The 51,654-nt window shown below is 30.9% G+C and carries 53 protein-coding genes, 1 rRNA gene and 1 riboswitch (1 of these 55 cut by a window edge); of the genes, 49 read left to right on the top strand and 5 right to left on the bottom strand.

Annotated features, from left to right (window positions below; translation table 11 throughout):
• The 22 genes from BMY79_RS12300 to BMY79_RS06615 all read left to right on the top strand — a co-directional run.
• Window positions 1–105 (top strand): 23S ribosomal RNA (locus BMY79_RS12300); the annotation flags it as partial.
• A gap of 166 nt (window positions 106–271) precedes the next feature.
• On the top strand, window positions 272–577 hold the full coding sequence (locus tag BMY79_RS06715) for a Dabb family protein (protein ID WP_022750328.1): 306 nt from the start codon (window positions 272–274) through the stop codon (window positions 575–577).
• A gap of 430 nt (window positions 578–1,007) precedes the next feature.
• The gene (hpf, locus tag BMY79_RS06710; protein WP_027421719.1) at window positions 1,008–1,541 is read left to right on the top strand and encodes a ribosome hibernation-promoting factor, HPF/YfiA family; all 534 of its coding nucleotides are present in this window, start codon (window positions 1,008–1,010) and stop codon (window positions 1,539–1,541) included.
• A 593-nt stretch (window positions 1,542–2,134) separates the two neighbouring features.
• Window positions 2,135–3,187 carry a D-alanine--D-alanine ligase family protein gene (locus tag BMY79_RS06705; protein WP_022750325.1) on the top strand — a complete coding sequence of 351 codons (1,053 nt, stop codon included), beginning with the start codon at window positions 2,135–2,137 and terminating at the stop codon, window positions 3,185–3,187.
• A 149-nt stretch (window positions 3,188–3,336) separates the two neighbouring features.
• The gene (locus tag BMY79_RS06700; protein WP_074730649.1) at window positions 3,337–4,737 is read left to right on the top strand and encodes a UDP-N-acetylmuramoyl-tripeptide--D-alanyl-D-alanine ligase; all 1,401 of its coding nucleotides are present in this window, start codon (window positions 3,337–3,339) and stop codon (window positions 4,735–4,737) included.
• A gap of 212 nt (window positions 4,738–4,949) precedes the next feature.
• Entirely contained in the window at window positions 4,950–5,378 is a 429-nt protein-coding gene (gene rplM / locus BMY79_RS06695) for a 50S ribosomal protein L13 (protein WP_022750322.1), read from the top strand.
• Between the two features lie 22 nt (window positions 5,379–5,400).
• Window positions 5,401–5,793: a 30S ribosomal protein S9 gene (gene rpsI, locus BMY79_RS06690; protein ID WP_022750321.1), complete on the top strand. Its 393-nt coding sequence runs from the start codon at window positions 5,401–5,403 to the stop codon at window positions 5,791–5,793.
• A 175-nt stretch (window positions 5,794–5,968) separates the two neighbouring features.
• Window positions 5,969–6,328: a helix-turn-helix domain-containing protein gene (locus BMY79_RS06685; protein ID WP_026504515.1), complete on the top strand. Its 360-nt coding sequence runs from the start codon at window positions 5,969–5,971 to the stop codon at window positions 6,326–6,328.
• A gap of 2 nt (window positions 6,329–6,330) precedes the next feature.
• Window positions 6,331–6,561: a hypothetical protein gene (locus BMY79_RS06680; protein ID WP_074730646.1), complete on the top strand. Its 231-nt coding sequence runs from the start codon at window positions 6,331–6,333 to the stop codon at window positions 6,559–6,561.
• 84 nt (window positions 6,562–6,645) lie between these two features.
• Window positions 6,646–6,846, top strand: coding sequence for a hypothetical protein (locus BMY79_RS06675; RefSeq protein ID WP_074730645.1), 201 nt, complete (start codon window positions 6,646–6,648; stop codon window positions 6,844–6,846).
• 457 nt (window positions 6,847–7,303) lie between these two features.
• A complete protein-coding gene (locus tag BMY79_RS11880) occupies window positions 7,304–7,705 on the top strand; it encodes a hypothetical protein (RefSeq protein WP_083383491.1) in 402 nt (133 codons plus the stop codon).
• On the top strand, window positions 7,698–8,075 hold the full coding sequence (locus tag BMY79_RS06665) for a hypothetical protein (RefSeq protein ID WP_074730644.1): 378 nt from the start codon (window positions 7,698–7,700) through the stop codon (window positions 8,073–8,075). Before BMY79_RS11880 ends, BMY79_RS06665 begins: the two co-directional genes overlap by 8 nt.
• A complete protein-coding gene (locus BMY79_RS06660; protein WP_074730643.1) occupies window positions 8,072–8,419 on the top strand; it encodes a hypothetical protein in 348 nt (115 codons plus the stop codon). Before BMY79_RS06665 ends, BMY79_RS06660 begins: the two co-directional genes overlap by 4 nt.
• Before the next feature lie 11 nt (window positions 8,420–8,430).
• A complete protein-coding gene (locus tag BMY79_RS06655; protein WP_026504520.1) occupies window positions 8,431–8,820 on the top strand; it encodes a hypothetical protein in 390 nt (129 codons plus the stop codon).
• Between the two features lie 613 nt (window positions 8,821–9,433).
• Window positions 9,434–10,174 carry a class I SAM-dependent methyltransferase gene (locus BMY79_RS06645; RefSeq protein WP_074730642.1) on the top strand — a complete coding sequence of 247 codons (741 nt, stop codon included), beginning with the start codon at window positions 9,434–9,436 and terminating at the stop codon, window positions 10,172–10,174.
• A 284-nt stretch (window positions 10,175–10,458) separates the two neighbouring features.
• Window positions 10,459–11,115: a methylated-DNA--[protein]-cysteine S-methyltransferase gene (locus BMY79_RS06640; protein ID WP_022750254.1), complete on the top strand. Its 657-nt coding sequence runs from the start codon at window positions 10,459–10,461 to the stop codon at window positions 11,113–11,115.
• 139 nt (window positions 11,116–11,254) lie between these two features.
• Window positions 11,255–11,563 (top strand): GNAT family N-acetyltransferase, encoded by a 309-nt coding sequence (locus tag BMY79_RS06635; RefSeq protein ID WP_022750252.1) that lies wholly within the window; start codon window positions 11,255–11,257, stop codon window positions 11,561–11,563.
• On the top strand, window positions 11,560–12,084 hold the full coding sequence (locus BMY79_RS06630) for a DUF4256 domain-containing protein (protein WP_022750251.1): 525 nt from the start codon (window positions 11,560–11,562) through the stop codon (window positions 12,082–12,084). Before BMY79_RS06635 ends, BMY79_RS06630 begins: the two co-directional genes overlap by 4 nt.
• A gap of 160 nt (window positions 12,085–12,244) precedes the next feature.
• The gene (locus BMY79_RS12170) at window positions 12,245–12,385 is read left to right on the top strand and encodes a DUF6630 family protein (protein WP_022750250.1); all 141 of its coding nucleotides are present in this window, start codon (window positions 12,245–12,247) and stop codon (window positions 12,383–12,385) included.
• A gap of 21 nt (window positions 12,386–12,406) precedes the next feature.
• A complete protein-coding gene (locus BMY79_RS06625) occupies window positions 12,407–13,000 on the top strand; it encodes a hydrolase (RefSeq protein ID WP_022750248.1) in 594 nt (197 codons plus the stop codon).
• A gap of 77 nt (window positions 13,001–13,077) precedes the next feature.
• Window positions 13,078–13,605 (top strand): 2'-5' RNA ligase family protein, encoded by a 528-nt coding sequence (locus BMY79_RS06620; RefSeq protein ID WP_022750247.1) that lies wholly within the window; start codon window positions 13,078–13,080, stop codon window positions 13,603–13,605.
• A gap of 31 nt (window positions 13,606–13,636) precedes the next feature.
• Window positions 13,637–14,116, top strand: coding sequence for a GNAT family N-acetyltransferase (locus BMY79_RS06615; RefSeq protein ID WP_029066807.1), 480 nt, complete (start codon window positions 13,637–13,639; stop codon window positions 14,114–14,116).
• Between the two features lie 90 nt (window positions 14,117–14,206).
• Here the strand turns inward: BMY79_RS06615 and BMY79_RS06610 are convergent, their stop codons facing one another.
• Complete coding sequence (locus BMY79_RS06610; RefSeq protein ID WP_022750244.1) at window positions 14,207–14,572, bottom strand: ArsR/SmtB family transcription factor; 366 nt, start codon at window positions 14,570–14,572, stop codon at window positions 14,207–14,209.
• Window positions 14,573–14,749: 177 nt separating this feature from the next.
• Between BMY79_RS06610 and mnmA the strand changes: the two genes are divergently transcribed.
• Both mnmA and BMY79_RS06600 read left to right on the top strand, forming a co-directional pair.
• Entirely contained in the window at window positions 14,750–15,814 is a 1,065-nt protein-coding gene (gene mnmA, locus BMY79_RS06605; RefSeq protein WP_029066808.1) for a tRNA 2-thiouridine(34) synthase MnmA, read from the top strand.
• 67 nt (window positions 15,815–15,881) lie between these two features.
• Complete coding sequence (locus BMY79_RS06600; protein ID WP_074730641.1) at window positions 15,882–18,551, top strand: DUF2339 domain-containing protein; 2,670 nt, start codon at window positions 15,882–15,884, stop codon at window positions 18,549–18,551.
• A gap of 184 nt (window positions 18,552–18,735) precedes the next feature.
• On the opposite strand, the gene BMY79_RS06595 is transcribed toward BMY79_RS06600, so the two are convergent.
• The 4 genes from BMY79_RS06595 to murC all read right to left on the bottom strand — a co-directional run bounded on the left by BMY79_RS06595 (window position 18,736) and on the right by murC (window position 24,222).
• Window positions 18,736–19,932: a ribose-phosphate pyrophosphokinase gene (locus tag BMY79_RS06595; RefSeq protein WP_022749484.1), complete on the bottom strand. Its 1,197-nt coding sequence runs from the start codon at window positions 19,930–19,932 to the stop codon at window positions 18,736–18,738.
• A 274-nt stretch (window positions 19,933–20,206) separates the two neighbouring features.
• The gene (locus BMY79_RS06590) at window positions 20,207–21,190 is read right to left on the bottom strand and encodes an ATP-binding protein (RefSeq protein ID WP_022749483.1); all 984 of its coding nucleotides are present in this window, start codon (window positions 21,188–21,190) and stop codon (window positions 20,207–20,209) included.
• Window positions 21,191–21,246: 56 nt separating this feature from the next.
• Entirely contained in the window at window positions 21,247–22,566 is a 1,320-nt protein-coding gene (locus BMY79_RS06585) for a DnaD domain protein (protein WP_074730640.1), read from the bottom strand.
• A gap of 276 nt (window positions 22,567–22,842) precedes the next feature.
• Window positions 22,843–24,222 carry a UDP-N-acetylmuramate--L-alanine ligase gene (gene murC, locus BMY79_RS06580; RefSeq protein ID WP_022749480.1) on the bottom strand — a complete coding sequence of 460 codons (1,380 nt, stop codon included), beginning with the start codon at window positions 24,220–24,222 and terminating at the stop codon, window positions 22,843–22,845.
• A gap of 280 nt (window positions 24,223–24,502) precedes the next feature.
• Here murC and BMY79_RS06575 point away from each other — a divergent pair, with 280 nt between their 5' ends.
• The 25 genes from BMY79_RS06575 to proS all read left to right on the top strand — a co-directional run.
• Window positions 24,503–25,777, top strand: a complete 1,275-nt coding sequence (locus BMY79_RS06575) for a glucose-1-phosphate adenylyltransferase (protein ID WP_027430024.1) — start codon at window positions 24,503–24,505, stop codon at window positions 25,775–25,777.
• A complete protein-coding gene (gene glgD / locus BMY79_RS06570; RefSeq protein ID WP_022749478.1) occupies window positions 25,774–26,892 on the top strand; it encodes a glucose-1-phosphate adenylyltransferase subunit GlgD in 1,119 nt (372 codons plus the stop codon). Before BMY79_RS06575 ends, glgD begins: the two co-directional genes overlap by 4 nt.
• A 52-nt stretch (window positions 26,893–26,944) precedes the next feature.
• Complete coding sequence (gene spoVG / locus BMY79_RS06565) at window positions 26,945–27,211, top strand: septation regulator SpoVG (protein WP_022749476.1); 267 nt, start codon at window positions 26,945–26,947, stop codon at window positions 27,209–27,211.
• A 149-nt stretch (window positions 27,212–27,360) separates the two neighbouring features.
• Entirely contained in the window at window positions 27,361–27,936 is a 576-nt protein-coding gene (pth, locus tag BMY79_RS06560; RefSeq protein ID WP_022749475.1) for an aminoacyl-tRNA hydrolase, read from the top strand.
• Window positions 27,937–27,939: 3 nt separating this feature from the next.
• Window positions 27,940–31,521 (top strand): transcription-repair coupling factor, encoded by a 3,582-nt coding sequence (gene mfd / locus BMY79_RS06555; protein WP_074730639.1) that lies wholly within the window; start codon window positions 27,940–27,942, stop codon window positions 31,519–31,521.
• A gap of 71 nt (window positions 31,522–31,592) precedes the next feature.
• A complete protein-coding gene (locus BMY79_RS06550; RefSeq protein WP_074730638.1) occupies window positions 31,593–32,612 on the top strand; it encodes a peptidyl-prolyl cis-trans isomerase in 1,020 nt (339 codons plus the stop codon).
• 100 nt (window positions 32,613–32,712) lie between these two features.
• Window positions 32,713–33,222, top strand: a complete 510-nt coding sequence (locus tag BMY79_RS06545; RefSeq protein WP_022749471.1) for a shikimate kinase — start codon at window positions 32,713–32,715, stop codon at window positions 33,220–33,222.
• A 141-nt stretch (window positions 33,223–33,363) separates the two neighbouring features.
• On the top strand, window positions 33,364–34,656 hold the full coding sequence (locus tag BMY79_RS06540; RefSeq protein WP_022749470.1) for a UDP-N-acetylglucosamine 1-carboxyvinyltransferase: 1,293 nt from the start codon (window positions 33,364–33,366) through the stop codon (window positions 34,654–34,656).
• 91 nt (window positions 34,657–34,747) lie between these two features.
• A riboswitch (SAM riboswitch) is annotated at window positions 34,748–34,873 on the top strand.
• 75 nt (window positions 34,874–34,948) lie between these two features.
• A complete protein-coding gene (gene metK, locus BMY79_RS06535; RefSeq protein ID WP_074730637.1) occupies window positions 34,949–36,130 on the top strand; it encodes a methionine adenosyltransferase in 1,182 nt (393 codons plus the stop codon).
• A gap of 185 nt (window positions 36,131–36,315) precedes the next feature.
• Complete coding sequence (locus BMY79_RS06530) at window positions 36,316–36,513, top strand: hypothetical protein (protein WP_027421706.1); 198 nt, start codon at window positions 36,316–36,318, stop codon at window positions 36,511–36,513.
• 76 nt (window positions 36,514–36,589) lie between these two features.
• A complete protein-coding gene (locus tag BMY79_RS06525; RefSeq protein ID WP_074730636.1) occupies window positions 36,590–38,713 on the top strand; it encodes an extracellular solute-binding protein in 2,124 nt (707 codons plus the stop codon).
• A gap of 3 nt (window positions 38,714–38,716) precedes the next feature.
• Window positions 38,717–39,487 (top strand): cysteine peptidase family C39 domain-containing protein, encoded by a 771-nt coding sequence (locus BMY79_RS06520; protein WP_074730635.1) that lies wholly within the window; start codon window positions 38,717–38,719, stop codon window positions 39,485–39,487.
• Window positions 39,451–40,383: an ATP-binding cassette domain-containing protein gene (locus BMY79_RS06515; protein WP_074730634.1), complete on the top strand. Its 933-nt coding sequence runs from the start codon at window positions 39,451–39,453 to the stop codon at window positions 40,381–40,383. Before BMY79_RS06520 ends, BMY79_RS06515 begins: the two co-directional genes overlap by 37 nt.
• Entirely contained in the window at window positions 40,373–41,227 is an 855-nt protein-coding gene (locus tag BMY79_RS06510) for a carbohydrate ABC transporter permease (RefSeq protein ID WP_022749463.1), read from the top strand. Before BMY79_RS06515 ends, BMY79_RS06510 begins: the two co-directional genes overlap by 11 nt.
• Window positions 41,217–42,068, top strand: a complete 852-nt coding sequence (locus BMY79_RS06505; RefSeq protein WP_027421704.1) for a carbohydrate ABC transporter permease — start codon at window positions 41,217–41,219, stop codon at window positions 42,066–42,068. Before BMY79_RS06510 ends, BMY79_RS06505 begins: the two co-directional genes overlap by 11 nt.
• Window positions 42,069–42,115: 47 nt before the next feature.
• Window positions 42,116–43,516, top strand: coding sequence for an efflux RND transporter periplasmic adaptor subunit (locus tag BMY79_RS06500; protein WP_022749461.1), 1,401 nt, complete (start codon window positions 42,116–42,118; stop codon window positions 43,514–43,516).
• Complete coding sequence (locus BMY79_RS06495; protein ID WP_074730633.1) at window positions 43,503–44,624, top strand: hypothetical protein; 1,122 nt, start codon at window positions 43,503–43,505, stop codon at window positions 44,622–44,624. Before BMY79_RS06500 ends, BMY79_RS06495 begins: the two co-directional genes overlap by 14 nt.
• Before the next feature lie 194 nt (window positions 44,625–44,818).
• Window positions 44,819–46,306 (top strand): sensor histidine kinase, encoded by a 1,488-nt coding sequence (locus BMY79_RS06490; protein ID WP_022749458.1) that lies wholly within the window; start codon window positions 44,819–44,821, stop codon window positions 46,304–46,306.
• Entirely contained in the window at window positions 46,299–46,991 is a 693-nt protein-coding gene (locus BMY79_RS06485; RefSeq protein ID WP_022749456.1) for a response regulator transcription factor, read from the top strand. The genes BMY79_RS06490 and BMY79_RS06485 overlap by 8 nt, the downstream gene beginning before the upstream one ends.
• Window positions 46,992–47,094: 103 nt before the next feature.
• On the top strand, window positions 47,095–47,763 hold the full coding sequence (locus BMY79_RS06480) for an RluA family pseudouridine synthase (protein ID WP_027421701.1): 669 nt from the start codon (window positions 47,095–47,097) through the stop codon (window positions 47,761–47,763).
• A gap of 118 nt (window positions 47,764–47,881) precedes the next feature.
• A complete protein-coding gene (locus BMY79_RS06475) occupies window positions 47,882–48,592 on the top strand; it encodes an ABC transporter ATP-binding protein (RefSeq protein ID WP_074730632.1) in 711 nt (236 codons plus the stop codon).
• A gap of 13 nt (window positions 48,593–48,605) precedes the next feature.
• On the top strand, window positions 48,606–49,778 hold the full coding sequence (locus tag BMY79_RS06470) for a hypothetical protein (protein ID WP_074730631.1): 1,173 nt from the start codon (window positions 48,606–48,608) through the stop codon (window positions 49,776–49,778).
• Between the two features lie 110 nt (window positions 49,779–49,888).
• Complete coding sequence (locus BMY79_RS06465; RefSeq protein ID WP_022749450.1) at window positions 49,889–50,737, top strand: ATP-binding cassette domain-containing protein; 849 nt, start codon at window positions 49,889–49,891, stop codon at window positions 50,735–50,737.
• 10 nt (window positions 50,738–50,747) lie between these two features.
• Window positions 50,748–51,386, top strand: a complete 639-nt coding sequence (locus tag BMY79_RS06460; RefSeq protein ID WP_022749448.1) for a hypothetical protein — start codon at window positions 50,748–50,750, stop codon at window positions 51,384–51,386.
• Window positions 51,387–51,574: 188 nt separating this feature from the next.
• Window positions 51,575–51,654, top strand: partial view of a proline--tRNA ligase gene (gene proS / locus BMY79_RS06455; protein ID WP_074730630.1) — the 5' end (the start) only. It continues 1,360 nt past the right edge of the window; the window shows 80 of its 1,440 coding nt (coding positions 1–80); the start codon lies at window positions 51,575–51,577; the stop codon falls past the right edge of the window.

Raw genomic sequence — 51,654 nt, 5'->3', positions numbered from 1 at the left:
AAAAGGAGATAAGACCCCTGAGAGACTAACAGGTAAATAGGGCAGAGGTGGAAGTGCAGTAATGTATGTAGCTGACTGTTACTAATAGGTCGAAGGCTTGACCAAAAAGGTTTTTAATAACTTGTATGAAGTTTTGAAGATATATGGTGAGAAAGAGTCATGTTCTAGTGAAGAATGTGGCTTTTTTTTTATAAAAATAACATGGTTGCAAAATAGTTATTTTATTGTTAATATTTATGTAGAAAAAATATTTTTAGAGAGGTAGAAGATTATGGTAAAACATGTTATTTTATGGCAATTAAAAGATGAATTATCTGATGAAGAAAAAAAGGTAATAAAAAAAGAAATTAAAGAAGGCTTAGAAGGGTTAGTAGGAGTTGTACCAGGCTTATTAGAAGTAGTTGTTAGAACAGAAGGCTTGGAAACATCGAATGCTGATGTAATGTTAGATTCATTACTTGAAAATGAACAAGCTTTAGCTGGATATGCAGTACATAAGAAACATGTTGAAGTTGCAAATTCAAAAGTTCGTCCTTACACTAAGGCTAGAGTTTGTATGGATTACGAAGTTAAATAAATCTATCAAATAAATCTATCAAATAAAACTATGAAAAATTATTAAAAATCAATTAAAAGAAAAAAGTTTAAAAAGTAAAAACTATAAAGTATTATAATTAAAAAGTATATGAAATATTATAAAAACGTTTACTACGGATTAAATTAAATGAGAATGTTTTTTGTCTCAGATATTTAAATTTGAGGTAAGCGTTTTTATTGTTCGAACCAGAAAAACAGAGAAAATAGCAGCAAACAAAAAGCGAATACAGATAATAAATGAAAAGGGTTGAAATAGTCAGATAATATGATATAATGTATTTAGAATTAAATATAGAAATAAAACGATGACAACAAAAGAAATTTTAGCAACAAAGTGAAAATAAAAATATATTGTGAGTGTGTTTTCTTCTAGATTTAGTTCTAAATTTATTTGCAAAGGAGTGACCATCATGAATATTATAATTACAGGAAAGAATATTGAGCTTACTGATGGATTAAAACAAGCTGTTGAGGATAAGTTAAACAAATTAGAAAAATATTTTACTCCAGATACAGAAGTTGAAGTTACATTAAGCGTTGAAAAAGAAAGACAGATTATAGAGGTCACGATCCCGGTGAAGGGTTCAGTTATAAGATCTGAACAAGTTAGTGATGATTTATATGTTTCAATTGATTTAGCTGAAGAAGTTATTGAAAAACAGTTAAAGAAATACAGAAAGAAATTATTGGCGCGTAAACAATCTGCTATTGAATCTTTTAATAGATCTTTCATAGATTCAGATGATTATGATGATTCAGATGAAATAAAAATTGTTAGGGCCAAGAAATTTGGAATAAAGCCAATGTATCCTGAAGATGCATGTGTTCAAATGGAATTAACAGGTCATGATTTCTTTGTTTTTAGAAATGCTGAAACTGACGAAGTTAATGTTGTGTATAGAAGAAAAGGTAATACATTTGGATTAATTGAGCCAGAGTTTTAGTACGTTTACGTTTTGTATAAGTATTTACTGTACTATAAAGAGTTTAGTCGTTAGATTAATGAGTAATAAAATAGTAGAGTGAAAAAATAAAATAATAAAAATATCATATTATTATAAAAATCAATAGATATTTAGAGATTAAAGATTAAAAGATATGATAATTAAAGATTAAAAGATATGATAATTAAAGATTAAAAGATATGATAATTAAAGATTAAAAGATATAAAAATTAAAGATTAAAAGATAAGAAAAATTGTTAAAAGGATAGTTTCAAAAGGCGTGAGAGAGTGGAATTTAATCTGCTCTCTCATTTTTTGTTTACTATTAACTATATTTATTGCAAAAAGTGCTTATTTAATTACTAAAAGTGTTTTAATTTAAAGAAATATTGTTTAAATTTAATAAATGGTCTAGTATAATAACTTAGTGATAAAGTTACCAGAGATAGAAATATTATAGTGTGTAAAATAAGTTAGATTATGATTTTTTGAATTTAAATTTTGGTAACAAGACATAAAGAGAGAATGTATTTTATACATTTTAATCTAACATCTAAAAATAAATTATATAATTATAAAGAGAGGCAATTATTATGAACATTGTTGTTTTAGCAGGTGGATTAAGTACAGAAAGAGATGTATCTTTTATTACGGGAAGTAATGTAGCAGAAGCGTTAAAAGAGAACGGACATAAAGTTATTTTACTTGATGTTTTTATGGGATACGATGAAAAAGAAGTTAATGTAGACGATATTTTTGACAGAGCAGATGATGTAAGTGTCAAAGTTAGTGCAATTCCTGAAACTGCTCCTGATTTAGAGGCTGTTAAAGCATCAAGAAAAGATCAATCAGATTGTTTCTTTGGACCAAACGTAATTAGAATATGTCAGAAATCAGATATTGTTTTTATGGCGTTACATGGTGAAAATGGTGAAAACGGTAAGATTCAAGCTGCTTTTGATTTATTTGGAATTAAATATACAGGTAGCGATTATTTAAGCAGTGCAATTGCAATGGATAAAAATATGTCAAAGAAATTTTTTATTAATGCAAATGTACCAACTCCAAATGGTGTTTCAATGACAAGAGATAGTAGATGTAATGATCACAAAAAATTAAATTTAAATTTACCATGTGTTGTTAAACCATGCTGTGGCGGATCTAGTATTGGAGTTACTATTGTAAAAAATGATGATGAATTTGCAAGAGCACTTGATGATGCATTTAAATGGGAAAATGAATTAGTTATAGAAGAATTTGTAGAAGGAAGAGAATTTTCAGTAGGTGTTATGTCTGGTAAAGCATTGCCAATTATCGAAATTGCACCTGTAGAAGGCTTCTACGATTATAAAAATAAATATAAAGCAGGAAGTACAATTGAAACATGTCCTGCAGAGTTATCTGAAGAAAAAACTAAGGAAATGCAAAAATATGCAGAAATGGTAGCGGAAGCTATTGGTTTAGATACATATTCTAGATCAGATTTCTTACTAGATAAAAATGGTAATATTTTCTGTCTTGAAGTTAATACTTTACCAGGAATGACACCAACAAGTTTATTACCTCAGGAAGCAAATGCTATTGGTATCAACTTTAATCAGTTATGTGAGAAGCTAATTGAAATTTCATTAAAAAAATATCAGTAAAGAGACTGCTAGAAGTTTCATTAAAAAATATCAGTAAAGAGACTGCTAGAAATTTCATTAAAAAATATCAGTAAAGAAGATATAATAAGGAAAAAATAATGAGTGATATGGAATTATTAATAGATGGACACAAAATAGAAGAATGTAGAATGAAACATATGACTTTAAAAAATATTGCGGTGGCATGTAATGGAACATTATTTGGCTATAATGATGTTGAAACAAGAGAAATTACAGGTGTAGCGATAGATAGTCGTCTTGTTAAAAAAGATTTCCTTTTTGTTCCAATAAAAGGTGCGAGAGTGAATGGTCATGATTTTATTCCACAGGTTATTGAAAAAGGTGCAATGGCTACTTTGTCTGAAAAAAAATTACATGATGCAAAATATCCATATATTTTGGTTAAGGACACACAACAGGCATTGAAAGATATTGCAAAATTTTACAGAGAGCAATTAAATATTAAGATTATTGGAATAACAGGTAGTGTTGGAAAAACAAGTACAAAAGAAATGGTAAGTTCTGTATTGAGTGAAAAATTTAATGTTTTAAAAACTGCAGGAAATTTCAATAATGAAATTGGACTTCCACTTACTATATTTAACATCCATAGTTGGCATGAGATTGCAGTATTAGAGATGGGAATTTCAGATTTTGGAGAAATGACAAGATTATCGAAGATGTCGCAACCAGACATTCAGTTAATTACTAACATTGGAGTATGTCATTTAGAAAATTTAAAAACAAGAGATGGAATTTTACAGGCTAAAACAGAATGTTTTGAAAACATGCAAGATAATGGTGTTATTATTTTAAATGGAGATGACGATAAATTATCGACTAAATCTGAAGTAGCTGGAAAAAAAGTTGTTTTTTATGGTAAAGGAAAATTACCTAAAACTGATGAGAGTGGCAACAAATATGCTGTGTATGCAACAAATTCAGTTAATAAAGGATTTGAAGGAATGTATACAACAATAAATACTGAAAAAGGTTCATTTGATGTACAAATTAATATTCCGGGTGAACACAACATTTATAACGCTTTAGCGGCAACAGCTGTAGGTTTAGAAGTAGGTTTGTCTTTAGATGAAATTAAATCAGGTATTTCAAAAGCAGAAACAATAGCTGGAAGAACTAATTTTATCAAGACTAATACAGGAATGATAGTTATAGATGATTGTTACAATGCAAATCCGGCATCAATGAAAACCTCATTGGAGGTTTTATCACACGCAACTAACAGAAGTGTTGCTGTAATAGGCGATATGGGAGAACTTGGATCAGATGAGGTTAATTTACATAAAATAGTGGGAAAAAGTGCAGCTGATAATAATATTGATGTTGTTTTTGCGGTTGGTGAATTGGCCAAAAATTATATTTCTGAAATTGAAAAATCGGGAAAAAATATTAAAACATATTATTATAAAACAACTGATGAGTTAGCAGTTGATATCAAAAAATATGTCAAAGAAACGGATACTATTCTTGTTAAAGCTTCACATTTTATGAAATTTGAGAAGATTGTAGAAGTCTTAAAAAATATGTAGAAATGCGCAAATTTTATATTTTTTAAGAAGTATTTCTCTTGACACATTTTGACACTTGTAATATACTTATTAAGTCTGTGATAGTATGTAGATGCGAGTCAAAGCCCCGACGAGCATTTAGACTATATATATAGAATCAGAGAGATGGCGTCCGGACATACGCGATTTTAAAGATTCATGAGTATTTTTTATTTTACTAAGGAGGAAAACCTATGAAGACATTTATGGCAAGTCCAGCTACAATCGAAAGAAAATGGTATGTAGTAGACGCTGAAGGTAAGACATTAGGACGTTTAGCATCAGAAATCGCTAAAGTATTAAGAGGAAAAAATAAACCAACATACACACCACACATTGATACAGGTGATTATGTTGTAGTTGTTAACGCTGAAAAAATTAGCGTTACAGGTAAAAAATTGAACCAGAAAATTTACTACCATCATTCAGGATATGTAGGTGGATTAAAAGAAACTACATTAAAAGAAATGTTAGCAAAACACCCTGAACGTGTTATTGAGTATGCTGTTAAAGGAATGCTTCCAAACGGACCATTAGGACGTCAGATGTATAAAAAATTATTTGTATATGCAGGACCTGATCACAAACATGCTGCTCAGAAACCTGAGACATTAACATTTTAATTCACTAAGGAGGTAAATTACATTGGCTAATACAAGATATTACGGAACAGGAAGAAGAAAATCATCTGTTGCCAGAGTATATTTAGTACCAGGTACAGGTAAAATTACAATTAATAAAAGAGATATTGATGAATATTTAGGATTAGAAACATTAAAGGTTATCGTTCGTCAGCCATTAGTTGCAACTGAAACAGTTGAAAAATTCGATGTTTTAGTTAACGTTCGTGGTGGTGGATACACTGGACAAGCTGGTGCTATTAGACACGGTATTGCTCGTGCTTTATTAGAAGTAGATTCTGAGTACAGACCAGTTCTTAAGAAAGCTGGATTCTTAACTCGTGATCCAAGAATGAAAGAACGTAAGAAATACGGTCTTAAAGCAGCTCGTAGAGCTCCACAGTTCTCAAAGAGATAATCGTTTCACAACGGATTACGTCTTTGGACAATCATATACGACTTATTACACCTCAGGACAATTGTCCTGAGGTGATTTTTTGATACTCGCTCTACCAAAAAAAGGTTAAAAAACTTATTGACATAAAGGTATAATATGAATACTATTAAGTTATGAGGATGAAAGGAGAAACAGCATGTATACGAAATTTGGTGAATTTGTCAGAATTCTTAGAATTAAGAATCATGAGGTAATGGGTGATATGGCTAAAATGCTTGGAACTACGACACCATTTTTATCAGCTGTTGAAAACGGACGAAAAAATGTACCAAAGGACTGGATGGGGAAAATATCAACCCATTACAATTTATCATCAGAGGATAAGACCTTATTAAAAAAGGCAATAGATGAGTCTAAATTACAGACAAAGATTGATATGAAGGATTCATCCATTATGCAAAGAAGGGTAGCGCTTCAGTTTGCAAGATCATTTGATGATATTGATGATGAGACAGCAGAAAAGATAATTGCATTGTTGAAACAGAAGGAGAAATAGCTTTGGATTATATTACAAAACCTGTTAGCAGAAAACAACTGAGACAGTATGCAGTATTATTTAGAGAATTGTTTGATGTTTCGCAAGAAGGCCCATTTCCGGTGTTAGATGCACTGGAAATGTTGCCTGATGTATTTGAGGGGAGCACATATGTAGTTGTCCAAGATGATGAACTGCCTAAGAATGTTGTAGCTCAATGCGTAAAGAATGAAGGAAAAGGATTCACTATCTAGATTAAGCAATATGTCTACGATGGTGCATTAGAAAGAATAGGTGCATATTGTGGATTTATATTGCATGAGATGGCACACATATTTATGTATGAGATAGGTTACACTCCAATATTACAGAGATCATTTGAAAAAATGCCACTTTATTGTAGTGTGGAGTGGCAAGTTAAGGCGCTGACTGGTGAAATTGCTATGCCTTATGAAGAAACAAAAGAAATGTCTGTTCCTGAAATAATGAAAAAATATAACGTATCAAAAGGCTTTGCTAAGAAAAGACAACGATATTAAGGAGGGATGATGCCTATGATTTAATTGATTTTGAAATGTACTGTATACTGTTGGCGCAGTTCCAATACATTTCAAATACTATTTAAAACTGAATATGGAACTGGAAGTGATGATGTGTTAAACATACCAAATCGTATATGTTATGCATATCACATCCCAAACAATGTTAAACGGAGGGTATGAAAATGCATATCAAAAGTTTAAAAGACATATTCGTAATAATTGATGAGCTATATTCGTATCTCGAAGGAAAAGAGATATCTCTTGACAAAGATGGCTTTCCAATATTCACTAATGAGATGTTTCTTAGAGACTGGCCAGACTTAGTAATCCCTTTTTCTCAGAGAAAAAACAAAAGAGTCGTTAATAGAAAAAGACTGTATTATGCTTTTTTGACAAGGATCATCATTTATATCCAAGGCTGAGCAAGCTACTGAAAGAGATTGACGAATACAAAATGTATATGGGTGTCATAGGGCTGGATGTTACTTTTACGGATGATATGGACGAAGAGTGGCAGAGCGCAATGGCTTTATTAAACCAACTCTTTCTAGCAGTTTTAGCTGTTAATGGAATTAGTATTGTTTTGAACACGAGGACTGCAGGATTAGATGCTGCTTGTGTGTGGCAAAATATTCCGCAAGGAGTGATGGCTGCGTCAGGTTTTCTGGGATGCGATCCATTAAATTCTGAGGATGATTTTTCATATCTGGAAAAAATCTTAATGCTTTTGCCGGAAAAGCTAATAATATATGGCAAACATGACGAAAAGGCTGAAAAACAGCTGGATACCATGGGCATTGATTACAGGGTCTACACTGACTTTCATAGATTGTGTAAGGAGGTGCACCATGGCTGATAGTAAAGCGAGATATTCACAGGCTGCAAAACATTATGCTCGAATACTGATTCATAGTTCAATGCTTGATGCTATAAGGTACTATAGGAGCAAAGTACGTGAATCAAAATTCAACGATAATTGGAAAAAGCATATGGTTAATCTCAATGATGTGGTTAATCAGTATACTCCAGGAGTAAAAGGAAAACCGAAGGGCGTTAAATACCAGTTTGAAAACAACAAGTACATTATAAAAGTGGACATGCCGTCTGGATATCTAAGGATATACGACAAAGGTGCTAAGATGTATACAAAAATTGACGGAACCCCAAGTACAGACTTTGGATTAACACATTTCAAAATAATGAAAAGAAAGGAGATGCCAAGATGAGATTATATCTAGCTAAATCATTAGAAGGGCTTAGTATGTACGGACCAATATATGATCTTGGTAGCGGTGTGCCAGATAAAGTGGAAGACTATGTAATGGAATTTGATGAGCATGACTGGCTGATGGATAATTTAGTTGGTAGAATCAATGCTACTTGTGACACATTACTTGATGATGGTGATGTTGACTATATACCTGCAGAAAAATGTGAGAAGCTTATTTCATTACTCGATGATCTTCCGGATCAATTTGTGCCTCAAAAGTATATTAAAGTGGTTTCAGTGTTGAAAGATTTCGCGACTCGTGCACTTGAGTATAACACAGGCATTGCTATTGAAATGTAGGAGGTACAGATATGAAAACATCATATAAATTGTTTGGTACCTTTTGGGATAACAAAGATGTTTCGAGTAAAAAACTCATGATAAACATCTCTGGAGAACACGCAAACTCAGAAAGCTGTTTGTCACTATCAGAGGTGTTAAGCAATGAGCAGCCAATAGAACAAAGTTGCGTCGTAGGGGAAAGTGTTGTTTTATTATTGGATTATATGCCAGTGAATGAGTCTGCGATAGTATGGGATTTTTTTCTGAAAAGACTGCTTCAAATCGTAGAATACTATAACGTTGAGGCTATTAATTGCATAGATCAACAGCAGGTATCGCGATTGGAATATGCTATTGATAATTATTTAAAAAAGAAAACACCGAATAGATTGTTGGCGCAATCAAACGGTGTTCTCTAGATGATATGTTAAACATACCAAATCGCTTCTTAATTATATCATCAGATTTGTAATTGTTCAATAGCGATTATAGAGTTGCCACCAGCAGCATACAGTAGCCCTGAACTTTCTACCGTACGCAGCAGGTAAACAGCAACTTGAAGGAGAAATGCCTAAAATACGGTATTTTCACTTCATTAATAGTTCTTAAAGAGATAATTATCTGCAATGGCAGATTTCAAAGGCTCGGTACAATGTACCGGGTCTTTTTTGTGTGCGGAAAGCCTTCAAAACATTCAAGGAGTGGTGGGACAAGACCAAGAAGCCTGAGATAGCTGAAAAGGCTAAAACAAGCATTTTGCAAAAGCTAAGAGAAAGCCAGGCGATAGTTGATCAGAGGAAGGAGCAGCAAAGTCCAAATCTTAATAGGAATAATATAAGACCTGAGAGATGAATAACTGATAGCAGTAGGCAGGGGCGTGAAAACGCCCTTGTTTTATGCACATAATATTGAACAGGATGGTAGATATAGGTATAATTATAAACAGTTGCTACAAAGTAAAAATTTAAGTATTTCTGAATAGATTAACTTCCAGGATAACTGTTTATTAGGCATAAATGGAGGATATGAAAAATGGCAAAACAAAATATTTTTGATAATGAGACCTTCTTTGAGGGGTATAAGGCTATAAGGGACAGGGAAGGCAACGCAAATGATCTCTTTGAGATACCAGCTCTTTTTTCATTACTTCCTAATCTCAAGGGGACGAGCGTATTAGACCTTGGATGTGGCTTTGGTAAGCATTGCGTGGAGTTTGTAAACAAAGGTGCCTCTAAGGTTGTTGGAATCGATATATCTGAGAAGATGCTAGAGGTTGCTAAGAAGGAGCACTCCAATCCAGCGATTACTTATATGCTTCTTCCAATAGAAGACATTGAAGAGGTGGAAGGTAAGTTTGATGTGGTAATAAGCTCGCTCGCATTTCATTATGTTGAGGATTTTGAAGGAGTGGTTAGAAAAATCTATGACAAGCTAAATACAGATGGGTGTTTTATCTTTTCACAGGAAAATCCCATTAATACAACCTATTGTGGTGGAATTCCTCGTTGGACCAAAGATGAAAATGGAAAGAAAATCTATGTTAATCTAGCCAACTATGCTAGGGAAGGAGAGCGTGAGTTTGAGTGGTTTGTTGAAGGAATAAAGAAATACCATCGCATGTTCTCAACCATCATTAATACCCTAACTGAAAATGGGTTCATTATAGAAAAGATGATAGAGCCTATCCCTACTGAAGAGATATTAGAGAGGTTTCCTGACCAGGAAGATCTTTTTCATAAGCCGGATTTTCTTTTGATTAAGGCGAAAAAGTGAATTTCAGGATAATAAAATAATTTCGGGTTTGTCAGTATATGTCGATAATGAGTTTTATCGGAAGATAATCTTACAAAAGACAGACAAAGATTTAATGAGTAGAAAGTAAAATCAGAGAATTATTTTTGATTGCGGTCATTAAAGTTGCTACCAGCCGCATACAGTAGCCCTGAGCTTTCTACCGTAAACAGCAGGACAGGGGTGTGAGAACGTCCTTATTCGCCGTATACAAGGCATTTATATTTTAAAATGTCGACATAAATAATTAGAGAGGGGGACGATTTATGAAAACAAGAGAAGAAGCACTTAGTTATGGATTATCATTTCCGGACACTTATCAGGATGCACCATTTCGTGATGCTAATTGGCAGCTTGTTCGGGTAAAAAGGTCGAAAAAAGCTTTTTTATGGACATATGAAAAAGATGGCTACATAAATATAAATTTGAAGGTTGATGCGGAGTGGAGAGATTTTTGGAGAAAAACATATAACGCGGTAGTTCCTGCGTATCATCAGAATAAAGAACATTGGAACACGATTATTCTAGATGGTTCGATTCCTGATGATGTTATAAAAAGGATGATCGCAGAGAGTTACGATATTATTACAGACTCTCCAACAAAAAGAATATATGAAGCGGTAAAGAAAATTCCTAAAGGGCAAGTTGCTACGTATGCAGATGTTGCAGAAATGGCAGGTGATAGGAAGATGGCAAGAGCTGTTGGAAACGCACTTCATAAGAATCCCAATCCAAGTACCATCCCGTGCCATCGTGTTGTTAATTCCAAGGGTGAACTTGCTAGTGAGTATGCTTTTGGTGGGGCGTTGAAGCAGGCACAGATACTAGAAAGTGAGGGCGTTGAGGTTACCGATGGTAAGGTGAAACTCGAAAAATACAGAATTGATTCTGTCAGAATCAATAACAACGACGGACGGCTGTGAATGATTTTTTAAGAGAAATTTTCAACTACTCAGAGATTTATAAAGAAAATTGTATATGGTCCGATAACTAGAATGGGTGTAAATTTATGTGTTAGAGAGAAAAAAAGAGCGAGAAAGTTATAGAGGATTTTAAATTAAGATGAATAAAGATATAATAATACGAATTACAGAAGATGGGAATGAGAGAGAGATTAACGAAATATATGAAATGCTAAAAGCATATAATTTAAGTAATCGTGAAGAGTCTAAGAATGTTCCACTCGGTATTTTTTATGAAGATATTAAAGGCAAAAAGCTGGCAGGGCTAACAGGTGAAACATTTGGAAATTGGCTATGTATCCGTTATCTTTTTGTTGAAGAACATTTGCGAAAAGAAGGAATTGGAAGTGAATTACTATTGGCAGCTGAAAATGAAGCTAAGATAAAGAAAGAGGTTTGTATAGTATGATGGTGGAATTATTGAAGGAGCGTTTTCAGGAACACATGGAGCTTCATAAGGATTTAAAATGGGATGAGGTAGAACGTAGGTTGCGTGAGGCTCCTGATGCCATCTTAGTTTTGCAGAAGATGGAGGAAAGCGGAGGTGAGCCGGACACCATTGGTTATGATATAAATACGGGGAAGCTTATTTTTTGTGACTGTGTAAAGGAATCCCCTGCTGGACGCAGAAGCCTGTGTTATGATGAAAAAGCATTGCATGGGCGTAAAAAAAATCCTCCATTAGGCAGCGCCGAGTGGAACGCGAAAGAAATTGGAATTTCAATTATGACGGAGGAAATTTATCGTAGATTGCAAAGTCTAGGATCATTTGATTTAAAAACGTCAAGCTGGATTATTACGCCAGATGATATACGAAACAAGGGCGGTGCGTTATTCTGTGAAAGGCGCTATGACACTGTGTTTGTTTTTCACAATGGAGCAGATTCATATTATTCTTCACGAGGATTCAGAGGATATATTCTTATCTAATTAATGGAGTACAATTGTTCTAAGAGGGATTATAATTTATGGTTAACCCAAAATAGTTTATTAATGTTAGACAAGGGCGTAAAAATGCCCTTGTTTTACGTTTGTGTATTGGATATAATTAAGAATAACAAAATAAAGGTTAAAAATGATACAGTTTTGAATGAGAAAGTATGTTCTTATTGGAATTGATATAGATAGTGACAGTTATGTTATGGCAGTCAGCAAAAAGTATGATTATGAAAAATTGTCGAAAATAGCAGAAAAGATCGGACATAGGATTGAGTTGGCCCATGATATGTAAAAAGAAAGGGGAGTTTTTGTTATGATTACAAGAGATGCTGCGTTTGAACTTTTTAGAAAATATAATAAGGATCCATTTCATATTCAACATGCTTTAACGATGGAATTGGTTATGAGATGGTATGCAAGGAAACTTGGATATCTAGATGATGATGAGTATTGGGGAATAGTAGGTTTGTTGCATGATATTGATTTTGAATTATATCCTGAAGAACACTGCCTTAAAGCGCCTGAATTACTACGAGAAGGTGGCGTAGGAGAAGATATTATTCATTCAGTTTGTTCACATGGTTATAAAATAACGGTTCCTTGTGGTGTGACTATAGATGTTGAACCTACTCACGAGATGGAAAAGGTTCTATTTGCTGCAGATGAATTAACTGGTCTTATATGGGCGACTGCATTAATGAGACCATCAAAAAGCACTAAGGATATGGAATTAAAATCACTTAAAAAGAAATATAAAAGTAAGAATTTTGCAGCAGGATGTTCAAGAGATGTTATTGAACGAGGGGCAAAACAACTTGATTGGGAATTAAATGATTTGTTAACAATGACTTTACAGGCTATGAAAGATTGTGAAGATAAAATAAATGAAGAAATGAATTCGTTATAGAAATTGGTAAAGAATTAGATTTATTGTAGAAATAAAGAAATGAATTCATTATTGAAAGTATTGAGGATTGAATAGAGATGTATTTAATAAGTGCATATTTTGATTCTGAAACAAATAAAAAAATACAATATTTGATAGATCAAATGTATGAAAGTACGGGAAATGATTTTATGATAAAAAATAAGGTTCCGCCACATATTACAATTGCTGCATTTGAGCAAAAAGATAAAAATAAAGCAATTGAAATTTTTAAATTGTTTTCAGAAAATATAGAAAGTAGCTCAATTTATATTGCGTCTATTGGTGCGTTTTTGCCATCGGTTGTTTATATTGAGGCTGTACAAAATAAGTATTTATATGAATTAAGTAAGAAAGCAAATGAATATATTTTGCAAAGCTCACAAGCTAAATGCAATAGATTTTATATGCCTTTACAATGGATTCCTCATATTACAATTGGAAAACAGTTAGATAAAGAGCAGATGAGAAAAGGATTTGAAATTTTACAGGATTTATTTAATCCAATCCATGCAAAAATAGTTCGATTTAGTTTGTCTAAACCAAAACCATATGAAGAGATAGAGGTTATAGAACTAGAAAAATAATTTAGATTTTTTATAGAAAGGGCAAAATAAGATGACGATACAGCTTGCACAACCATCAGATAAAGAAGAAATTTTAAAATTATATAAATCTCAATTAGGGAAAAAATATTGTCCATGGAATGAATATTATCCCGCAGTTAATGAAATTGAATTTGATTTATCAAGAAATTCTTTATTTGTTATGAAACATAAGAATAAAATTATTGCAGCAATCTCAATTGATGATGATGATAATGTTACAAATTTACCATATTGGACACCGAAGCTTCAGCCAGGAGCGGAACTTTCGCGATTGGCAGTTGATTTAGATTTTCAAAGTCAGGGAATTGCTAAAAAAATGATTATACATGGAATGAACGAAATCAAAAATCGAGGATTTAAAAGTCTTCATTTCCTTGTAAATAAAACTAATCTTAAAGCACTAAAATGTTATGAGGCTTTTGGCTTTAATAAAGTAGGTGAATGTGAATTGTACGATCAACCTATGCTTTGTTACGAAAAAGAGTTGTAAAACAAAAAATTTCTCCGACTATCAGAATATAAGATTTACAAAAGTAAGTTTAAAATGTAAATTTTATAAACCTAATAGATCGGAGAATTTTTATTTGATGCACTGTATTTCTGCTAAATCTTCAACAGTATGGTGAAGTTTTTGTGCCAATGGTGTATTGGCTACAGTATAGTACATTTCTTTTCCATTTCTATGTGTGATTAGTAAGCCAGCAGCCTTTAATATTCTTAAATGATGTGAAACAGCAGGGGATGTCATAGACATCATTGTTGCGATATTTAAAACACATTCTTCTGTGTGACATAGAATCCAAAAAATTTTCAATCTAGTTGGATCGCCTAAGTGCTTCAGTGCTTCAGAAACTGACTCAATAGTATCATTATTTGGAAGATTTGAAATTATTTTCTCTTCTTCTTCACTAGAATTATGGTGGTGCGGTAAATTAATTTTATCCATAGGATACCTCCCTTGCTAAAATATAATTCAATTCTATTATAACAAAAAAATTAAAGGCTACAAATACTGTTTGTAAGCATTTTAATTCCTATTGACACGCTAGGAATAAAAATGATATTATTACATTCGAACTATTTATGTTAAAAAAAATAATATTTTGATAGAAAGAGTGAGAGTATGGCAAAAGTTATAGTAGGAATGTCAGGTGGAGTTGATAGTGCTGTTACAGCATATTTATTGAAATTAGCGGGACACGAAGTTGTTGGTGTGACTTTAAGAACATGGTTATCTGCAGATGGCAAAGAAAGTAGATGCTGTGAAATTGACGATGCTAGAAGAATATCTTGGCAGTTAGATATACCATATTATGTTATTAATTGTATTAATGATTTTAAAGAAAAAGTAGTAGACCCATTTGCAATGGAAAATATAGAAGGTTTAACTCCTAATCCATGTGTATGGTGTAATAAAGAAATTAAGTGGAGCAAAATGATTGAATCACTTGATGTTTTCGGTGCGGATTATATTGCAACTGGACATTATGCTAATATAAAGGAATTAGAAAATGGTCGTGTTACATTACAGCAAGCTGATTGCATTGAAAAAGATCAAACATATATGTTATATAAATTAACTCAAGAACAATTGAAAAAAACTATGATGCCTCTTGGAAAAATTAATAAAAAAGAAGTAAGAAAAATTGCAGAAAGCATAAATTTAGAGGTGGCAAATAAGCCAGATTCGCAAGAAATTTGTTTTGTTACGGAAGGAAAATATGGAGAATATATAGAAAATAATTATGATTTTCCACTTCCAGAAGAAGGATATTTTGTTGACGAAAAGGGAAACAAATTAGGAAAGCATAGAGGAATTATTCATTATACGATAGGTCAGAGAAAAGGATTAGGAATTTCTTTGGGTGAAAGAACATATGTAAAAGAAATTAGAAAAGAGACAAACGAAGTAGTTTTGTCGGGAAATGATGCGCTTTTTTCAAAGCAGATTAAATGTAATCAAATTAATTTTATGAGTATTGAAGATCTTAAAGAAGGTGAAGAATTAGAAGCTAATGTTAAAGTTAGATATCACCATAATCCTCAAAAAGCGATAATTCGCAGAACGAATGAAGACGAACTAACAATTGATTTTTATGAGAATATCAGAGCAGCAGCACCAGGACAGTCAGCAGTAATATACGATGACGATAACTGCATTATAGGTGGAGGAATAATTGTTAAATAGATTTAAATGTGATACAATTTAGTTGTGGCAAAATTTTTTGTAAAAAAATCGTGGAGAGGAGTTAGCTATGAGCAATAATTTTGACAACTCAAATACAAATGGCAGTATTGAAAATTCTCAAAACCCAGGTGTTTCATATAAGAATGGACAATTAAATCAGCAGCAGTTAAATGGAATGCCAAATAACGGACAAATGAATAATGGTCCAATGTACAATGGAATGCCCAATAACGGTCAAATGAATAGTGGCCCAATGTACAATAGAATGCCCAATAATGGACAAATGAATAGTGGCCCAATGTACAATGGAATGCCAAATATGAATTTTCCAAATGAGCAGCAAAAAAAGAGTAAACCGTTTGAATCTTGGCTTGGAACGCATGGTATGATAATGGCGGCAACGGTATTGATTGTTATATCAGTTATTCTTTTTGGAAAAATAATGCTTCAAGGATATGAAAAAATAGCGTATTATAGTGCTTTATACGTGTGCTTTTCATTTATGTCATTAGGTGGATTTTATGAATGCAAAAAAAATCCAGATAAAGCATTGTACTTGACAGTGATGTCTGCAGGAATTATTTCGCTTTGTATTACGGTAATAAATACTTGTAGGACATTTGATTTTAATTTTACACAATCGCTGGTAGTGTTTGCGGTGTGGGCTGTATTTGCAATGATTTTGTTGTACAAACATGTAATAATTTCGTTGATAATTACGACGATAGGGACTTTTTTGTTTGTAAACAATGTGATACTTGCAAAGGCTTCGACGGGAAAGGCTATTGCTATAATGTTGTTTGTAGCAGGTTATTCTATTTTCAATATAATTTTGAATTATAAAAATAAAAATCATAGTTTATGTATGATACTAGATTCGCTATTACTTATATATACATATTTTTGTACTTCAATCTTCCTAATATTTGCTTCATTTGCAAGGGCAAAAAATTCATATGTGTTTACTGTATATGGTATTTTTGGAGTGATGTATATATTAAGTTTAGTTGAATGTAGTAAAAAAGAGACATCTTCTATTTCATATGTTGCATCATGCATAACAAAAATAGCATTTGCAATTCCGCTATTCTGTTATGTATTTTCAATTAATGATGGAAGAAGCCTTGGAAGTTTTTTAGGATTAGTAAGTATTATTTTTGTTGATGATATTTTTTATAAAGTGAAAAGTATTGTTAACAAGGATAACTGTAAAAATGATGATGCATATTACATATGTAAAATAGTATCAGACATTGTTATTTTTTTACTCTTTTTATTAGCAGTTACAATTGATTTATCACATGATACGAAATCTAACATAATGATGATAGTATACTATGTGGTAGTAACTATTTTATCTGTTGAAATAGTATTTACTACAGATAAATTTAAAAGGCTTAAATATTTGATATTGATGCTGTTTGCATCAGTGGGTGTCACATATAATTTAGTAAGGGTATTGTCAAATGATAAGGAATTCTACTATTTAGCAATAGGAGCGATTTGTTATGTACCATTGCTTCTGTTTGTGACAATGATTATTGAAAAAATAAGATATAAAGAGGATATATTAATATATCGTGGTTGTAGATACGGTTTATTTGTGCTTTCAGCAATATCTGCATATATTAATACTTGTAATTTTTTCTATGAACCCTCTATTTTTAGAGTTATTAGCCGTGATTCAAATAAGAAATATTATTTATCTGTAATGATAGTTTTAGGCGTTTTATATGTTTTGAATAATTTGCTTTCTTCGTTTAATTATTATATGACGAAAAAAGAAAAATCTAAGAGTATATGTGGAGTTATTAGAGTAATAGATTACATATTGTACTTGTCGTTAGTTATAACTACGTTCAAGAGCAATTATGGGTTAAAATCATATTTTACTGTGGTACTTATAGTGTTGCTATTGGTAGATTTTATAGAAATTTTTATCAGAAAAAAATTAACATCATTTATGATAGGAATGAATATTATCAAGGTTTATACTGGTTGTATTGGAATATTGTTATTATATGATACGAGAGGTTATATTGTATCAATAGTGGTATTTGTAGTATCTGTATTATATGTATTTGTTGGTTTTACAGAAAAATTCAGATCAAAAGCACTTAGAAAAACTGGTTTAGGAATGGTTTTAGTGTGTATATTCAAGATGTTAATATATGATTTAAGATCAGGAGCATTAATTGGATATGCAATAGGCTTCCTAGTAAGTGGTTTGCTTTGTGTATTGATAAGTTACATTTATAATTATTTTGAAAAAAAATATATTGATATATATGAAAAAGATAAAGTTGTAGATGAATTTATTGACAATAGTGGAAATAATGGAAGATATAATGGTCCAGTTCCACCACCAATGCCAAATGGAATGAATCGAGGAATGATGAATCCGAATGGAATGAATCGAGGAATGATGAATCCGAATGGAATGAATCCAGGAATGATGAATCCGAATGGAATAAATCCAGGAATGATGAATCCAAACGGAATGAATCGAGGAATGATGAATCCAAACGGAATGAATCCAGGAATGATGAATCCAAATGGAATGAATCCAGGAATGATGAATCCAAATGGAATGAACCGAGGAATGATGAATCCAAACGGAATGAATCGAGGAATGATGAATCCGAATGGAATGAATCCAGGAATGATGAATTCAAACGGAATGAATCAGAATGTGTCAAATCAACAAGAAATAAATAATCCTTATAGAAGAAATTAGTAGTATAGGGAACAAAATTTAAGAGTTTTAAACTTATAAAAATAAAAGCGTAGAATGATTATGGTTCATAACAATTAGAATGTTGTTCGACCATAATATCTACGCTTTTATTACATAGTATTATATAAAATTATATGTTATGTGGGGCCAGATAAGAGGCCTCTTTTATATACCAATGAAAAAATTATTCAAAAATTTTATTTTCAATCTGCATGTTTTTATAACGCTGTACGTAACGTTTGATTCTTTCATAAGGATTTAATAAATCGCTAATAGAAGTATCGTGGTTAAGAGTATCAACGATATATGCAATATATTTACTCATATCACAGCTGATGTAGTATGAACGAGATAATAATTCTGGAGTCTGGTAGCAAAGGTTAGTAGTTACAACTTTGTAAATTAAACCTTCTTCTACAGCTCTATCAAATGACTCAAGACCATTTGTAAATAAACCAAATGTTGCAATAACGAAAATTCTTCTTGCTTTACGTTTCTTTAATTCTCTAGCTGTATCAATCATACTTTCACCAGAAGAAATCATATCATCGATAATCATTACATCTTTACCTTCAACAGAATCGCCAAGGAATTCATGAGCTACAATAGGGTTTCTTCCGTCAATGATTACACTATAATCTCTTCTCTTATAGAACATACCCATATCAACGCCTAAAACGTTTGCTAAGTAAATAGCACGTTTTGTAGCACCTTCATCAGGGCTGATAATCATAAGATGATCTTTATCAATTTGAATATCAGGTACATTTTTGAAAATTCCTTTAACAAATTGATATGTAGGCATAACCGATTCGAAACCACCAAGAGGAATAGCGTTTTGTACACGAGGATCGTGAGCATCAAATGTGATGATGTTATCAACGCCTAATTGTTGAAGCTCTTGAAGTGCAAGAGCACAATCTAATGATTCACGGCCAGAACGTCTATGTTGACGGCTCTCATAAAGGAATGGAAGTATTACTGTAATTCTACGGGCTTTTCCACCTGCAGCTGCAATGATACGTTTTAGATCTTGGTAGTGATCATCAGGTGACATATGATTGGTGTGACCACATAAGCTATATGTTAAGCTATAGTTAGTAACATCAACCATGATATATAAATCATAACCACGTACAGATTGTTTAATTACACATTTAGCTTCGCCAGAACCAAATCTTGGAGTATAAGGTTTGATAATGTAGCTATCTTTGTAATAATTTTGGAAAGCGCTCTCATTGTGATGTTTGTGTTCACGATTTTCTCTCCATGATTTAAGGTATGAATCAACTTTTTCAGCTAATTCACTACAGCTTTCTGTTGGAACAAGTCCAAGGATTCCTTGTGGCATTGTTTCTAAAATTCTTTCATCGTTTGGCATTTAGGGGTTCCTCCATAAATAAATTGAGTTTGTATTATATTTTTATATAAATAAGTATAATCTAAAAAGATTAATACAATATTTGCTGAAAAAAGAATGCATCAATATGCAATCTATAAATAATCACCAATACATAATTTATCACAAAATTAAAAGAAAACAAAGACCAAAATCAAATAAAAATGTAAAAAAAATAATTTTTAGATAATAATTAAATAAATAAGGTGAAATTAGCAGTGACATTAGTCAAAATTAACATATACATAAATATAGATTATGTGATGTTACGTTTTTTCATACGTATATCTTCGCCAATAAGCTTTAATACTGAATAATTATTTATTAATCTAGAAAATGTTCGTTCAGAATAAGTATCTAGTAATTGTTTGGGCGAAAGATTAGTTGAAATAATTGTAGATTTTTGACGTAAAAGTCTTTCATTTACACAAAGAAATAATTGTGAGTTAGTGAATGAATTGGTAAGCTCTGTACCTAAATCATCAATTATTAATAAGTCACAGTCAAAAATACTCTTATTAGTTGAAATCGCATCTGAATTTTTCGAAAAAACACCCGCTGATAAGATCTCAAAAAGTTGAAATGAGGTAAAATATAAAACAGAGTGGCCAGTTTGCAAGAGCTTTTCTGCTATACAATTAGATAAAAAAGTTTTACCAACTCCGGTATTTCCATAGAATAAAATATTAGGATGTATGTTGTTAAATTCAGAAACAAATTGAAGAGATCTTTGGTAAGCAATTTTAGCTAATGTCAAAGAACTCATATTTGTTGAACGGTCAATGTGTTCATCAGAATAAAAATCCATAGAAAAATTAGAAAAATTGTCATTTGCTATGGATTCTTTAATGTTTGATTGTGAGTAAACAAGATCAATAACTTTTTGCTTAAAACAATGACATTGTTTACCATTTATAAAACCTGTATCTTTACAATCATCACAGTTATACTTGATTTCAAGGTAATCGTGTGGATATGAATGATTACGCAATAATTCAGCACGTTTATTTTTATATGTTTGAATTTGTTCTTTGAGTTTTGCAACTGCGGTTGTATCACCATTTAATCTTTTTTTGGCAGCGTCAATAGACGCAGTACTTACTGCGTTATCGATTTCTTGCAATTCAGGAATTTTTAAGTAAACTTCCTTTTGGCGATTTTCGTGTTGATGCTGATTCTTTAATTGCTGAGCGTCATAAAAGCGCATAATTTCATCATATTGTGTGTTTGAAATTGGCATAATTTACCCCTTTAATACATGTTTTATTGTTTTATATAAGCTGATTATTTAAAAATCTATTTTTCGATATTATCGTCTTTTTTGAAATTTGAGTTAATAAGAAACTGCTCAAGTTTATTTGGGTCATAATTTCTTTGATTGAAATTATTAAAACGATTATTAAGTTTAGCTGAATCATTTTTTGGTCGTTGATAATTATTTGAGTTATTATCAAGAGCTTTTGTGTTGTATTTTTTGCTTCTTTCATAAGCGATATCAAGCAGTTTTATATCGTCTAATGTTTGTACTTTTTTCTTAAACCAACTACTTAAAATCTGATCAGTATACGCAAAACTAGGTTGATGTATAGCTGAAATTGTACGACGACATGCCTCTTCTATTACTTGCATTGAAAAAGCATAGTTTTTTGTCCATTTTTTTACGAATTCAAGCTCTGCAGGAATTAAATTACGTCCTGAAATACCAAGAGCATTCATTATGCCATAGTAAGTTTTGCTATATTTTTTTGAATATTCCTTTGCTTGATCAATTGTGGTAATGTTATTATCATGCCAAGCAATTGCAACTTTATCCATATATCTAAGGCTTGCATGATCTTTTGAAATACAATATTCAACTAAATGTGTTACTAATTCTGGAGAAAATTTAAGTTGATCAATCCAATATAAAATAGTATCAACCTCAGTTGGTGTTAGCATTTTGTTAAAATATGTTCCTATTACAAAGAATAATTCAGAAATTTCAGGATCATTTTCAAAAGCAGATCTTTCATTTGCAGAATAGTCCTTTTTGGCTGGAGCATTCGATTTTACAGTAGTAGTGTTGTTATTATTGTTTATATCATTACTATTTGTGTTTTGAACGTTATTAGCATTTATATTGTTAACATTATTAGTATCAACGTTATTTGTAATAGTATTAACATTATTACTAGCAACATTATTTGAATTATTACTATTATTAGTTGCAACATCACTAATATTGTTATCAACACTATGATTTATATTCATAGATGATGTTTCAATGCTGTTATGTGAATTTTGTTTAGCTTCAATATTATTTGTAGATTTCTTTTTATGAGAAGTAACAGGAAGTAAACGAATACCTGTTATTTCATTTTTTGAATAGTCTAATTTAATAAGATTAACTTTTTCCCAATACTTTAATGCACGAATTACATCTTTTTCTGTTGTTTCAAAATAATCAGCAATTATTGCGATAGAGCATGCTGGCTCGGCCATACTGATGCATTTTAAAATATATAAATAAATTTTTACATATTCACCATTAGCTTCTGGCATAAAATGGTCGATAAAGTAGTTTGAAACACAAGTGAAAGAATTTGTGTTGTTGTTATGTAATTGAATAAGTGACATAAATATTACCTTCCTAATTTTTCTGTCCGAATTATAGCACAATGTATTAAAAAAATAAAGATGGCATAACTTTGGGGAAAAAATTATGATTTATCATCAAAAACATTGTGGATAACGTGGATAACTCTGTGGATGAAATTAAAAAAGCGTGCGAATACCTTAAGAATCAATAGGGTATTGGTGTGTTTTTTTGTTGCGTTATCCACATAGTTATAAAAAAAAATCCACATAAGGATGTGAAAAATATTCACAATCTTATGTGGATAACGTGGATAACTATTTGTTTAATAAATGTTCTCCGATTTCTACTACATTTCCAGCACCCATAGTTATCAACAAATCACCTTCAGCGCAGTTTTTATGTAAAAAGTTCTCAATCTCTTCGAAAGAAGGGAAATAATAACATTCTGTTCCATGAGATTTTACCTTTTCTAATACATCTTTTGAAGAAATTCCAATAGTATTTTTTTCTCTAGCTGCGTAAATGTCAGCAAGTACAACAACATCAGCAAGTGATAATACTTCGCCAAAATCATCTAAAAATGCTTTTGTACGTGAGAAAGTATGTGGTTGGAATACAAGAACAAGTCTCTTATGTGGATAGTTGTGTGCAGCAGTTAAAGTTGCACGAATTTCTGTTGGATGGTGTGCATAATCATCGATTATTGTAACACCATTTTTTTCGCCTTTATAATCAAAACGTCTTCCGGCACCACCAAATTTTAAAAGTCCTCTAACAACAGCGTTTCTATCGAGTTTAAGGTTCTCACACAAAGCGATAGCTGCCATTGCATTTGAAACATTGTGGTTACCAGGAACATTTAATGTTACGTCAAATAATTTTTCGTCACCGTGCATAGCTGTAAAAGAAGCGCATGCTTTGTGATTGAATGTGATATTTGTTGCATAATATTCACATGTGTCATTTAAGCCATATGAAACAACTTTATGAGGTAGATCTGCAACTAATTCTTTATAATTAGGAATCTCTCCGTTAATAATAGTTGCTCCGTCAGGTAGTGTATTAGAAGCAAATTTATGGAAAGAATTTCTAATATCATTTAAATCTTTAAAGAAATCAAGATGTTCAGCTTCTACATTTAAAATAATGCTATATTTTGGGAAGAAGTTTAAAAAGCTGTTAGTATATTCGCAAGCTTCAGCGATAAATACATCAGATTTACCTAAACGTAAGTTGCTTCCGATAGCAGGGAAAACACCACCAACTGAAATAGTAGGATCAGCTTGTGCTTCTAATAAAATCTGACTAATCATAGAAGTTGTTGTAGTTTTTCCATGTGTTCCTGCAACTGCAATAGATTTAGCATAATGGGACATAATTTGTCCAAGTAATTGCGCACGAGTAAGCATTGGGATGTTTGCTTCCTTAACAGCAACAAATTCTGGATTTTTTTCATTTATTGCAGCAGTATATACAACTAAGTCAATATTGCTTGAAATATTGTCTGCAGATTGTGGATAAAAAATTTTTATTCCTTTTTGTTCTAATGAACGAGTGTAGTCAGATTCTTTCATATCAGAACCTGTTACAGTAAATTTCTGATCGAATAAAATCTCTGCGAGTGCACTCATACTAACGCCACCGATACCAATGAAATGTACATGTATTGGTGTTTTAAAATTTATTTCATACATAATCAATTACCTTCCTAAATATTAAAATTAAATAGAATCACTTCTATATTATAAACACTATCAAATAAATTGCAAATAATATTATGATAAATAATATATTTTTTTTAGAGAGTAAACAAAAAATAACGTTGAAACTGTGATTTAGAACGATAGAATAAAAAAAAAGAATAAATTGTATAAAAAAGTGCGAAAACTGTTGTTTTATAAAAGATAGTTATGCTATAATGGACAGGAGAGTAATAAATATAGCAGTAGTACTGACAGACGAGGAGTGAAAGACGTGATTAAGAAGGAAATGATAGCAATGCTTCTAGCTGGGGGACAGGGAAGCAGACTAGGAGTACTTACAGCAGATGTCGCTAAACCAGCGGTGGCATTTGGAGGAAAATATCGAATAATCGATTTTCCATTGAGTAACTGTATCAATTCAGGAATTGACACAGTAGGTGTTTTAACACAGTATCAACCACTTAGATTAAATTCTCATATTGGAATTGGAATTCCATGGGACTTAGATCGTAATAATGGCGGTGTAAGCGTATTACCACCTTATGAGAAGAGTGATAATAGTGAGTGGTATTCTGGTACAGCAAATGCAATTTTTCAGAATATGAAGTATATGGAAAGTTATAATCCTGATTATGTTTTGATCTTATCAGGAGATCATATTTATAAGATGGATTATGAAGTAATGCTCGATTTCCACAAAGAGAACAACGCAGATGTAACAATCGCTACAATGCCAGTTCCACTTGAGGAGGCTAGCAGATTCGGAATCGTAATCGCAGATGAAGACAAAAAGATTATGGAATTCGAAGAAAAGCCAGAGCATCCAAGAAGTAACTTAGCATCTATGGGTATTTATATTTTCTCATGGCCAGTGTTAAGAGATGCTTTATATACAATGAAAGATCAAAGCAATTGTGATTTTGGTAAACATATTATTCCATATTGTTTCGAACATGGAAAGAATTTGTTTGCTTATGAGTACAACGGATATTGGAAAGACGTTGGAACTCTAGGTTCATATTGGGAAGCTAACATGGAACTTATTGATTTGATTCCAGAGTTTAACCTTTATGAAGAATATTGGAAGATCTATACAAACAGCGATAACATCGAACCACAGTATATTTCACCAGAAGCGCATGTCGAAAAGAGTATTATCGGCGAGGGGTCAGAAATTTATGGTGAAGTAGTCAACTCAGTAATAGGTGCCGGGGTATACATTGGAAAGGGAACTGTTGTTAGAGATTCTATTATAATGAAAGATACCAAAATAGGCGATAACGTCACCGTAGAAAAATCTATCATAGCTGAAGCCTGTGATATTGGAGACAATGCAGTGCTAGGATTTGGAGATGAAGTACCAAGCAAGTATAATGCTAAGATTTATGCATTTGGTTTGGTTACAATTGGTGAAGCATCTGTTATTCCAGAGGGAGTACGAATTGGAAAGAATACAGCAATTGTAGGTGAAACTACAGCAGATGATTACCAAGATGGAGTTTTAGCAGGCGGAGAAGCAATTATTAAGGCAGGTGACAGTAAATGAAGACAATAGGTATTATTTTGGCAGGTGGAAACAACAAAAGAATGGGAGAACTTACAGTAAATAGAGCAACTTCTGCAATGCCAGTAGGTGGTAACTACAGAAGTATCGATTTCGCTTTAAGTAACATGAGCAATTCTCACATTCAAACAGTTGCTGTATTAACACAGTACAATGCACGTTCATTAAATGAACATTTAAGCTCATCAAAATGGTGGGATTTTGGTAGAAAACAAGGTGGAATGTATTTATTTACACCTACTATCACTACAGAAAATAGAGATTGGTATAGAGGAACAGCAGACGCTATGTACCAAAATATCGATTTCTTAAAAAAGAGACATGAACCATATGTAATTATTGCTAATGGTGATTGTGTCTATAAGATGGATTACAATAAATTACTAGATTATCATATTGAGAAAAAGGCTGATATTACAGTGGTATGTAAAGATATGCCAATGGATTATGATGTAAGAAGATTTGGTGTAGTAAAAATGAACGAAGAATCAAGAATCGTTGATTTTGAAGAAAAACCGCTAGTAACTCAGTCAAAGACAGTATCTACTGGTATTTACGTAGTAAGAAGAAGACAATTAATCGAGATGCTTGAAAGAGCACAAGAAGAGAATCGTTATGATTTTGTAACAGATATTTTAATCCGTTATAAAAATGTTAAAAAGATTTATGGTTATAAGTTCACAGATTACTGGAGTAATATTGCATCGGTAGATGATTACTATAGAACAAATATGGACTTCTTAAAGAGGGATGTACGTCAGTACTTCTTCCGTGATGAACCTAAGATTTATTCTAAAGTTGACGATTTACCACCAGCTAAGTACAACACTGGATCAGAGGTAAGCAATAGCCTTATCGCAAGTGGATGTATCGTTAACAGTAAAGTTGAAAATTCAATTTTATTTAAAAAAGTTTTCATCGGAAAGAATTGTGTTATAAAGAATTCTATCATTTTAAACGATGCATATATAGGAGACAACACTCATGTAGAAAATTGTATTGTGGAAAGCAGGGGAACATTGAAACCAAATACATATTATTGCGGTGAAAATGAGATTAAAGTTGTTTCTGAACAAAATGAGCGTTATATGCTCTAAACAACAATGACAAAAGAGCCATAAAAAGGCAAATGACGAGGAGGCAAGAGCCATGGAAATTACAGATATTCGTATCCGTAAGGTCGAAAAAGAAGGAAAGATGAAAGCGGTTGTATCAATTACAATCGAAGACGAGTTTGTAGTACATGATATTAAAGTAATCGAAGGGGAAAAGGGATTATTTATTGCTATGCCTAGCCGTAAAGCAGCAGATGGTGAGTATAGAGATATTGCACATCCTATTAACTCTCGTACAAGAGAAGGATTACAAAACATGATACTTACAAAATATCAAGAATTAATTGAAGCAAACGAATAGTAATTTTGTAATTAAGTGAGGGTGTCATACAATTGTATGGCATCCTTTTTGCATAGTAAAAACAAACATACTTTTGACAAATAAAAATTATTTTGTTATTCTAAAGACAACTAAAGTTAGATAATATCTTAGAAAAAGAGGAAATAAATATGTTTTTAATAGTAGGTTTAGGTAACCCAGGAAAAAAATACGAAAAGACTAGACATAATATTGGATTTGATGCGGTAGATTATATTGCAGAAAAATATCACATCAGTGTTTCAGATAATAAACATAAAGCAATTTGTGGTAAAGGTGTAATTAATGGACAAAAAGTAATATTAGCTAAACCACAGACATTTATGAATTTAAGTGGAGAAAGTGTAAGAGAAATAGTTAATTTTTATAAAATTGATCCAGAAGATGAAATGGTAGTTTTATTTGATGATATAAGTTTAGCTCCAGGAAATATTAGAATAAGAAAAAAAGGTAGTGCAGGTGGGCATAATGGAATTAAAGATATTATTGCTCAAACAGGAACAAGTAATTTTAAAAGAGTAAAAATAGGTGTTGGTGAAAAACCAGCAGGTTGGGATTTAGCAGATCACGTATTAGGACATTTTGATAATGCAGATAGAAAATTAGTAGAGGAAGCATTAGAAGATGTGTGTGAAGCTACAAGTCTTATTGTAATGGATGATATCGATAAAGCGATGAATGATTTCAATCAGAAAAAACAGAGGTAAAAAGTGAAAACATTTTTAGAAGGTATAAAACAATTTGACGCAAATAAGGAAATATCTGATATATATAAGAATAAATCAGGTGTTATAACTATAACGGGGTGTTTAGATGCTGGAAAACCACATTTAGCATATGCACTTGATAATGATAAAAAATATAAAATCATTGTATTAAGTGAAGAACAAAAGGCAAAAGAGTTCTATGAAAACTATAAGTTTTTTGATGAAGATGTAGTGTATTATCCGGCAAAAGATATACTATTTTATCAGTCAGATATTAGAGGTAATTTGCTTACAGAAGAACGAATAAATGCATTGAAAACCATTCGCAATTGCGAAAAATGTACACTTGTAACAACATATGATGCATTAATGAATACAGTTGCATCTAAAAAAATGATGATTGATACTGTAATAAAATTACATCCAGAAGATGAAATCTCGATAGATGAGTTGGTAAAGGAATTAGTCCAGCTTGGCTATGAAAAAAATTATCAAGTTGATGCAAAGGGACAGTTTGCACTTAGAGGCGGAATCTTAGACATTTACCCATTAACAGAATCAAATCCTATAAGAATCGAAATGTGGGGAGATGAAATAGATACAATTCGATCATTTGATATTCAATCACAACGTTCGATAGAAGTCTTAGAAGAAGCGGAGATTTTTCCAGCAACTGAGATTGTTTTAAATAAAGAAGAATTAGAACGTGGAATTAAAAAAATTAAAAAAGATGCTTCTCTTCAAATAGAAAAATTGAGAAAACAAATGAAAACAGAAGAGGCATTTAGGTTAAAATCTCATATAGATGAAGCAATCGAAGAATGGGAGAATCAAATTAATCTAAATGGGATAGAAACATATTTGTCATATTTTTGCGAAGAAAAAACATCGTTATTAGATTATTTTGAAAAAGAAGATACAGTCATATTTTTTGATGAATTACATAGATGTATCGAAAGAGGAAAATTAACAGAGCAAGAATTTAGCCTAAGTATGGAAAATCGATTGGCAAAGGGTTATATTTTGCCAAAACAAATTGAAGAATTATTTCCATATAAGCAGGTTAATGCGAAATTGAATAAGTATAAAATTATTGCATTAGCAATGCTAGACAATAAGACTTATGGGTTTGATTTTGTAGATGAGTACAATGTGAACATTAAAAGTATAAGTTCATATAATAATAGTTTTGAACTTTTAATGAAAGAATTAATCAAATTCAAAGAAAAAAAATATAAAATTGTTCTATTATCACCATCAAGGACGAGAGCTAAAAGGTTAGCTAATGATTTAAGAGATAATGATATTGATTGTTTTTATTCAGAAGATAAAAACAAAGAACTTCAAAATGGCGAGTTGATGGTTACAAATGGTTCGCTTCATAGTGGATTTGAGTATAGTGATTTCAAATTTGTAATTATCACAGAGACAGATATTTTTGGCAAAAAAACTAAGAAAAAGAAGAAGAAAAGCAACTATGAAGGTGAAAATATACAAAGTTTTTCTGACTTACATATAGGTGATTATGTTGTTCATGAAAATCATGGATTAGGTATATATCGTGGAATTGAAAAAATAGAAGTAGATCAAAAGGTAAAGGATTATATCAAAATTGAATATGCAGGAAATTCTAATTTATACATTTTAGCAACTCAATTAGAAATAATCCAAAAATATGCAGGCAAAGATGCAAGAAAGCCTAAGCTAAATAAATTAGGTAGTCAGGAATGGAATAAAACTAAATCGAGAGTAAAAAAATCAGTAAAAATAATTGCAGAAGATTTAGTAAGATTATATGCTAAAAGAAGTAAAGAATCCGGATATGCCTATGGAGAAGACACTATTTGGCAAAAGGAGTTTGAGGAACTATTTCTATATGAAGAAACAACGGACCAAGAGCTTGCGATAGAAGAAACTAAAAAAGATATGGAAAGTACTAAAATAATGGACCGTTTGATTTGTGGTGATGTTGGATATGGAAAAACAGAAATAGCAATTAGGGCGGCTTTTAAAGCGGTTCAAGAGGGTAAGCAGGTTGCTTATTTAGTGCCAACAACAATACTTGCACAGCAGCATTATAATAATTTTGTACAAAGAATGAAGGAATTTCCAATAAATATAGCCTCATTAAGCCGTTTTAGATCTAAAAAAGAACAAGATAAAACAATAGAAGGACTTAAATCAGGATTAGTTGATATAGTGATTGGAACTCATAGAATACTCTCTAAAGATGTTCAGTTTAAGGATTTAGGTTTGCTTATAATTGACGAAGAACAGCGATTTGGAGTGGCTCATAAAGAAAAAATAAAACAGATGAAAGAAAATGTTGATGTTTTGACATTAACAGCTACTCCAATTCCAAGAACGTTACATATGAGTTTAATAGGAATACGTGATATGAGTGTTTTAGAAGAACCACCTGTGGATAGAATTCCTATTCAAACTTATGTTACAGAATATGACGAAGAAATGGTAAGAGAAGCCATAAATCGAGAATTGGCTAGAGGTGGACAAGTTTACTATGTTTACAATCAAGTTAAAGATATCGATGAGGTCGCAGATAGATTGCAGCAGCTTTTACCAGATGCGAATGTTGCTTTTGCACATGGAAAAATGAAAGTAACAGAACTTGAAAATATAATGTATGATTTCATAAATGGAGACATAGATGTCCTTGTTTCAACGACAATAATTGAAACAGGTTTAGACATTGCAAATGTTAATACCATGATAATAGAGGCTGCAGAAAATCTTGGATTATCTCAGCTATATCAGCTCAGAGGTAGAGTCGGTAGAAGCAATAGAACATCGTACGCATTTTTAATGTACAAAAAAAATAAAATGCTTAAAGAAGTAGCAGAAAAAAGATTAGCTGCGATGAAAGAATATTCTGATTTGGGTAGCGGATTTAAAATTGCAATGCGAGACTTAGAAATTAGAGGTGCAGGAAATCTTTTAGGAGAACAGCAAAGTGGCCATATGGAAGCAATAGGATACGATTTATATTGCAAATTGTTAAATGAAGCTGTAAAAGAGGCTAAAGGTGAAAAAGTAGAAGAAAGCTTTGAAACTTCAATTGATATTGAAGAAAACGCATTTATACCAGATACATATATTGCTAATGAATTTCAAAAATTAGAAATATATAAAAGAATTGCTAGTACTATTTCTGAGGAGGAAGCTGACGAAATTCTAGAAGAATTAATCGATAGATTTGGTGAACCACCTGTAGTAGTTCAGAATTTATTGAAAATTGCAAGATTGAAAATTTTAGCGCATAAATTGTATATAGTAGAAATAGTTCAACGTGCAAATATAATTAAACTAAAAATGCATGAAAAAGCTAAAATAAATCCTGCAAATATACCACAGGTTATACAGATGTACCAAAACAAAATGCGTTTTGTGAAAGATCCTAAGGCAGTCTACTTTGAGTATGTTTTACCTAAACCCCAAAATACAATCGCTATGATGAGAAGAAGACCTAATGCAATAGCGAAAAATTTACCCAAAAAACAATCGAATGACACTATAAGTACATTAGAAAAGCTTCTAAACGATATGGTGAAAATATTGATAGAATAATCAAAAAGCACTATAATTAAAGAATAAGAGACATAAAAATCCAAGAAGGGATAAGTTTACTAGGAGGAAAAATGAAGACAAAGAAAGTTTATACATTTTTAATGGCGGGAGTTATTGGAATGTCTGCGCTAACAGGATGTGGAATTAATAAAGATGAGGTTGTAGCCACATATAAAGGTGGTAAAGCTAAATTAGGTGAGGCCAATTTTATAGCAAGATACAATCAATTAACAAAAGGTAGTTTATATAAGCAGCAGGCAGCAGGTGACATTTGGAACATGGATTTAACAGGCAATGGAACTACTATGGCGGATAGTGAAATTGAAAGAAGCTTAGAAGAATATCATGAGATGTTGACAATGCAAGCTCACCAAAAGGAAAAAGGCGTAGAATTAACTAAAGATGAAAAAGCTAAAATAGCAGAAGCATCAAAGAAATTTATTAAGGATAATAAAAAAGATGCCTTAGAAGAAATGACAGCGACTGAAAGTGTTGTGAATGAGTATTTAACACTTTGTACAATCAAAGAAAAAATGTATAACGAAATAGTTAAAGATGCAGATGATAAAGTTTCTGATGCAGATGCAAATATGAGTTCATATACAGCAATAAAGATTGATACTCTTCAAAAGTATGACCCACAAACAGGACAGAAGTCAATATACACAGATGCTGAACGTAATAAAATAAATGAAACAGCTCAAAAAATTTCTGATGAAATTTCAAATGGAGCTGATATGAAGACTACTGCAGAAAAATATGGTTATACTACAACAGAAAGTTCATATGCTAAAGATGATGAAAATTTAGATGCTGCTGTAAAAAAGGAATTGAATTCTTTAAACGAGGGCCAGGTATCAAAACTTATTAAAACTCAAGCGGCTTCTTATATTGTCAGGTTAGATAAAAAAGTTGATGAAAAAGCAACAGCAACACATAGAACTCAAATTATACAGACAAGAAAACAACAATTATATTCTAAAATCCTAAAAAAATGGCAGAAAAAAGATAATTGGAAAGTAAAAAAATCTGCTATGAAGAAGATATCATTTAAAAATGATCTTTCAAAAAAACAAACTAAAAAAAATTAAATTTTAGTTGCATTGTAAATTAATAAGTTGTAAAATGATTAAGATATTATAAAATGTTAAGCATCTAGGCTATTGTCTAGATGCTTTTTTAGGAGAAATTATGAAAAAAGGAAACAATATAATTTTAATAGGGATGCCTGGCGCTGGGAAAAGCACAATTGGTGTTATATTAGCAAAGGTAAAGGGATATAATTTTGTTGATACAGATTTAGTAATTCAAGAAAAAGAAGGAAGACTTTTACATGATATAATTGCATCTGAGGGTACAGATGGTTTCATTAAAATAGAAGAAGAGGTAAATGCTTCTATAGTTTGCGATAAAACAGTTATTGCACCAGGTGGTAGTGTTATTTATGGACCAAAAGCAATGGAGCATTTTAAAGAAATTGGAACTATTGTGTATCTGAAAATTTCGCTCAAGGTGTTAAAAAAGAGACTTGGAGATCTTGAAAGAAGAGGTGTGGTATTAAAAGACGGTCAGACATTAACAGATTTATACAATGAAAGAGTGCCATTGTTTGAAAAATATGCTGATATTACTGTTGATGAAGAAGACTGCAATGTTGAAGAAACAGTTAAGTGTATACTTAATGTTTTAAAACAAAGATAAATATTGCTAAAAAAAATATAAAAAATATATAAATATTAGCAATATTTAAAGTTGACAAAAAATGAGTTTACAAACTATAATAGATTGTTAGGAAATAGAAAATAAACTCAAGCTGATGAGTATTAAATACTGAGGTGTGAGATGGAACAATACGTGATAAAGGGCGGCCATACTTTACATGGCGAAGTAGAGATAGGTGGGGCAAAGAATGCTGCGCTTGCTATTTTAGCAGCAGCCACAATGACAGATGAAACAGTAGTAATTGAAAATTTACCAAATGTTAGAGATATCAATGTTTTATTACAGGCAATTGAAGAATTAGGCGCTAAAGTGGAAAGAAAGGGTCCACATAAGGTTGCTATTAATAGTTCATCAATTAGAAGCTATTGTGTTGATAATGAATTTATTAGAAAAATTAGAGCATCATATTATTTAATTGGAGCTTTACTTGGTAAGTATAAGCATGCAGAAGTTGCTCTTCCAGGTGGATGTGACATCGGAAGTCGTCCAATTGATTTACATATTAAAGGATTTAGAGCAATGGGCGTAAATGTTGAGATTGCACATGGACTTGTCGTTGCTCAAACAGAGAAGCTTAACGGAACACATATCTATTTAGATAAAGTATCTGTTGGTGCGACAATCAATATTATGATGGCAGCTTCAATGGCAGAAGGAAAGACCGTAATCGAGAATGCAGCAAAAGAGCCACATGTTGTAGATGTTGCAAACTTCTTAAATAGCATGGGAGCTAATATTAGAGGCGCTGGTACAGATGTTATTCGTATAGTTGGTGTACCAAAATTACATGCGACAGAGTATGCGGTTATTCCAGATCAGATTGAAGCAGGAACATTTATGTGTGCTGCAGCAGCTACAGGTGGAGATGTTGTGGTTAAAAATGTAATCCCAAAACATTTAGAGGCAACAAGTGCAAAATTAATCGAAGCAGGATGTATAATTGAAGAATTTGATGAAGCAGTACGTGTTATTGCTCCTAAAAAGTTATCGCATACACAAGTAACAACTTTACCATATCCAGGCTTCCCTACAGACATGCAGCCACAGATGGCAGTAGTTTTAGGAATGGCTTCTGGTATTAGTACTGTTACAGAAAGCATTTTTGAAAATCGTTTTAAATATGTTGACGAGTTAACAAGAATGGGGGCTGACATTAAAGTTGAAGGTAATGTAGCAATAATCAATGGTATTGATAAATATACAGGTGCAAGAGTTAATGCTCCGGATTTAAGAGCAGGTGCAGCACTTGTTATTGCAGGTTTAGCAGGTGAAGGAATTACTGTAGTTGACGATATTCATTTTGTAGAACGTGGATATGAAGCGTTAGAAGAAAAATTACGTGGATTAGGTGCTGTAGTAGATAAAGTTTCTTCTGAAAAAGATTTACAAAAGTTTATTTTAAAAGTATCTTAATAAACAAATTGTGATAATCTATTGCTTTATTTTTGTTATTGACAGTAATAATGAGTTGTGGTATAATCATGTAAATTTAATATGAGAATTTCTCTTATTCAGAGTGATGGAGATACAAAGGATCTGTGAAGTCACGGCAACCCCGTTCTTGACATACGGCAAGTATATATAAGACAGGAAGGTGCCAACCTGAGCGAAATAATTCGAACAATAAGAGGATTGGTTAGTAGTTAATTAGTCCGCTTGATTGTCAAGCGGATTTTTTTTATGGATTTATAGAAAGGAACAAAAGATGGAAAAATTATTATTTACATCAGAATCAGTAACAGAAGGACACCCAGATAAAGTTTGTGATGCAATTTCAGATGCAATTTTAGATGAATGTATGAGACAAGATCCAATGAGTCGTGTGGCTTGTGAAGCAGTAAGTTGTACAGGATTTGTTTTAGTAACAGGTGAGATTTCTACAAAAGCACAATTAGATGTTCCTGCAATCGTTAGAGAAACTGTTAACGAGATTGGATATAATGATGCTAAGACAGGATTTGACGGAAATACATGTGCGGTTATGGTTGCGTTAGATCAACAATCACCAGATATTGCAATGGGTGTAGATAAATCATTAGAGGCAAGAGAAGGAACACATAAAGATGATTTAGATACAGGTGCTGGTGATCAGGGAATGATGTTTGGATATGCTACAAATGAAACACCAGAGTTAATGCCTTATCCAATTTCATTAGCACATAAATTATCACGTAGACTTACAGAAGTTAGAAAGAATGGTACATTAAAATACTTAAGACCAGATGGTAAAACTCAAGTCTCAGTAGAATATGATGAAGACGGTAAGCCAAAGAGACTTGAAACAGTTGTATTATCTACACAGCATGACGAGGAAGTTACACAAGAACAGATCCATGCAGATATTAAGAAATATGTATTTGATGAAGTTCTACCAAAAGAATTAATTGATGATAAAACAAAATTCTATATTAATCCAACAGGACGTTTCGTAATTGGTGGACCACATGGTGATGCAGGTCTTACAGGACGTAAGATTATCGTTGATACATATGGTGGAATGGCTCGTCATGGTGGTGGAGCATTCTCAGGAAAAGACTGTACAAAAGTAGATAGATCAGCTGCTTATGCAGCACGTTATGTTGCTAAGAATATCGTAGCAGCAGGTCTTGCAGATAAATGTGAAATTCAATTATCATATGCTATTGGTGTTGCAGAACCAACATCTATAAATATAGATACATTTGGAACAGGTAAATTATCAAGTGAAAGATTAGTTGAGATTGTTAGAGAACTCTTTGATTTACGTCCAGCTGGAATTATCAAAATGTTAGATTTACGTAGACCAATATATAAAGGTACTGCAGCATATGGACATTTTGGTAGAACTGATTTAGATTTACCATGGGAAGCAACAGATAAAGTTGACGAATTAAAAAAATATTTATAAAAAATAGATAATAGTAACTAAAGACAGCCGTGGAATTTCCACGGTTGTTTTTTTATTAAAAGAAGATAAAATGTAAAAAAATGGAAACCAAAATCCCACATAAAATTTAACTATAATGACAAAATGGCTTGAAATTAAAAAAAAAGGTGATATAATACTAAAAGTCAAAGAAAGGAGACTTGAATATGAAGAAAATATCAGAAAAAAACACAAAGAATATAGTTGGTGGAAAAAGCATAGGAAAAGGTTGGCATTGGTTTTGTGGTGTTAATAGATACTCTAGTAAGGCGTTTGGAAGCGAAGCAGACGCAAGTTATTGGGGAGGAGTACATTATGGAAGATACCGAGGAAAACATAAGACATCAGTTTTTTGTGTTAAATAATAATTAAAAGAGCAATAATATGATAGACCAGGAAAGTATTTTCTGGTCAAATTTATGTTATATATAAGGAGATAAAATGTTAAAAAGAAACAGAAAAATATGTATCGGTCTTAGTTTGATTATGATGCTATGTACTACCGGAATTACTGGATGTGGAAAATCAAAAAAAGAAGATGATATAGCTAAAGTATATGAAAATCAAGTTGCGCTTCCAAATGAAGTTTCAAGTGTAGCCGCATTTACAACAGATAAAAATAGTATTTATATTTTGGGAACAGATACAGATAAAAAATATGTTGGAACATATAAAACATCTGATTTTGGAAAGAAATGGGAAAAACTTGATAAGAATAGTCCAGAGGTGAATTCTAGAATTGATCAAGCGGTATTAAAAACAAATGGTGATAGTTATATTTTGACAGATAATGAGTCACAAAACAACACAGAAGAAAATTCTAAAGAGCCAGATAATTATGTTTTAAATAAAATTGTGGATGGAAAAGAGCAGTCAGTTAATAACGAAGGTATAGATCAATTAGAAATAGTTGGAGATGATGTCTTTTTTGTGAAAAAAGGAACTGTTTATTCTGAAAACGGTGAAAAAATGTTTAGTACACATGGTCAGTTTTCAGGAAAAATTGATTCATTAACTAAGGCAAACGGCCTGTATTATCTTGAACAAGAAGGAAGCGTCAAAGCTTTTGAACAGAAAACTTATAAAGAAGTGAAAAATGATAAATTAATAAAGAAATTAAATAAAGTATCAGAAGATGGAACCATGAATGTAACAATGTCTTCTGATGATAAAGATAGAATAAAAATGTTAACACAGAATAATGTTTATACATTTACAAATGGAAAACTTAAAAGCAAAAAGAAACTTGTTAATGCAACAATTAATTCTAGAACAACAATTTTAATGGATAGTCAATATTTTGAAAATGGGATATTAGTTCAAACATCGAATGATATAACAAATAAGCTTGTGTATATTTCTGATAAAAAAATAAAGAGAAAAAATAATATAAAAATATATTCGTTATATCAGAATATTTATATAAACAATATTGTAAGGGAATATGCATCTAAACATCCAGAAACAAATGTGGAATTAGAAGTGGGGATTCCTGAAAATGATGAAAATACAACATCATCAGATGCTATAAAAAAAGTAAATACAGAGCTCTTATCTGGTAATGGACCAGATATTATTATAGTGGATGGATTATCAACTAAAAAAATGAAAAAAAGTGGAGTATTAGAAGATATAACTGAATTAAGAAATAAGATTGAATCTAAGTATAATGTTTTTAATAATATATTGGAAGAGGATTCAAAGACAGCTTATGAAATTCCGACTCATTTTAGTTTTTCAGTTCAAGCTGGAACTAAGAAATTCACAAATGCAGATTCTATAAGAAAAATATATAACGATTTTGATGAAATGGGTAAGAAATCAAAACCAGCATATATTACAGAGACATATTGTGAAATAATGAAGCAGATATATAAAAATTATCTTTCAACTAATATAGAAAACGGGAAGTTAAATGAAAGCGAAATACGTGATTATTTCAAATTGGCAAATAAACTTATAAATATAAAAAAGAAAACAGGTGCTGAAGATGAAGAGTTGTCTTTTGATATGCTTTCTATGAAGGGTATGATTTATCAAGAATCGGGCTGTTATAGTGTAAATAAAGGAAAAGCACAGGCAAGCATTGAAGCGATAGTTGCAAATGGTGGACTTGTAGAATTAGCAAAATTAGATCAAAACTCAAATCTAACTTATAAGGTTATTAAAGAGAATAAGTATACGCCATTGTATCGTATGGCAATTAATAAAAAAAGTAAAAAAAAGAAAATTGCAGAGGATTTTATAATAGAGTCCATTAATAAATCAAATCAAGAAAGCGACAAATTGGAAGGCATTCCAGTAAATTTAGATGCTTTAGATAGTTTTTATTCATCATCTACATATATCTTCGAAGGAACTGACCAGTTACCATGTTTAAATGCTGAACAACAAATGAAGTATACTGAATTTATGAAGGGTTTAAGAAAACCGATAATTGTTGATTCTTCGTGCGAAGATATTGTATACGAACAGGTAAACTTATTAAATAAGGGCAAAGTAACTATAGATGATGCAACTAAGAATGTAATACAGAAGGTTAAGTTATATCAGAAGGAAAACTAAGTTATGTTTTTTGGAGTGAGACAACATGATGAAAAGGATTGTGGAGTCGCAGCTTTTGCCTCAATATGTAAATATTGGGGCATAAGAGATAGACTTTCCAATTTTAGAAAAAGTTTTCAGGTGACAACAAGTGGCGTAAGTATTTATGATATTTGTAGAGTCGCTAAAAAATATGGATTTGAAACTGAACCATTAGAAGGTAGTTTCGAAGAATTGTTAGAGGAAGAAATATGTGGCCCTTTTATTGCACATGGAATTTCAGAAAACAATTTTTGCCATTTTATTGTAGTGAGGAAAATAACAAGAAAAAAGGTGTTTGTAATTTCTACGGTACTAGCTATAATTATTATGGTTTTGCAATATGTAGTAGCATTTGCATACCAAGATATAATGGATTCATACATTTATGATAGAAAAACTGATATGTTTTTTATAACATTAATCGGGCTTGGAATTATGTATGTTATTATGAGTTTGTGTAAAATGCTCAGAGACAGAGTTTCGGCGAATATGGCAAAAAAAATTGGTGTTAATCTTCAGAATAAATTTATAACAAAAATTATGAGTGCGCCAATTAAAATGTTGGATAATTATAGAACAGGAGAAATATTGTCTAGATTTGAAGAAATAGAAAGTATTTCAAATTTGATTTTTTACGAAATCTTTAACATTATAATAGAATTTGTTGTGATGATTATAAGTATTTTTATACTATATAAGATTAGTATAACTTTACTTTGTTTAATTCTTATTCATTTGTTGTTGATATTCTAGATAATGTGATTGCAATTGCTATGTTGGCAATTGGTATGAACAGTATTATTAACGGAGAATTAACTGTTGGAACACTTTTATTATTTATTTCTGTAGAAGGTTATTTTGTTGAACCAGTGGTTTCTTTTGTTAGAATTCAACTAAGTTTACAGGATTCAGTCGTTTCATTTGCAAGATTAGATGATATATTAAATATTGAAAATGAAGAAGAAGAGTGGAATCATACAAAAGAAATTAGATTTAAAGATGGAGATATAGAGTTTAAAAACCTTTGTTTTGAATATAACAATAAAATAGTTTTTGAGAATAAAACCTTTTTTATTAAGCAAGGAATTACTACCGCAATAGTTGGAAAGAGTGGTTGTGGGAAGACAACACTAGCAAAATTATTGGTGGGTTTTTATAAATGTAATCAAGGTGATATTAAGGTATGTGGGACATCGATATATGAAATGAATTTAAGAGAAATTCGTAATCATATATATTATATATCACAAAATTCAAGATTGTTGTATGGAACTATAAAGGATAACATAACTCTTGAAAATGATATAGATAAAAAAATATATAATAATGTGTGTAGTATGTGCCAGATTGATGAAATTGTTGAGTCTTTAGATGATGGAGATAATACAATGCTAGGGGAAAACGGCGCACAATTATCAGGAGGACAAAGACAAAAAATAATTTTAGCAAGAGGATTGTTAAAAAATCCTGATATTTTGATAATTGATGAGGGAACTAGTAATATAGATGAGGTAAGTAGCAAAAGTATTATTAAATTCATAAAAGAATATCGTAAAAATAAAACAACAATTTTTATTTTACATAACAAAGAACTTTCAAATATGTGTGACAGTATAATTAAGCTAGATGGAGTAAGAAATGAAAAATAAGAAAAGCAAAATTTCAAAAGCATGGTTTTTCTTAATACCAAGTTTTATAGGAGTGTGTATTTTTTACATATATCCATTGCTTGATGTTGTAAGAAGATCATTTGTTAATTGTGAAGGCTCTGAATTTGTGGGTATAAATAATTATATAGAAGTATTTAATAATGAAGCATTTAAACTTGCAGCTGTAAATACAATAAGATTTATTTTTTTAGGTGTGCCAATTATTTTGATGCTTTCTTTATGGATTGCGGTAAAAATAGTAGATAACGTATGGCTAGAAAAACAATTAAAACAGGTATTGTTACTACCAATGACAATACCTGTAGTATCATTAATTATTGTTTGGAGGTTCCTTTTTGATAGTAAGGGATTTGTTAATGGTTTCTTACATATTTTTGGCATTTCAGGAGTACAATGGTTAACTACGGACGCTTCATTTTATGTATTAATTTTAAGCTTTATATGGAAAAATTTAGGTTACTGTACAATTATATGGTTGGTTGGACTTTTGGCAGTTCCGGAGGAAATATATGAAGCAGCAGATATTGATGGAGCAGGACGTTATGCTAAATTTTGGTATATAACTTTGCCAAATATTATCCCAACAATTGTACTTCAAATAATCCTAGGAGTGATTAATACATTTAAAATTTATAGGGAAGCATATTTAATTGCAGGCGATTATCCTGCAGATGGAATATATATGTTGCAACATTTATTTAACAATTGGTTCAGAGAATTGGAGATAAATAAGATGGCAACAGCGGCAACTATTAATTTAATAGTTATTACACTTCTTGCATTATTTGTAAAGAAATTAGGAGCAGTTAATTATGAAAAATAAAAAATTGAATATAATGGTTAACTGTATAATGTTAATTCTAATGTTGTTTTGCATGATGCCAATAATATTACTTTTTGTAGGCGCATGTATGACAGATACAACGTTACTACATTGTTTAGGACCATTAGGAGAAGAAAAAAACTCTTATACAAGTTGGATTATTTTTCCAATAGAAATTTCATTTAAAGCATATATAAAAGTACTTTTTGATAGCCCGGAGTATTTTGTGGCTTTTTGGAATTCAATGAAAGTAGCAATAAGTGTTACAGTTGGACAAGTTGTGGTTGGTATGCCGGCAGCTTGGGCATTGGCTAAATATAAATTTAAAGGTAAGAAAATAGTTGAATTTTTATATTTGATAATAATGTTTTTACCATTTCAGACAGTAATGTTGCCACAGTATATAATGTTGGAAAAATTAGGATTACTAGATACTTTAATCGGTATTATAGTGATTGGTATTTTTCAATCGTTTCCAGTTTTTTTGATGCTAGGCTCATTCAAGAATATTCCAGACAGTTTAGTTGAAGCGGCTGAAATTGATGGTGCAAATGATTTTACAATATTTACTAAAATAGCTGTTCCACTTGCAACACCTGGAATTATTTCATCAATGATTTTAAATTTTCTTGAATATTGGAATATAGTTGAACAACCAATGATTTTTTTAAAAACAAAAAGTTTATGGACGTTATCATTATTTTTGCCAAAGATAGATTTGTCAAATGCAAGATACGCATTTGGAGCATCAGTAATAATGATCATTCCGTGTATAGCACTCTTTAGAGAGTTCTCGGAAGAATTGGAAAATGGAGTTGCTTCGCTAGGAGAAAGTAAATAAGTAAAACAGAGTAATTAACATAAGTTAGCAAGACAGAGGAAGAAATTATGATAGGAGAAAAGATTACTAAAAAAAGAAAGAAACTTTTTTTGACAGTATTAGTAGTAATAGCATTATGTACCTATGCATCAAGACAGATAAGTTCATTGTGCACACCTTTAGTAGAAACAATTACAGCTAATGAAGGCTCTTTAGATAATGATTTTGAAGAACAAGGTAATGTAAAATCGGAGTCAGATATTGCTTTATATAGTATAGAAAATTTAAGAGTTTCTAAAGTGAAGTGTAAGGTTGGGCAGACAGTTTGTAAAGGGGAGTCATTAATTGAATTTGATCAAAAAACAATAAGTGAACTCCAAAAGAAAGCTCAAAATGAGTACAATGCAGCAAAAGCAAGCCTAGATGTGAGTAAGGCAACCAATAGTATGAAGTCATCTCAGGCAAAGACAGATTATGATAATGCTGTGAATTCTAATAATCAGAAAATTGCTCAGGCAAAACAAAATTTAATGGATTCTCAAAATCAATTAAATAATTACAAACCATCTACAGATGATGATGCAAAATCAATTGCAGAAACAAAGAAAAGTTTGCAGGATGATATTAAACAAAAGCAACAAGAGTATAATGATGTAATCAATAACGCAAAAATCGAAATTGATAATGCAAAAAAAGCAGTAGATGAAGCTGCACTTCCACAGCAAGATGAAGGAACACAAAAAAGTGATTTGGAAGAAAAACAAGATGCGCTTAATAAAATAAATGAAGTTGTTTCAAATGGAGGAATGATAAAGGCTCCTGAAGATGGAATTATTACAGAAGTTTCCATAAAAAATGGTAATATGACAACAGCTGAAGCTTTTATCCATATGGCTAGTAAAAATGAGGCAAAGCAAATAGAGGTCACTTTAAATGAACAAGAGTACAATCTTTTAAATTTAAAAGGCAAAATAAAAATTTATAATTCGAAAGAAAAAAGAATCAAGGCAGAATTGATTTCAGTTGGACCAAAGACAACTAATAGTAGTGATAATGTTGGTAGTGCAGATAGTTCTGGAGCTAGTGGTCAGCTAAGTGATATGCCATCAGATGCAGGAATACCAGAAGGAAGTGGTGTAACAAGTTATGTGGCAATTTTAGAGACTACAAGCGATGACGTAAAGATTTCAGATACTGTTAGAGCAAAAATTGAAGCGGCATCAAAAAGTTATCAGTACGTATTAGACAGATCAGCTTTACGACAAGATAATGGAGAGTTTTGTGTTTATGTTTTAGAAGAGAAGGATACTATTCTAGGATCATCTTATATTGTAAAGAAGGTAAATGTTAAAGTATTAGACAAGAATGCGAATAAAGTAGCTGTTTCAGGCGATTTAGACTACGTTACACCAATAGTTACAACAGCAACTAAGGCCATAAGTGAGGGAGATAAAGTTGATAAAAAGTAAAATGAAATACATTAGAAGTATTCATATTTTGATAGCGTTTATAATTGCTGTAATGCTTTTTATGGAAGCATCTGCAATAAATCAAAGAAACAATATAGGAAATGTCAAGAATAGAATTGATTACTCATATGAGGATATGCCTTTATCTCCGGAACAGGTCAGTAATAATTTAAAGTCATTGAAAAAAACTGAATTACCCAAATATACTTTTTGGGGAGATTCGGGTTATAAATCAGTTAAAGTAGAAGGAATAGAGACAACTAATAATCAAAAAGTTATTTACTTTTGTGGTAATAGTAAAAATATAGTTAATTCTGATGTGGAATTGTATAAAGATGATAATAATTGTTGCATTTTAGGAAAAAAGACAGCTTTTGATCTTTTAGGAACTTTTAATGCAAAAGGAATAAAACTCCAAATCAATGGAGTAGAGTATATTGTTTCTGATGTAGCAAAAGATGTTGATGAGGGAATTTTTGCAGAAGTAAATGAGAAATCAAAGGAAGCAAAAGAGCAGGTTTTAAAATATGGTACGGCATATAAACCATATGCTATATCCGTAGAAGAAGGAACTCAGGCAGATATGATTTCATTTTCTATGGAAAAAGAAAGATATATGTATGAAAGATTGTATTTTTATGCAGATAGTTTAATAAAAATGGTTGTATTATTACAGATGTTATTATTAATACTTTTCATATGTAAATATAAAAAGATTCAGATTATCAGATTGTGTAAGTGGTTGAATCATAAGGGATATAAACTAATTCAAAAGACACCTATTAGAGAATGGGATGTATTTGATAAAACTCCTGATTTTAATGGGTGGTATATAAAAATAGTTACAGTTTTAATAGTTATAGTATGCTTGATTACGTTTAGAAGCATCATTATTCCAAGAGATTTTTTGCCAACGCAATGGTCTGATTTTGTGTTTTTTAAAGAATTAGCGTGGCAAGAAATAGTAACCTGGAAACATTTTGAATTAATAAGTAAATTAGATAACCAATATCAAATAATAGAAGCATTTAAATCGTGCATGTATGATTTAAAGTATGTGTTTATTATGATGTTTGTGTTAGTTGGAACTAAGATCATCACTCGTTGATGGTCTTTTTTAATATAAAAACAAATGTTAGCTCTTATGCAAAGAAGCATGGTAGATCTATGAAAAGATGATTTTATAATTGAATAAATAAATTTAATAAAAAATTAATTTTTATTTTATAATGTTAAAGCGTTACGTAAAAAATACGATAAATATACTATAAGAAATTCCTTATTATGAGAGGAAGGAAAGATATGAAAGTGAGGAAGAAACTTACCGTAGCATTTTTACTAATGGTTATTGTGCCAATTACGTTAGTGTTTGTTGTTACGAGCATATATACGTATGTGCAGATTAAAGATTTAAGCGAAAAATTTGAAATGGATAAAGCTCCTGATGTATACGATACGATTACGTATTTTGAAAAATACATGACAAAAGATTATGAGTTTGCAAAAAAAAATATCAATGAGAATGTTGATAAAATAGGAAAAAAGGAATATTTGAATCAAGTAAATGCTAAATTAAGAAAAGACAATTCCTTCCTAGTGATAAAAAAAAGAAGTAAGATAGTATATGTTGGAAAAAAAGATGTAGATAATGTTTTAGATATAGTTTCGAAAAATGATGTGGATAATAGTGCAGTGTATCTTGCCACCTTGATAAGAGGAGAAAAAAAGTATCTAATTAGGCAGATAATAAAAGAGAAATTTGATGAAGGAATAATTTCAGTATATGTTGTTACAGAACTTAATGCATCGGTGCCGCAAAGAGCAGATATGATGATGACAACGTTTATAAGTATGTTGTTTATTTTTATAGTGACAGCAATTCTTGTGACTTCATGGATATATGTTAGTTTTGTATATCCAATAGAAAAAACACGTGAAGTTGCGGAGAGTATAAAAGATGGTAATTTAGATTATGAAGCAAAATATTTTAAAGAGAAAGATGATGAAATAGCTAAATTAAATGATGCATTAGATCAGATTAGAAAAAAATTAAAAGCAAATGCACAAGATAAAGTAAATGATGAAAAAGAGAATAGGGCACTTATTAGTAACATTGCACATGATTTAAAGACTCCAATTACTGCGGTAAAAGGCTATGCAGAAGGTATTATAGATGGAGTCGCTAATTCACCTGAAAAAGTGGAAAAATATATAAAAACCATTTATAACAAAGCAAATGACATGGACGCTTTGATAAATGAACTTACATTATATTCGAAGATAGATAATAATAGAATTCCATATAATTTTGCTAAATTAAATGTAAAGGAATATTACAATGATTGCATTGAAGAAATAAGTTTAGACCTTGAAAATAGAGGGATGGGATTAGCATATTACAACTATGCAGATGATGATGCTGTAATTGTGGCTGATCCAGAACAATTGAATAGAGTAATTAACAATATTGTGGGAAATTCGGTTAAATATATGGATAAAGCAAGTGGTTTTTTGAATATTAGAGTAAAAGATGTTGGCGACTTTATACAAACAGAAATAGAAGACAACGGTAAAGGAATTGCGCAAAAAGATTTGCCATACGTTTTTGATAGATTTTATAGGGCAGATGCTTCAAGAAATTCAGCTACAGGAGGAAGTGGAATAGGACTTTCGATTGTAAAAAAAATAGTAGAAGATCATGGTGGTCGAATATGGGTTATTAGTAAAGAAGGCTATGGTACCACCATGTACTTTATAATTCGAAAATATCAGGAGGTGCAAGATGAATAAGATTTTAATCGTGGAAGATGAAGCAACGATTGCTGATTTAGAAAGAGATTATTTAGAATTAAGTGGCTTTGATGTAGAAATTGAAAATGATGGAACTAACGGTCTTGCAAGAGCATTAGCAGAAGACTATGATTTATTTATATTAGATCTTATGTTGCCAGGAATCGATGGGTTTGAAATGTGCAAGGAGATAAGAAATCAAAAGAATACACCAATCATTATGGTTTCGGCAAAAAAAGATGATATTGATAAAATAAGAGGTTTAGGGTTAGGTGCTGATGATTATATAACTAAACCATTTTCACCAAGTGAGTTAGTTGCAAGAGTTAAAGCTCATCTAGCAAGATATCAAAGATTAATAGGAAGTACACCACAATTTGGAAATGATACTATTGAAATTCGTGGAATTAGGATTGATAAAACAGCTAGAAGAGTATGGGTAAATAACGAAGAAAGACAATTTACGACCAAAGAGTTTGATTTGTTAGCTTTTTTGGCAAGCAATCCTAATCATGTTTTTACCAAAGAGGAGTTGTTTAAAGAAATTTGGGACATGGAGTCAGTAGGTGATATTGCAACAGTAACAGTACATATTAAAAAAATTAGAGAAAAAGTAGAATTAAATACAGCAAAACCACAGTATATAGAAACAATTTGGGGAGTTGGCTATCGATTTAGAATGTAATTTGTATTATAATAATAGTAAGATGTATAGTTATAATTAGTATAATAAAAATTATGATATAAAGTAATAAAAAGTAATGCTAGAAAAGAATAGGAGGCTTAACATGGAATTAAATATAATACATGAAGATGAAGACATAATTGTTTGTTATAAACCAGCAGGAGTAGCTACACAAACTGCAAAATTAGGACAACAGGACATGGACAGCCTTCTGAGGAATTATTTAGCAAGTAAAAATGAAGATACCTACATTGGGATAATTAATAGATTAGATCAACCAGTGGAAGGATTAATGCTTTTTGCAAAAAATAAAGCAGCAGCAGCGAATTTGTCTGAACAGATGAAAACTCACGGAATAGGCAAGCATTATTATGCAGTAACTGATGGGATTCCAGAGAGTGTAATGGGAACATTAACAGATTATCTGCTTACAGATAAAAGAACTAATACGACTACTGTTGTTGGTAAAGAAAGAAAAAATGCCAAAAAAGCAGTTTTGGCTTACAACGTGATTTATACAAGAGGGAATCACGCAATGATAGATGTTTCGTTAAAAACCGGAAGACAGCATCAAATAAGAGTTCAGATGGCACATATGGGGTGTCCACTATTAGGTGATCAAAAATACGGAAATGGAAAAGTTCAGGGAATTAGAACACCAGGGCTTTGTTCATATAGGGTGACTTTTGAACATCCAAGAACAAAAGAAAAGATGCATTTTGAAATAAAACCTCAAAATAAGATCTTTAAGGAATTTGTAGAACAAATATAGAGTTACTTTAAATAGGGTGTAATTCAAAAAATTGCACTCTATTATTTTGGGGTAAAATAATGTCGTAAAAAAATAATTAGAGATGAACCTAGGCATCTCTATATAAAAAGAGGTAAACATGTTAGTTATAAAAAATGTAACAAAAAAATATAAAAATAATTTCGAATTAATAATCCCCAAATTAGAGTTAGAATCGAATCGCATTTATGCACTATTGGGTAAAAATGGAGCAGGAAAATCAACAACTATAAAAGTGATGTTAGGAATTGAAAAAAAAGATAGTGGATCAATAAAAATGGGAGAAGAAGATTTATTTGAGAACAGAAATAAAATTGGCTATGTTCCAGATGAACCTATGCTAATAGAAAAACTAACTGGTAGAGAACAATTGCAGTATGTCAGTTACATATACGATATCGATGATAATGATATAAGTGCGGGATGCGACGGAAATAACAAGACATCAGAATATATAAAAATGTTTGAACTTGAAGATAGGATGGATAAAAGAATAGAGGAATATTCTAAAGGAATGAAACAAAAGATTTCTATAATGTCATCTATGATACATAATCCAGATATTTTAATTTTAGATGAACCTTTTACAGGTTTAGATCCAGTTAGCATAATTAATATGAAAGAATGGATGAGAAAATTTGTTAAAAAAGAAAATAAAATGATAATATTTTCATCACATGATTTAGATGTCGTTAATGATATTTGTACGGATGCTATTTTCTTAAAAAAAGGCAAAATAGTTGCAATAGAAGAAAATAATGAAAAAAGGACATTTACAGAAATGTTTAAAGACTATTTGATGGAGAATTAGTAGAGGTAAAGTAGTGAGAAGAATTTTAAAAGCTAATTGGTTATTAAATACAAGTGAAATAAGAAGGCAAAAGTACGCAATTGAAACAGTAGGCGTATTGTTGGTGTTTCTTATACTAATAGCAGAAATTTTAAGGAATCTTTTAAGAAGATATATCAATATAAATATGAGTAATATGTATCTTATTTATATGATTGTTTTTTTGTCAGAGGTAGTACTTTTCCCGATGCAAATTTTTAAAAAGGTATTATTTAGAAAAGATGAAATAATGCTTTATATGGCAGGAATAGAAAAGAAAAGCATATATTCGTATTACTTTTTGAAGAATATAATAATTACGAATATAGTAATTTTTATAATAAGTAGACTATTTTTAGAGACAATAATTATTGAATGGGATACATATAATACTCTGATATTGTGCATAATTTCGAGCGTAGGATTTGTAGAAATGTTTTTATTAGAAATGTTTTTAAAAAAAATTTTGAAAAGGAATATTTATAAAGAAATAGCAATATTAGTTTCTATAGAAGAGGTTATTTCTTCTGTTTTATTCTATAGTTATCTAAATGCTGTAGATTATAAATTGTTTCGTATGCAAATGACTAGTTCGAAAATAGATTTTTTGATTATAAGTTTAGAAATAGTATATTTTGTGAAAATAGTTATAGATATACGAAAAACCAATCAAGTGTCACATTATAAAAAAGATTTTTTATTGATAAAAAGAGATTTTGATTCAGTAAAATACATTGTAGCATCAGTTTTGCTTTATATGATTCCAATTATTTTAAGTAAAAAAAATCCATGTTTTTTTAATTTAATAGTTGTAGTAATCATTTTTATTATAAATATAATAACAGTTTTAGGATTAAGCAATTTCAAACTAGAGAGCAAGTATTATATGATATATGTGTTAGCAAAGTTTGATGAAAAAAAGTATTTGCAAGAAAAGAAAAAATTCTTTTTCAAAGTTTGTATGTTAGCAACGATGTGCCTAGATACCACTTTAATGATTACTCAAAATTTAAACACTAAGGAAGTGCTTATTTTGTATGCAATATCGTTCTTGTTTTGTAAATTAAATGCAATATTAATAGCAAAATTAGAGCATAAGATATTTATATATTATAATAATAATCAAGAAAAATTCAAAAAATGGAAGGAAATTATTTATGAAAAATAATAAAATGAAACAAAGATTGTTAGGATTTTTAAGATTTTTAGCAGTAGGTGCTGTTTATTTTACACTTAAACGTGTATTACATTTATTTTAGAAAAGGAGTATAGGCAACTATGAAATTGACTGATGTGTCCGTAGGATATGGACAAAAAATAATAGTAAAAAATATTAATCTTAATTTTGAGCCTGGAAAAATATATGGGATAATCGGAAAAAATGGAACAGGTAAAACGACTCTTATGAAAGCTATTCTAGGCCTTATTGATACTAAATCAGGAACTATTGAAAAAGAAGACACAATAGGTGCTCTAATCGAAGAGCCTGGACTATTTAAGGATAGAAGCGGTTTTGACAATCTTAAAATCAAGGCGATTATGGAAGGAGCTGATTATAGCGAAATAAATAATCTACTTGATGCAGTAGGATTAAAACATGCTGCAAAAAGAAAAGTAAAATCATATTCATTAGGAATGAGACAAAGATTAGGAATAGCAATGGCTATAATTGGTAAACCTAAAGTTCTCATACTAGATGAACCAATAAATGGTTTAGATCCAGAAGGAATCAAGGACATGAGAAATCTGTTTTTGAATTTAAAAGAAAAATATAATATGTGTATTATTATTTCAAGTCATATATTAGAAGAATTAGAAAAAGTGTGTGATGATTTTATTTTTATGAACGAAGGAAAAGTTGTAAGCTTTAAGACAAAAGAAGAATTACACGAAGACTTGGTCAATTGTACGATTATAAAATTAGATCGTACAGATGGAGTGTTACCCGTTTTAACAGATTTGAAAATTCAAAAATATAATCTCGAAAATAACATTGTCAAAATTTTTGGTGATGAAATAGATACAAGCGATGTCATAGAATGTTTGGTTAAAAATAATTACAAAGTATCAGAAGCATATAAAAATAGAATTACCTGTGAAGAGTATTTCTTTAAGATGATAGGGTAGGAGAAAAAAGATGAGAGTAGTTAAAGCACAAATATATAATACATTAAAAAATTGGTCGACATGGATAATAATGTTGATATTTTTATGGGTACAAATTTCAAATATTATGGATCAAGAAAACGTAAAAATGTCATTATTTGAACGCAATCTAATCTTTTTTAGAATTGGAAATGCAGAAATATGTGCCATTATTTTCCTAATAATTTCAATGGGAAAATATCTAAAGAATAATTTTATAAAAAATATAAGATGGTTATATGAAAAGAAAGAACGTATTGTATTAGTTAATACTGGAATTACATTAATCTTTTTTGTTGCGTTATATGTGTTAAATTTTATATTTGATATTATATTTCATTTTTCACAAGAACAAAAACTTGGTTCAAAAGAATCTTTAGGTGAGTTATTGAGTTATTTTTGTATAATAGCTATGGTAGTACTATTTACAAGTATGGTTTTAATAATAACTAAAAGTCAGTTACTAGCATTTATACTAGGTTACGTTGCACTTATGGGAAAAGATTTCATTTTTAGACAGGTAAAAATAGAAAGTGATATGTTAAGAAATATATTAGTCTCTGTTTTAATATCTATAATTTTGTGTGTAATCAATCGATTAATTGCAAAAAAAATATATAGTGTTGTTTAAATTTGATGTTTTTTTAGATAATTAACAGTAGGTCTTAAAGCAAGGTATATTTTAGACAATAGGTTTGAATCACTTGACATATTAAAATGTATAAAATAAAATAAAAGATGTTATCTATAAATAGGTACATTATAAATAATATGTTTACCCAATAATGCGGGTGAAAATAAAATATAAAGGAGATTGTCATGGCTAAAGAGAAAAAATTAGTAGAAGCCATAACTTCCATGGAGGAAGATTTTGCACAATGGTATACAGACGTTGTAAA

Origin of the sequence: Lachnobacterium bovis, assembly GCF_900111325.1 — a bacterium.
GTDB classification, from domain to species: domain Bacteria; phylum Bacillota; class Clostridia; order Lachnospirales; family Lachnospiraceae; genus Roseburia; species Roseburia bovis_A.
This window is presented reverse-complemented; position numbering and strand designations above follow the sequence as displayed.

Bases quoted from the DNA above. Each gene is read 5' to 3' on its own strand.
- BMY79_RS06700 (WP_074730649.1), top strand. From the start codon at position 3,337: ATGAAACATATGACTTTAAAAAATATTGCGGTGGCATGTAATGGAACA.
- murC (WP_022749480.1), bottom strand. From the start codon at position 24,222: ATGTATGAAATAAATTTTAAAACACCAATACATGTACATTTCATTGGT.
- BMY79_RS06520 (WP_074730635.1), top strand. From the start codon at position 38,717: ATGTTTTTTGGAGTGAGACAACATGATGAAAAGGATTGTGGAGTCGCA.
- BMY79_RS06475 (WP_074730632.1), top strand. From the start codon at position 47,882: ATGTTAGTTATAAAAAATGTAACAAAAAAATATAAAAATAATTTCGAA.
- BMY79_RS06705 (WP_022750325.1), top strand. From the start codon at position 2,135: ATGAACATTGTTGTTTTAGCAGGTGGATTAAGTACAGAAAGAGATGTA.
- BMY79_RS06480 (WP_027421701.1), top strand. From the start codon at position 47,095: ATGGAATTAAATATAATACATGAAGATGAAGACATAATTGTTTGTTAT.
- BMY79_RS06640 (WP_022750254.1), top strand. From the start codon at position 10,459: ATGAAAACAAGAGAAGAAGCACTTAGTTATGGATTATCATTTCCGGAC.
- rplM (WP_022750322.1), top strand. From the start codon at position 4,950: ATGAAGACATTTATGGCAAGTCCAGCTACAATCGAAAGAAAATGGTAT.
- BMY79_RS06465 (WP_022749450.1), top strand. From the start codon at position 49,889: ATGAAATTGACTGATGTGTCCGTAGGATATGGACAAAAAATAATAGTA.
- BMY79_RS06545 (WP_022749471.1), top strand. From the start codon at position 32,713: ATGAAAAAAGGAAACAATATAATTTTAATAGGGATGCCTGGCGCTGGG.
- BMY79_RS06600 (WP_074730641.1), top strand. From the start codon at position 15,882: ATGAGCAATAATTTTGACAACTCAAATACAAATGGCAGTATTGAAAAT.
- BMY79_RS06660 (WP_074730643.1), top strand. From the start codon at position 8,072: ATGAGATTATATCTAGCTAAATCATTAGAAGGGCTTAGTATGTACGGA.
- BMY79_RS06655 (WP_026504520.1), top strand. From the start codon at position 8,431: ATGAAAACATCATATAAATTGTTTGGTACCTTTTGGGATAACAAAGAT.
- BMY79_RS06510 (WP_022749463.1), top strand. From the start codon at position 40,373: ATGAAAAATAAGAAAAGCAAAATTTCAAAAGCATGGTTTTTCTTAATA.
- BMY79_RS06590 (WP_022749483.1), bottom strand. From the start codon at position 21,190: ATGCCAATTTCAAACACACAATATGATGAAATTATGCGCTTTTATGAC.
- spoVG (WP_022749476.1), top strand. From the start codon at position 26,945: ATGGAAATTACAGATATTCGTATCCGTAAGGTCGAAAAAGAAGGAAAG.
- BMY79_RS06550 (WP_074730638.1), top strand. From the start codon at position 31,593: ATGAAGACAAAGAAAGTTTATACATTTTTAATGGCGGGAGTTATTGGA.
- pth (WP_022749475.1), top strand. From the start codon at position 27,361: ATGTTTTTAATAGTAGGTTTAGGTAACCCAGGAAAAAAATACGAAAAG.
- BMY79_RS06610 (WP_022750244.1), bottom strand. From the start codon at position 14,572: ATGGATAAAATTAATTTACCGCACCACCATAATTCTAGTGAAGAAGAA.
- BMY79_RS06675 (WP_074730645.1), top strand. From the start codon at position 6,646: ATGTATGAGATAGGTTACACTCCAATATTACAGAGATCATTTGAAAAA.
- BMY79_RS06625 (WP_022750248.1), top strand. From the start codon at position 12,407: ATGATTACAAGAGATGCTGCGTTTGAACTTTTTAGAAAATATAATAAG.
- BMY79_RS11880 (WP_083383491.1), top strand. From the start codon at position 7,304: ATGTATATGGGTGTCATAGGGCTGGATGTTACTTTTACGGATGATATG.
- BMY79_RS06595 (WP_022749484.1), bottom strand. From the start codon at position 19,932: ATGCCAAACGATGAAAGAATTTTAGAAACAATGCCACAAGGAATCCTT.
- BMY79_RS06490 (WP_022749458.1), top strand. From the start codon at position 44,819: ATGAAAGTGAGGAAGAAACTTACCGTAGCATTTTTACTAATGGTTATT.
- BMY79_RS06665 (WP_074730644.1), top strand. From the start codon at position 7,698: ATGGCTGATAGTAAAGCGAGATATTCACAGGCTGCAAAACATTATGCT.
- BMY79_RS12170 (WP_022750250.1), top strand. From the start codon at position 12,245: ATGAGAAAGTATGTTCTTATTGGAATTGATATAGATAGTGACAGTTAT.
- hpf (WP_027421719.1), top strand. From the start codon at position 1,008: ATGAATATTATAATTACAGGAAAGAATATTGAGCTTACTGATGGATTA.
- BMY79_RS06525 (WP_074730636.1), top strand. From the start codon at position 36,590: ATGTTAAAAAGAAACAGAAAAATATGTATCGGTCTTAGTTTGATTATG.
- BMY79_RS06530 (WP_027421706.1), top strand. From the start codon at position 36,316: ATGAAGAAAATATCAGAAAAAAACACAAAGAATATAGTTGGTGGAAAA.
- BMY79_RS06620 (WP_022750247.1), top strand. From the start codon at position 13,078: ATGTATTTAATAAGTGCATATTTTGATTCTGAAACAAATAAAAAAATA.
- mnmA (WP_029066808.1), top strand. From the start codon at position 14,750: ATGGCAAAAGTTATAGTAGGAATGTCAGGTGGAGTTGATAGTGCTGTT.
- BMY79_RS06585 (WP_074730640.1), bottom strand. From the start codon at position 22,566: ATGTCACTTATTCAATTACATAACAACAACACAAATTCTTTCACTTGT.
- BMY79_RS06460 (WP_022749448.1), top strand. From the start codon at position 50,748: ATGAGAGTAGTTAAAGCACAAATATATAATACATTAAAAAATTGGTCG.
- BMY79_RS06485 (WP_022749456.1), top strand. From the start codon at position 46,299: ATGAATAAGATTTTAATCGTGGAAGATGAAGCAACGATTGCTGATTTA.
- BMY79_RS06505 (WP_027421704.1), top strand. From the start codon at position 41,217: ATGAAAAATAAAAAATTGAATATAATGGTTAACTGTATAATGTTAATT.
- BMY79_RS06715 (WP_022750328.1), top strand. From the start codon at position 272: ATGGTAAAACATGTTATTTTATGGCAATTAAAAGATGAATTATCTGAT.
- BMY79_RS06685 (WP_026504515.1), top strand. From the start codon at position 5,969: ATGTATACGAAATTTGGTGAATTTGTCAGAATTCTTAGAATTAAGAAT.
- BMY79_RS06645 (WP_074730642.1), top strand. From the start codon at position 9,434: ATGGCAAAACAAAATATTTTTGATAATGAGACCTTCTTTGAGGGGTAT.
- glgD (WP_022749478.1), top strand. From the start codon at position 25,774: ATGAAGACAATAGGTATTATTTTGGCAGGTGGAAACAACAAAAGAATG.
- BMY79_RS06630 (WP_022750251.1), top strand. From the start codon at position 11,560: ATGATGGTGGAATTATTGAAGGAGCGTTTTCAGGAACACATGGAGCTT.
- BMY79_RS06635 (WP_022750252.1), top strand. From the start codon at position 11,255: ATGAATAAAGATATAATAATACGAATTACAGAAGATGGGAATGAGAGA.
- BMY79_RS06615 (WP_029066807.1), top strand. From the start codon at position 13,637: ATGACGATACAGCTTGCACAACCATCAGATAAAGAAGAAATTTTAAAA.
- BMY79_RS06500 (WP_022749461.1), top strand. From the start codon at position 42,116: ATGATAGGAGAAAAGATTACTAAAAAAAGAAAGAAACTTTTTTTGACA.
- metK (WP_074730637.1), top strand. From the start codon at position 34,949: ATGGAAAAATTATTATTTACATCAGAATCAGTAACAGAAGGACACCCA.
- BMY79_RS06540 (WP_022749470.1), top strand. From the start codon at position 33,364: ATGGAACAATACGTGATAAAGGGCGGCCATACTTTACATGGCGAAGTA.